This is a genomic window from Palleronia aestuarii (assembly GCF_003253995.1).
GTDB classification, from domain to species: Bacteria; Pseudomonadota; Alphaproteobacteria; order Rhodobacterales; family Rhodobacteraceae; genus Palleronia; species Palleronia aestuarii.
Genome location: NZ_QKZL01000019.1, coordinates 1 through 57,671, shown reverse-complemented (window position 1 = coordinate 57,671; position 57,671 = coordinate 1). Strand labels below are relative to the sequence as shown.

Genomic DNA, 57,671 nt, shown 5'->3' with positions numbered 1-57,671 from the left:
CTGGACGCGCAAGACGTTCTACATCTTCGGCCTCGCCTCCGCGCTCTTCGGTTTCCTGCTGGCGACGGTCGCGGCCGGACTCGGGCCGGTGCCGGCGCTCGGCTTCGGTATCGGCTTCGGCCTTCTGGCGCCGAACCTCTACGTCAACCGCAAGCGCGCGCGGCGCATGTCGCGCTTCGTCTCGGAACTGCCCGACGCGCTCGACGTCATCGTGCGTGGCGTGAAATCCGGCCTGCCACTCTCGGACTGCATGAAGGCGATCGCGGCGGAGGCCCCCGAGCCCGTGCGCGCCGAGTTCAAGGCGATCGTCGACGACCACACGATGGGCATGACATTGGCCGATGCGGCCGTGCGGCTCCCGGAGCGGATGCCCGTCCCCGAGGCGACCTTCTTCGCCATCGTCATCGCGATCCAGAGCCGCAGCGGCGGCTCTCTCTCGGAAGCGCTCGGCAACCTTTCGAGCGTGGTGCGCGAGCGCAAGAAGATGAAGAACAAGATCCAGGCGATGAGCTCGGAGGCCAAGGCCTCGGCGATGATCATCGGCGCACTGCCCTTCCTCGTCGGGGGCGCACTGGCCGCCATCGCTCCGGATTATGTCGCGCTGCTATTCTCCAACATCATCGGCAACGTCATCCTCGCCGCATCCGCATTCTGGATGCTGATCGGCATCCTCGTCATGCGCAAGATGATCGCTTTCGACTTCTAGAAGGACCGGGTCATGAACGTCGAGCTTCTCCTCCAGACCTACCGCGAACCGGCCATCGGGCTTCTGGCGGCGGCCGCCGTCACCTGCGGGATCCTGGTCACGCTCTGGCCCTATCTCGTGAGCGACACCCTGGCGCGGCGGATGCGGCTCGTGACCGACGAGGCCGAGCGGATCCGCGTGCGCGAACGCGCCCGACTGAAGGCGGGGGACAAGGTATCGCTCCGGCGCGAGCCCAGGAAGCTTTTCAAGGACATCGTCGAGCGCTTCGGCCTGGCGCAGGAAGCGACCGACGGCGAAATGCGCGCGAGGCTCCGCATGGCGGGCTTTCGCGGCGAGGGGCCGATCATGGCCTTCCTCGCGATGCGTTTCCTGCTCCCGCTCGGCCTCTTCGCCTTCGCCGCGTTCTACGTTTTCGTGCTGATCGATCTCGCTCAGCCCTTCGCGCTGAAATGGGGGATTTGCGTGGTGGCCGCCTGCGCCGGCTATTACGGGCCCGCGATCTACGTGAAGAACCGGATCGACAAGCGCCAGCAGGCCATGCGGCGGGCCTGGCCCGACGCGCTCGACCTGCTTCTGATCTGCGTCGAGTCGGGCATGAGCATCGAGGGCGCATTGCGCAAGGTGGCCATCGAGATCGGCGCGCAATCGGTCGAGCTCGCCGAGGAGCTGAGCCTTACCACGGCCGAGATGTCCTACCTCGCCGATCGCCGCAAGGCGTTCGAGAACCTCTCCGATCGCACCGGCGTGGACAGCATCCGCCAGGCAGTCACGACCCTCGTGCAGGCCGAGAAGCACGGCACGTCGCTGGGGCAGTCGCTGCGGGTGCTGGCACAGGAGAGCCGCGACCTGCGCATGAGCCTTGCCGAGAAGAAGGCCGCTGCCCTGCCCCCGAAGCTTACCGTGCCGATGATCGTCTTCTTCCTGCCCGTCCTCTTCGGCGTGATCCTGGGTCCTGCGGGCATCCAGATCATGAACCTCTGAGCCGCCCTTTCCGGAGCCCGTCATGTCCAGGACCCGTCTTCACGCGTTTCTTTCCGACCGCCGCGGTGGCGTGGCCATCTACGTGGCGCTGGCGATGCCGGTCCTCGTGGGGGGCATGGGGCTCGGTGCGGAAACCGGCTACCGCTACCACAACCAGCGCCTCCTCCAGCACGCCGCCGACTTCGCCGCCCATGCCGGCGCGGTGCACAAGGCCAAGGGCGACGACAAGGACGACATCGACGCCGCCGCGCTCGATGTCGCCCTGGGCTCGGATTACGACGGCGCGGTCGGCACCATCACCGTCAACATCCCGCCCCTTTCGGGCGCCTTCACGGGCGAGCCGACCGCGGTCGAGGTCATCCTGACCGAGACACGGCCGAAGCTCTTCTCGGCGATCTTCGCGGGCGAGGACGACCAGGACGTGGTCATCGCCGCCCGCGCCGTGGCCGCCGTGACAGGCCTGGGTCAGCCCGCCTGCATCCTTGCGCTGAACGAGACCGAATCCGGTGCCGTTACCGTGACCGGAAGCACCACCGCCACCCTGACGGGATGCGCGGTCGCCTCGAATTCGACCGCATCCGATTCTTTCGACATGCAGGGACAGGGCGGCACCTTGACGACCGACTGCGTCCAGTCGTCCGGAGGGGCGGAGACAACTGACAACCTGACGATGACCGAATGCGAGGCTCCCCTCACCAATGCACCGGCGGTCGCTGACCCGTATTACTGGGTCATGGAGCCGCCGGCCTGTCCGGCGGGTGGACCCGGCGGTGGCAATGTGCAGATCGGCAACGGCGGCCAAAACGCTTCTTTGACGACCGTGACGACAGACGAGACGTGGACGCATCCCGACGGGACGGTCCTGAACGTCAAGAAGTTCTGCAACGGCGTCTCGCTGAAGGGGCCCGTGCATTTCGAGCCCGGTGTCTACATCATCGGCAACGGTGATTTTGCGGCCAACAACACCGCTGTCGTGACAGGAGAGGATGTCACCTTCTATCTGGGTCCCTTGGCCTCGGTGAAATTCAACGGCGGCGCACAGTTCGATCTCTCCGCTCCCGAGGACGGGCCCTATTCCGGCATTCTCTTCTTCGGCGCCCGGTCCAACACGCTGTCACACGACATTCTTGGTAACTCCGCCTCAAGCTTCACCGGCGCGATCTACATGCCCGCCGCCGATGTCGAGTTCACCGGAAACTCCGATGGCAGCAACGGCTGCACGCAGGTCATCGCGGACACGATCAAGCTGACGGGCAATTCCGATCTGGCCATCGAATGTGCCGATGACGGAACAGAAGAGATCCTCATCGGGCAAATCATATCGGTAGTGGAATAAGCCGGGTTCCGACGATCAGTCGAATGGAACTTGAACCGACAGCTTCGAAAACCGGCTGAAACCTGTCAGCGGAAGTGGTCAGCACCATGGATCGCGCATGCCACGAGAGACATTGGCAAGCATGATCGTCGATTGGTTCCACGATGCGACACTTTGACGCAACATCGACGAAAATCGCAATTTGGCGAAGGCCTGTTTCTAACCTTCGCAATACTCAATCAAACCAATATCTTGTCGTCCACTCGCTTCTACACACTTCTTCTTAAAATTGAAAAATTTTAATTATCTCATCTTTTGACTGTATTACTTACGATGCCGGTTCGATTGGCAGTAAGAATTTGTTAATCTCGCAACGCGCGGTCCTGTATATTGCGTTCACGACCTTTGTTACGAGTGATTCAGACGAGAACCATTATGTTTGACGCAGGTAGGCGTAGTGCCGCAGTACGGGCCATCCCCAAGATTTTCGATGTGCCGGGCGAAGAGGCCGATCATCCGGATCCGAACCGGCTCCGTGCCGCAAAAGGGGGCCGGACCGCGCTGATCGCCGACGACGATGAATTCTTCCGAATGGCGCTCGGGGTCATCCTTACACAGCGGCTGGGTTTTTCGGAGGTGATCGAGGCGACCTCCCTCGACGATGCCGTCGATCTCCTCTCCCGTCACGACGAGATCGCGCTCGGGGTCTTCGACTTGGACATGCCCGGCATGAAGAGCGCTTCCAGCCTGCGCGCCGTACGCGAGGAATTCGCCGACCTCAAGATCACGGTGATTTCCGGTTCACGGCGGCGGGACGATATCCTCATGGCACTGACCAGCGGCGTGCACGGATACGTCCCGAAGAGCCTGGGCGCCACCCAGATCTTCCATGCGCTGTCGATGGTGCTCGAGGGACTGATCTACGTGCCGCAATCGATCACCATGATCGAGGTGGAGGAGGCGCGCGAACCGGCCCCCGTCCGACCGACCCTCGAGGGCCTGACGCCGCGCCAGAAGGAGGTGCTCGAACTTCTGGTTCTGGGCAAATCGAACAAGGAGATCGCCCGCCGGCTCGATCTGGGCGAGGGCACCGTGAAGGTCCATATGTCCGCCCTGTTCCGGAACCTCGGAACCGCCAGTCGTTCGGCCACGGCCGCGCTCGGCGGCAAGCTTCTCGGCGGCTGAAGATGAGTGTCACCCTCGATGCCGATGAACGCGCCCGGGCGCCCGGCGATGCACGGATCATTCCGTTGGCCGCGATTTTCTCTCTCACGTTGCTTCTGGCGATCGTCCTGCTCGTCGGCAGTCTGAGACAGAACGTCTCTGCCACGTCCCCGACCGGTTTCGAACTCGATACCCTGGTCGAGACGAGGACCGTGACGTGGGAGATCCTCGACAGGGTGCGAACGGCCGAGATTGCCGGGCTTCGCTATGCCGCGACCGGGGAGGCGCATTTCCTCGACCTGCGGGAATCGGCTTTCGCCGGCGTTCCCGCGAGGCTCGACCGATTGCATCGGCTGACCGAGGGAACGGCCTTCGACTTCGAAGCCGAACACCTAGCCGAGCGGATCCGCGACCGCATGACCACCCCCCCGTTGTCGCTCGCCGCTGCCGACACGGAAGCCTTCGACGAAATCCTGGGGCTCGCGGATACTCTTCTCGTCACCGAAAGCACGATCATCGACGACTATGTCCAGGCGGAAAGGCAAACGACGCAATCCTTCCGACGCACGATCGTTCGGCTCGAAGCGCTCGTGGTCGTGCTGAGCCTTGTCTTCGGAATCGTCGGCTTCGCCTATGTCCGTCAGACCCGCCGCGCCGCGCGCGATCTCTCCCGGGCGCGCAGGGCGGCCGAGCTGGCGCTTCACCGCGCCGAGGACGCGAACCAGGCCAAGACGGAGTTCCTGGCCTCGATGAGCCATGAGATCCGCACTCCCCTGAACGGGATCATCGGCTATTCCGAGCTGATCTCCGACACCGAACTCGACGCGGTGCAACGCCGCTACCTCGAACGTGTGCAATTCGCGGGATCGTCGCTGTTGTCCACGGTGAACGATATCCTCGACTTCTCGAAGATCGAGGCGGGATGCGTGCAGCTCCGCGACCAGTCCTTCTCGCTGCCGCCGCTCATCAACAATGCCATCTCGATCGTCGCCGATCAGGTGGAGCGCAAGAGTTTGACGCTCGATCTCGATCTGTCTTCCGATTTGCCGGAAGTGCTCGTCGGCGACGAGACCCGCATTCGGCAGGTACTCCTCAACCTCCTGAACAATGCCTCCAAGTTCACCGAGACCGGTGGAATTCGCGTATCCGTCGACCGCGTCGACCTCATCGCGGGGCCCGGAATCCGGTTCGTCGTCGAGGATACCGGTATCGGCATCGCGGAGGATCAGGTCGATCGGCTCTTCGACGAGTTCTACCAGGTCGGCCAGGCGAGGATGTCGCGTTTCGGGGGAACGGGACTGGGGCTCGCCATATCCAAGCGACTGGTCCGGGCGATGGGGGGCGAGATCGGGGTCCGGAGCCGACCCGACGAAGGATCGGCCTTCTGGTTCACCGTTCCGGCCCGTCTGCCCCGCACCGGTCGCGACCCCATCCCGGCTGCGCTCGCCGATCGGCAGCCCTCATCGGGTCCGGGTGGTCGCATCCTTCTCGTCGAGGATCTCGAATATAACCGTGATCTGGCCATGGCGATCCTGACCGAAGCCGGACACGACGTCGAGACCGCACGTAACGGGGCCGAGGCAGTCGCTATGGTCCGTTCCGGAAATTACGATCTGGTCCTGATGGATATCCAGATGCCGGTGATGGATGGGCTTACGGCCGCGACGCAGATCAGGGCCCTCGACAATCGAAGCCGTGATGTTCCCATCCTCGCCATGACAGCGAACGTCCTGCCCCATCAGATCAAGATGTTCGGCGAAACCGGCATGAACGGGCACGTGTCGAAACCGTTTCGCAAGGGGGAACTCCTCGAGAAGGTGTTTGCGTCCTTGCGACGCGCCGATCGTCGGATCGCGGCGGTTCCGTTACCGGAAACGGACGCAGAAACGATCTCGATCGAAGCCTTGCTCGGGCCGGAAAAGGTCGCAGCCGCGCGGGCGGACCTGAGCAAGCGGATCGCCGAGATCTTCGACGGCCAGTCCCGGATTCCATCACGCCACGACCTCGCCCGGAACGCACATGCGTTGATTTCTCTCTCGGGCATGCTGGGGTTCACGAATTTCGCGGAATCCTGCGTGGCGCTCGAAGAAGCCTGCCGGGACGGCAAGGACATCGATGTCGCTTTCCATCGCGCATCGTCCGCCGCGATCGAGATCCAGTCACGGTCTGCCGCCTGAAAGCGGTTCCACGAAAGCGGGATTGCGGCCCGGTCGAACTTTACCCCATCTCCGGACCGGGCCTCATGCGAGCTTCCGGGGTGGTTCCCGCAGACCACCGAGCTGATCCGCTGCCGGCTCCGTGGACGCCAGATCGATATCGAACGGCGGCTCACCCGAGATAGCCCAGGTTCGAGGGATGACCGTTCGGATCGTGGATGGGGTCGTACGACGGCGCCTGCCCCTTACCCTACGTCCATCTTGCGCGGGTCCGTCATCACCCGCCCATGGCACGGTCAAAACTTTTTGCCGCATTGCAGCGTATCCCGCTTGTAGTTCTGCGCTGCAGCGTTACCTGAGGGTCAACAGCGCGCAACTACCCTTTCCCCCGACCCTCCAGAAGGAGATTTGACATGGCTACGAAGCAGAACACCAAATCCGCCGCCAACGACATCCAGAACCTGTTCGACCCGCAGGGCTACCAGAACGTCTTTAAGACGATGGCCAGCTCGAACGAGCGCCTGACGCAAGTCATGGTCGACACCGGCACCCGCTCGACCGACATCTTCAGCGAGGCCATGAAGGAAGGCTTCGAGAACATGCGCGAGTTCGCCCAGGTTCGTGACGAGCCCGCCGCTTACGGTCAGGCCTACGGCACGTTCGTGCAGAAGCAGATGGAACTCGTCATGCGCACCGCGCAGGATTTCGCCGGCGTGACGCAGGAAGCCGCCCGCCATTCCGCGGACATGGCCTCCGAGACCGGCCGCGAGATCGCCGACAAGGCCATGGCCAATGCCGAGAGTGCCGCCGACAAGGCCGGCTCCGCGGCGAAGAAGGCCGCCTGAACCGACCGGCCGGTCTGCGGACCGGCTGATCGACGGAAAGACGAACGGCGGGCTCGGCGACGGGCCCGCCGTTTTCGTGTCCGACGCGAAAACATCTCCCCTCGATACGTGAGCGCCCCCTGCTCCGTCGATCCAGCGCGCTTATGCCGAGGTATGTGTCGGACGCCGAGCGCCGGGCCCGCTTCGGCTTGCCGTCGAGATGTGCCCTCGGGATCGATGCCCGCCCCTCCCGCCGGGAATGTACTCGTTGCAACCCAGAGCGCCGTCGGGACCGCCTGGTCGAGATCGACCCACCAGCCACGCATCGAGACGGACGCTCGCCCAAAGGGTAGCCACCGGCTCCGGCGGCTGGCGCGACGGTCCCCCAGGCGTCCATTCATGTTTTCTTTTCCAACTGCCGATAGGTCCCGAGCGGTATTTGCAGATCGAACGGTTTTCCATCGTGAAAGACATTCCGTCATCCCGGATCGCGGCGCTGCTTCCGGCGGGCTGTCAGTTCACCGTCGATCCCGAAGGCAACATCCATGACTGGCCCGACGCCGCCGAGGATTTCTTCGGCCTTGGCGCCCACGACGCGATAGGTCGGCCGCTGGCAGGGATCCTGCCAGATTTCGGTAGCGCTCCGGATGCGTGGCGGGAGACCCGGGTGCGGCGGGGCGGGGACGTGACCACGGCGCTCTACCGGACCGGCCCGGCGTCGGAGGACGGCCGGATCGCGGTGGCCGTCCTCGAACACGTGGCGCCGCGTCCCGTCCCGTCCCCATCGGACGAGACGGACCGGATGGCCCGCCTTCTCGTCGCCAGCATCGTGGATTACGCGATCTACATGCTCGATCCCGAGGGCCATGTGGCGAGCTGGAACATCGGGGCCGAACGGGCCAAAGGATACCGCGCCGAGGAGATCGTCGGCCACCACTTCTCCTGCTTCTATCCCGAGGACCAGCGGGCCCTCGGCGCGCCCGCCACGGCGCTCGAGACGGCCCGCCGCGCGGGGCGGTTCGAGGCGGAGGGCTGGCGGCTGCGCAAGGACGGGTCGCGCTTCTGGGCCATGGTGGTCATCGACGCGGTCTACGACGAGGCGGGCGCGCTGATAGGCTTCGCCAAGATCACGAAGGACTGCACCGAGCGCAACCGCGCCGAGGCGGAGGCCAGGTCGAGCGAGCGGAAATTCCGCCTCCTCGTCCAGGGGGTGACCGACTACGCGATCTACATGCTCGATCCCGAAGGCCGTGTCGCCAACTGGAACGCGGGTGCGGAGCGCGCGAAGGGATATGCCGAGACGGAGATCCTCGGCCGGCACTTCTCGGTCTTTTACGAGGCGGGGGACCGGGCCGACGGGCTGCCCGCAAAGGCCTTGCGGACCGCGCGGGAGGCCGGACGCTACGAGGGGACGGGCTGGCGGCTGCGCAAGGACGGGTCGCGCTTCTGGGCGAACGTCGTCGTCACGGCGATCTACGACGGCGCCGATCTCATCGGCTTTGCCAAGATCACGCGCGACATCTCGCGCCAGAAGGCCGACGAGGAGCGGCTCGCCGCCCTGATCGCCGAGCAGCGCGACACGACGCGAAAGCTCGAGGCGGCGGTCCGCGCGGCCGAGGTGGCGAGCGTGGCCAAGAGCACCTTCCTCGCCAACATGAGCCACGAGATCCGCACGCCGCTCAACGGAATCCTCGGCATGACCGAGCTCGTGCTCGATTGCGACCTCGCCCCCCGCCCGCGCCAGTTCGTGGATACGATCGCGTCCTCGGGCGACGCGCTCCTGCGGGTGCTCAACGACGTGCTCGACTTCTCGAAGATCGAGGCCGGCGCCATCGTTCTCGATCCGGTGTCCTTCGATCTCCGCGATCTTTGCGAGCAGGTCGCGATCCTGCACGAGCCGGGCGCGCGGAAGAAGGGCGTCGAGGTGATCGTGGATTGCGGGGCCGAGATCCCGGCGCGGATGAGGGGGGATGCGGGCCGGATCCGCCAGATCGTGAACAACCTCGTCGCGAACGCCGCGAAGTTCACCCATGCGGGCCATATCCTCGTCGCCGTGCGCCCGGCGGAGATGTCGGGCGGGAGGCCCGTCTGGCGGATCGAGGTCACCGATACCGGGATCGGCATCCCCGCCGACAAGCTCGAGACGATCTTCGAGGCGTTCAGCCAGGCGGAAAGCGCGACGACGCGGCTTTACGGCGGGACGGGCCTCGGTCTCACGATCTCGAACCGCCTGGTCGAACTGATGGAGGGTCGGATGGGGGTGCGGGCGGCCAACGGTGGCGGGACGACCTTCTGGGTCGAGTTGCCGCTCGATCCGGTCGCGGACCCGGCCCCCGGCGAGACGGCGGCCGATGGGGGACTTGCGCCCTCGCCCATCCTCATCGTCGACGACAACGAGGTGAACCGCCTGATCCTTTCCGAGCAATGCCGCGCCTGGGGCCTCGCGCCGGAGACGGCGGTGGACGGCGCCGACGCGATCGCGAAGCTCGGCGCGGCGGCGCGGGCGGGGCGGCCGTTCCCGCTGATCCTGCTCGATTACCACATGCCCGGCCTCGACGGGATGGCCGTGGCCGAATGGCTGGAGCGCGAGGCACCGTCGGCCCACGGGATCGTGGTGGTCCTCTCCTCGGGCGACGACGACGCCACGATCTCAGCCTTTCGCGCGCGAGGCGTGCAGGACTACCTCGTCAAGCCGGTCCGCCAACGCCGCCTCTTCGAAAGCCTCGCCGCCCTCACGCGGAGCGCGGGGGCGCTGCCCGCACCGGCCGGAATGGCCGATGGTCGCGACATTCCACCCGGCCCGGTCGCGGCGCGGCGATCGGTCCTCGTGGCCGAGGACAACAAGGTCAACTGGATGGTCGTCAGCGGTTTCCTGAAGGCCGAGCCCTTCGATCTGACTTGGGCGGTCGATGGTCCGGGCGCCGTCGAGGCGCTCCGCGAGCGGCATTTCGATGCCCTGCTCCTCGACGTCTCGATCCCCGGCTATGACGGGTTCGAAGTCGTGCGGCGGATCCGGGCGCGCGAGTCCCAGGAGGGCCTGCCGCGGCTGCCCGTCATCCTGCTGACCGCGCACAGCTATTCCGACAGGACCTCGGAGATCGCCACGCACGACGTCGACGCGATCCTGCTCAAGCCCACGCGGAAGGCCGAGCTTCTCGAGACGCTCCGGCGATATCTCTAGGCCACGCTGCCGAACTGCCCCGCATAGAGCGCCGCCTCGGTGCGGTTCCGCACGCCGAGCTTGCGCAATATCGAGCGCACGTGGACGCGGACGGTCCCGTCGGTGATGTTCAGCTCCGACGCGATCGTCTTGTTGCAATTGCCGACCGACAGACGTTGGAGGATCACCCGTTCCTGGTTCGTCAGGTGTTGGACAGTCTCCGGAAACGCGGCGACGGCCGGATGCGCCGGTAGGATCTCGCCCAGGAGGCGACGGGGCAGCACGCAGGCTCCCGCCTGCACCGGATGCAGGACCTGCTTCAGCACCTCCACCGGCGTGTCGGGGCCCAGGATCGCTCCGATATCGCGCACGAAACGGTGCAGTTCGACCGCCAGGGTCTCGCCACGGAGCAGCAGGATCACCTTGTCGAGCGCCACGCCGCGGGATTTCAGCCGATCTAGGACCGCGCCGCACCGTCGCGCGCAGCTCACTTCCCACACGACGATCTCGCCCGGGCCGGGATCCTCGGTCTCGAAACGGCTGGCGTCTTCCAGGGAGGAGATGGTGCAGGCGGCCTCGGCGAGCGATCCCTCGAGATAGGCGCGCACGAGATTGCTGTCGCTGATGATGCAGATGGTCTCGATCATGTCATGGATCCACTCGCTACGGATGGCACTTCCGGGCCGCGGCCCGGAACGTCGGGCCCATGCTCGGGTAAATTCCTATCCGAAACGCGAATGAGCGAGAAAGATTTTTCGATTTCAGGTTGATAGACAGATACAAAACGATCCTGTGCCGAGTATTGTATCTTCTTTTGAAAGGAGCGCCGCAACCACAGGATTAATATTCCGCTTTCATTATACTCAGGCGCGCGAACTGGAATAACAATTCGTTCATAGTTAATTCGTTTAGGAAGAATTTATCGGTTTTCTTCGGTCGGAATATGCCGAAACACCCTTTGTTCTTCCGGTTGAATACCTGAAACGCCGACGCCCTTTCCGTTTCAAATAGAGTTCGGGCCAGATCGCTATTCGTTCCGAATGGAACACTGCACGATTCGCAGATGGATTAAGCCCGGGGGATTTTTCAGAAAACTCTCGTCAATTCGTCTTCGAGAGAACTCCCATGCCCGCTGGCCGTTCCGGATTTTTCGAGACTTCCCTCGCGCCCGCCCGCTCCGGCGATGCGGTCGCCGGGACCCGTCCGGACGCCATCACGCATGCCCGCGCCGAGATCGGTTCCGGCAGCTCCGCCGATGTCCGAACCGGCGCCGCACCCGACACCGAACCCTAGACCGCCGCCCTGCCCGAGTTCGAGCCCGTGCCCGAGGTCGGGACGGAGCCGTCCGACGGCGCCGCGTTCGAAGCCCCTTTCTGTACCTGTCAGTATCGAGTCCGCCATGTCCCTCCCCCTCGTCTTTCAAGAAACCGATTTCCTGATCCTCGACACCAATGACGGAACCGTTCTGCGCAGCGCCGAGCAGCCCGAGCCGACCGCGTCCAACGATCCCGCGGGGCACGACGCCCTGGGCCTGCGCCCCGGCTATTCGGGCGCGGGCTACGTGGATCTGAACGGGGGCGCGGAAGCCAAGTTCAGCATCGTCGTGCCGGGTGCCGAGATCGAGCCCGGAACGTCCTATTCGCTCGTGATGAAGGTCGCGAACGGCAGCACGGCATCGCGGCCCGTCACGATCCTGAACGGCGGAACCGAGGTGGGAACGGTCGCCGACACCAGGACCGGCGCCTGGACGCAATGGCGCACGGAGACGATTGAGGTCGCGCTGGCGGAGACGGACGCCAACGGCGACTACGTCCTGACCTTCGTGCAGACCGAGTCGCAGGGTCCCAATTTCGACGCCGTGGCCCTCGTCCCCGCGGGGGAGAGCTACAGCTTCCTCGATCCGGTCTTCGAAGGAGAGGCTGAGTTCGACGTGATGGCGGGCCGGACCGAGATCGGACGCGTCCTCGCGACCGATGCGGACGGGCAGGATGTCGGCTACGCGATCACCGGCGGCGCGGACGCGGCGCTCTTCGCCATCGACCCCGAGACCGGCACGCTGTCGTTCCTGACCGCCCCCGTTTACGACGCGGCCGAGACCGGCAATGCCTACGCGGTCGAGGTGACCGCGACCGATGCCGCCGGCGCCAGCACGACGCAGACCGTCGCGGTCAGCGTGGCCGAGCGCTTCGAGCCGATCTACATCCAGGCCGAGAGCGGCACGCTGACCTCCACGGCCACCGGCAGCCGGTTCCTGACCCAGACCAACGAGGCCACCGAGGGCCAGAACGCCATCGACGCGTTCGGCCTGCGCCCGGGTTACAGCGGCGAGGGCTATCTCGATTTCGGCAGCACGGGAGACGCGGTGAGCTATACCGTCGACCTGCCCGAGGCGGGCAGCTACGCGCTCCACATCCGTTATGCCGGCACCAACACGCGCACTGCACAGGTCCGCATCGACGGAGAGGTCGCGGCGACCGTCGCCTTCCCCGACACGACCGGGGACGACGGCTCGCAGGCCTTCAACAACTGGGCGGTCCAGACCGTGACGATCGACCTCGCCGAAGGGGCGAACGCGATCGAGCTCTTCCTCCATGCGGGCTTCGGGCCGAATGTCGACGCGCTGGCGATCACCGCCCTGGGCGATACCCCCGACTTCGCGCCCCGCTTCACCGCGCCGGGCGCCTTCGCGCTCGACGAGACGACGACCGAGATCGGCACCGTCATGGCGACCGACGTGGTCGAGGACACGCGCGGCGGCGGCACGCCTGGCCCCGTGAGCTATGCGATCACCGGCGGCGCGGATGCCGAGCTCGTCCGGATCGACGCCGTGACCGGCGCGCTGAGCCTACTCGAGGCGGCCGATTTCGAGGCGAAAGACAGCTATTCCATCGAGGTGACCGCCTATGACGCGGTCGGCAACGGCACGTCCCAGTCCGTGAGCGTCTCGGTCGCTGATATCGACGAGGCCCCGAGCGTGCCGCTCTATGCGGGCGCATCGATCCTCGCTTCCGACATCGCCGCCGGTACCGTCCTCGGCACCGTGACGGCCACCGATCCCGAGGGCGCGGAGATCTCATACACGCTGAGCGATCCGCGCTTCGAGATCGCGGGCGGGCAGATCTTCGTGGCTGAAGGCGCCGTCTTCGCCACGGGCGAGGCGATCGCGCTGACCGTCACCGCCTCCGACGGCACGCTGAGCGCGCAGAGCGAGATCGCCCTCGCCGTCGAGGCGCCCGTGACCCCCGAGACGCCCGACATCGTGCGCGACGTGCTCTTCTCCGAGGCCGACCTCTCGAGCTATGCCGGCACCCAGGACGGCGGGAGCGACGTCGTCGTTTCCGAGGACGGCGCCGCGCTCTCGCTCAACGACAACAACTGGAAGCGCGCGGCCCTCGGCGAGGCCTACGAGATCACCGCGACCTCGCGGCTCTCCGTCGACATCCAGATCGGCGCGAACGCGCCCGAGCTCGTCGCCGTGGGCTTCGATCTCGACAACGATCCGTTCGACACCGACCAGAGCCTCTATCTCCTCGACGGGACGGACGGGCAGTCCCGCTTCCTCGACCTCAAGGGCAGCGGAACCGATCTCGGCGATGGCTGGGTGCGCTACGTCATCGACCTCTCCGCCCACGCGGGCAAAAGCATCGATACGCTCGTCTTCGTCTCCGACGACGACAGCGCCTCGCGCGACGGCTTGGGCTCGGTGACCTTCTCGAACGTGCAGCTCGTCGAGGACGGCGTCGCGGAGCCGGGCAACGCGGCCCCGGCCGTGATCGGCGGCGGTCTCGTGGATATCGACGTGGACGAGGGCGGCGCGGTCGAGATCGACCTGCCCTTCGTCGACCCCGAGGGCGCGGCGCTCAGCTACACGTTCGCCGTCACCGATGCGGACGGCACCGACGTGACCGCCCTCTTCCCCGACCTCGCCATCGACGGCGCGGCGATCACCGGCACCCTGCCCCGCCGTCCCGGCAGCTACACCGTCACGGTCACCGCCGATGACGGCGCGGAGGCGAACGCGGTGACAAGCGACAGCTTCGCACTGACCATCGCCGACGTGAACGACGCGCCCGTGGCGACCGACGCGGCGCTCGAGCCCTATTTCGGCGCGGTCGACGCGGCCTTCGAGGCGATCGACGTGGCCTCCTTCGCGTCCTACTTCACCGATCCCGAAGGCGGCGAGCTGGTTCTCGGCATCGATCCCGCCACCCTGCCCGCGGGGCTCTCCTTCGACCCCGCGACCGGCCTCATCACCGGCACGCCGGTTGCGGGCGGCAGCTACGACGTGGTCGTGACCGCGACCGATCCGGGCGGGCTCACCGCGCGCCTGACGATCAACCTCGACATCGAAGGCGAGGCCGGGCCGGAGGTCTTCACGATCGAGGCCGAGGATTTCACCGGCCTGGATGACGCGCAGAACTTCTACACCGCGGCGGCCGTGGGCGCCTCGGGCGACCAGCTCATTCGCACGAACGTGCACCGCGCGGGCAGCGTCACCACCGATCTCTCGGCGGGCGGGGTTCCGGACGGCTACTATACGCTGTCGATCACCGTCTACGACGAGACCGACGGCGCGGCGCGCTTCTCGATCTACGTGGACGGGGCGACGATCGTCGACGAGGCGAGCTTCGACGACGCGGGCACCTGGCTCAACGGGGACGGCGTGACCGGCCGCGGCAATGGCGGCCAGGCGGGCAACCGCAAGACCATCACCTTCGACACCGTAATCCGCGTCGAGGCCGGCACCGTGCTGACCCTGACCGGGCAGGCCGATGGCGAGGCGCTGCGCATCGACCAGATCGCGCTCACCGCCGCCGAGCCGGTGAACCTCGCGCCGGAGGCGCCGGTGCTCGAGGGCACCCTCGTGGCCGAGAACGCGCCGGGCGCCGTGATCGGAACCCTCTCCTCCGTCGATCCCGACGGGGACGCGGTCACCTTCTCGACCGACGACGCGCGCTTCGTGATCGAGGGGACCACGCTGCGGCTCGCCGACGGCGTCGCGCTCGACCACGAGGCGGAGGAGACTGTCTCCGTCGTGGTGACGGCGACGGACGCCACGGGTCTGTCGCAAAGCGCGACCCTCGCCATCGACGTGGCCGACGTGAACGAGGCGCCGCGCCTCGCCGAGGGCGCTGCCCTTCCCGCGCTCGAGCTCGGCGCGGGCACCGGCGGGTCGGTCGACCTCGCCGCGGCGCTCGGCGCCACCGATCCCGACGGGGACGCGGTCCTCTACGGCGCGCGCCTCGCGGGCGGCGCACCGCTGCCGGCAGGTCTCACCGTCGAGAACGGCATCCTCACGGTGGCGGGCGACGTGGCGCGCGGGAGCTACGAGATCGAGGTCTTCGCCACCGACGGAGAACTGGAGTCGGAATCCGTCTCCTTCACCGTCGAGATCGGCGACGCGCCCGATTTCGAGCCGATCACGATCCAGGCCGAGGACGGCACGCTGACGCTGCTCGACGACGGCAGCAACACCAACGTCACCGTCGTGCGCGATCCGGACAACCTGGAAAGCAACCCCGCCCTGTCGAACGGCCTGCGTCCGGACTTCACCGGAGACGGCTATCTCGATTTCGGCGACACGGCCGGCGACAGCATGGCCTTCTCGGTGAGCGTGCCGAGCGCGGGCATCTACGAATTTGCCATCCGCTATGCCAGCAATTCCGACCGGCCGCTCTCCTTCACCGTCAACGGCGAGGCGCAGACCCTGCCTTTCGCGGCGACCGGCACCAACGTCGCGGGACCCACGGAAGGGTTCAACAACTGGGACGTCCAGACGGTCAGCGTCGCGCTGCAAGCCGGCGAGAACACCTTCTCGCTCGCCATCCCCGCAGGGGCCACGACCGGGCCCAACATCGACGCCATCACGATCACCCGGCCCCAGACCGACACATCGGCGGATGCCGATGACCAGCCGCTCTTCCTCAGCGGTCCGGACACCGACCTGAACGAGACCCAGGCCGCCTCGATCAACTTCAACCTCGCGGGGATCGACGCCGACATCGTCCGGACGGAGATCAGCTTCGACGGCGGCATCACCCGCCAGGAGGTCTTCCCCGATGCCGATGGCGACCTGGTCGTGGACGGCTCCGCCCTCGCGCCCGGCAGCTACACCGCGATCGCCTACGTGACCGACGCGGCGGGCAATGTCGCGAGCACCACCATGAGCATCGTGATCGCGGAGGCCGAGGTCGAGTCCCCGGCCGCCTTCACCATCCAGGGCGAGGACGCGACCCGTGTCTTCGTCGACGATACCGGCCTGCCCACCGACGGCGCGTTCACCCGCGTGGTGGATGCCGAGAATCCCGATGCGTTCGGCAATTTCCGCGCCGGCGCCGTGGGCAATGCCTACATGGATTTCGGCTCCAATCCCGGCGACGCGATCACCTTCACAATCGAGGCGCCGCGTGCCGGCACCTACGAGGTGGCGTTCCGCTACGCCAATGGCGGCACCGCGAACCGCCCGCTCGAGCTCAGCGTGAACGGCGATGACGGGGCGCTCCTGGACTTCGCGCCGGGCCCCGTCGTGGGGACCGGGACCACGGCCAATGGCTGGGAATCCTGGGTCGTCCAGAAAGTCGAGGTCACGCTCGAGGCGGGGGTGAACCAGATCCGTCTGGAGATGCCCGCGGGCGCGACCGGCGGGCCCAACATCGACGAGGCGACCTTCACCTATCTCGAGGAGGACACGTCCGAACCCACGCCCTTCTCCGTCACGATCGAAGCGGAGACCTTCGTGGTCGCCGACCAGGGCACGGCCGACACCGTCGCGCGCAGCGCGGCCAATCCCGAGCCTCGCGACCTGCCCCGCGACGCGGACGGCAACGGCATCTGGGACGGCGCCACCGGCACCGGCTATCTCGACATGGGCAGCCAGGTGGGCGACGCGGCGCGCTTCACCGTGGACGTGCCCGAAGCCGGCACCTACACGCTCGCCATCCGCTACTCGAACGGCGGCGGCGGCGCCAACGGCGACCGTCCGATGACGCTCTCGGGCGCGGGCGAGACGCTCACCGTCTCCTTCCCCGGAACCGGCGTCGAGGGCTGGGACAATTGGCAGGTCGTGGAGGTCGAGGTCGATCTCGTGGCCGGGTCGAACACGCTGACGCTCGCCAACACGCTTGCCAGCGGTCCGAACCTCGACAACGTCACGATCAGCCGCGGCGATCCCGACGCCGAGACGCGCGACATCGTCCGCTTCGAGGAGGTCGTGAAGATCAACTTCGAGCCGGCGGAGGACCAGGGCTTCCAGGGCCTGCCGGCGGGCTACGCGACGCCCGCGGGCTACCTCGCCGATACCGGCGCGGCCTTCGGCGATCGCGGCAACGGCTTCTCCTATGGCTGGGTGAGCGAGGCGAGCGTGGCCGACGGCACCGCCAACGGCACTACGCCCCAGGCCCAGCCGGCGAACGCCCACTGGTACAAGGGCACCGTCTCGGACGCCTCCGACCTGCAGAAGACCTACGCCCATTTCGAGTATCCGGGGGCTCAGGGCGACATTTCCCGCGCCTGGGAGATGGCGCTTGAGAACGGCACCTACCAGGTGACGCTCTCGGTGGGCGACACCGCGGGCGCCTTCGACAGCCTCTACGCGATCAATGTCGAAGGGCAGAACTTCATGCCCGACTGGGTTCCCGCCAATTCGATCGACGGCGCGCTCGAGGGCGGCTTCCGCTCGACCCTCGTCACCGGCATGGTCACCGTCGAGGACGGACGCCTCACGATCGACTCGATCGGCGGCCAGAACACCGAGATCCAGTATCTGGAGATCGAGCGCGTCCCCGACATCACCCCCGATGACGGCCAGAGCGCGGATCAGAATTACTCGCGCTTCGTGGCTCCCGTGGCGGCGACGAATGACGGTCAGGTCTCGATCGCGCTCGGTGCGGACGGTGCGCTGCCCACGGGCATCGATCCCACCGCGTCCTTCGTGATCGGCGTCGAGCTGACCGGCGGCGACCAGCGCGGGCCGAACGTGGCCTATGTCGACAACGTGGTCCTGGTGAACACCCTGACCGGCGAGGAGGTCGCGATCGACGTCCAGGTCAGTGGCGGCGCGGATTCGCTCACCATCCGTCCGCTCGCCGATCTCGACGAGAACACGAGCTACACGCTCAAGATCCGCGACGTGGTCGATCTCGGCTCGGTGACGGATCCGAACGCGCCCCTGCGCCAGATGCAGGATCTGACCACCACCTTCGTCACCGGGGAGACGCCCGAGGACGTGGCCCGTGAGGTCGCCTTCGACACGGCGACGCTGCTCGACGGCTTCGCCGACGGGGCCTTCGGCTACACCTCGATCGAGTTCGGTCCGGACGGCAAGCTCTACGTCGCGACGATCATGGGCGACGTGCATCGCTGGGACGTGAACGCCGACGGCTCGATCGACCGCACCTCGCAGGAGACGCTCTCGCTCGACTATCTCAACGAGGACGGCGGCCGGCGCGGCATCATCGGCTTCGTCTTCGACCCCGAGGATGCGAACACGATCTGGATCACCGACAACGCCCCGATCCCGCGGGAATCGAAATCCTTCGACATTGCCGAATTCTCCGGCCGGATCAGCAAGATCACCCTGGGCGAGAACGGCGATTTCGGCACCGCGACGGCCGAGGCCTTTGCCTCCGGCCTGCCGCGCTCGGGCGGCGACCACCTGACCAACAGCCTCGAGTTCCGTGCCAATCCCGCTGCGGGACAAACCGGAGAGCCGGCCTACCTGCTCTATCTGACGCAAGGCTCCAACAGCGCGGGCGGCTCGCCCGACGCCGCCTGGGGGCTGCGTCCCGAGCGTCTGCTCAACGCAGCCGTCCTCGAGGTGGACCGCACCAAGGAGCCGCCCGCGGGAGGCTTCGACCTCCGCACCGAACCGCTCGTCGACGACAACCCGATCTCGACCTCTCCGGCCGACGAGTTCAACGAGGACGGCACCTATCCGGGGTTCTACAACCCCTATGCCGACGACGCGCCGGTGAAGATCTTCGCCACCGGGGTGCGCAACGCCTACGACCTCGTCTGGCATTCGAACGGGAACCTCTACCTGCCCACGAACGGCACGGCCTCGGGCGCGAAGACGCCCCAGGATCCGGACCAGGCGGATTTCGACACGACGATCACCAACTCGCCCAAGCAGTACGACTACTTCTTCACGGCGACGGAGGGCGGCTATTACGGCCATCCCAACCCGCTGCGCGACGAATGGATCCTGAACGGCGGCAACCCGACGGACGGCGCCGATCCGAACGAGGTCGTGGGCGGCAATGACGGCAACCGCAACACCGACGGCTACGCGCCCGGCGTGCAGCCGGACGAAGCCTACGACGTCGAGGGCATCTACAATCTCGGCTACAACCGCTCGCCCAACGGGGTGACGGAATATACCGGCAACGCCTTCGGCTCGAACCTCAAGGGCGCGGTACTCTTCGTGCAGTTCTCGGTGGGCGACAACGTCCGCGTCATCAACGTGGACGAGACCGGCGCGATCACCGGCGACGACGTGCTGCGCCGTCCCGACGGATCGGTGATCGACAATTACATCGACCCGCTCGACATCATCGAGAACCCGGTGACCGGGCAACTCTACCTGATGACGCTGAACCGCGGCACCGGGGCGAGCCAGCTCATCCTGCTCACGCCCGCCCCGGGCGGGGTGACCCAGGATCTCAGCGCCGACGAGACCGGCGACCTCGCGCTTCTCGCTTTCGACGTGAGCGATCCCTCGGCCGCGATCTTCGAGGTCACCGGGCTCGACGACGACATCACCGCGCTCCGCGTGTCCTTCGACGGCGGCCCCGCGACCACCGTGACGCTCGATGCGGAGAACCGCTTCACCATCGACCTGTCGGATCTCGAAGGCGAGATCCGCGCGGTGTTGGAGGTGACCGACGACGCCCTGAACACCGCGGCCGCCGCGACCGACTTCACCCTCGGCGAGGCGCCCCAGGCCGACTATCTCTCCCTCCTCACGATCCAGGCCGAGGACCGCACGCCGGGCGACGGCACCGCGGTCCTGCTGCCGACCTCTCCGGAGGCGCAGATCGTGATCCGCGACGCGTCCAACCTCGAGACCACCTCGGGTCTCGAATACGGTCTGCGCGCCGGCGCCTTCGGGGTCGACGGCAACACCGACAATTCCGACGGTGTTCTCGGGGGTTATGCGGATTTCGGCTCCACCAATGCCGATTTCCTTACCTTCGCCTTCGACGTCTCTCCGGAGAATGCGGGCGACGCGATCCTGCGCTTCCGTTATGCCAATGGCGGCACCGCGGATCGTCCGCTCCAGGTCGAGGTCAACGGCACCATCGTCACGCTGGCGCCTTTCGCGCCCACCGGGACGGGCGAGGCCGCCTGGAGCACCTGGCAGATCGTCGAGGTCCCGGCGACCCTCGCCGGGGGCGCCAACACGGTCACGCTGCGTGCCATATCCAATACCGGGCCGAATATCGACCAGCTCGAGATCCTGGTTCCGCCAGCGACCGAGGAGCCGGAAGCGCCGGATGCGGACGGGACGGAGATCGTGAACGGCGTCGTCTACGACATCTACGAGGCGGAGAACGCCGCTCTCGACGGCGCGCTCACGATCGCCGATCCGCGCAACCAGTCGGGCGAGTTCGTCGATTTCGTCGGCACCGCGGACCAGTCGATCACCTGGGACGTCACGGTCGGCACGGCGGGCAGCTACGCGCTCGACATCCTCTACGCGCTCGGTGCGGGCAAGGCGGCACGGCCGATGAGCCTCACGATCAACGGCGTGGCGGCGGGCACGCTCGACTTCGCGGCGAACTCCAATACCGGGGAGAATGTCTGGGGACCGCAATCGGCGGTCGTCACGCTCGCGGCGGGCACGAACACGATCACGGTGACCGCGCCCGACGGCAACGGTCCGAACGTCGACTACCTGCGCGTGTCGCGCTCGACGGTGACGGAATTCGTGGCCGACCCGGCCGAGATTGACGGCTCCGGCCGCATAGAGCTCGAGGCCACGGACGGCTCTGCCCAGACGTTGAGCGGCAGCGAGGTGGCGTTCCACTTCACCGTGAGCGAAACGGGCCCCTACCGGATCGCGACCGCGGCCAACCCGGGCGCACCGGACGGCCAGGGCCTCACCTGGTTCCTGAACGGCGAGCAGGTCGACGCGACCGGCTTCCCGGGCAGCGGCGAGGCGGCGGCTGAGGCGATCGTCCTGACGCTCGAGGCCGGGACGGAGTACGTGCTCAGGGCGGTCTCCGACGCGCCCGGCGCGAGCGCGCTCGACTATCTCGACATCTCGCCGGCCCCGGGCAATCCCGATGCCGACATCGCGATCCAGAGCGGCGATCCCTCCTATTTCGACAACCGCCTGCACTTCTCCTACATCGAGAACCCCGATCCGAACCCGAACGACACCATCTCGGCGCGGGACATGAAGGAGACGGGCACCGTCCGGATCAGCAATACCGGGACGGAGCCGCTCGACATCGCCGACGTCCTTCTGACGGGGCCGTTCCGGATCACGTCGGGCACGCTCGAAGGGCGCTCCATCGCGCCCGGTGCCTTCCTCGACGTGACGGTCGCCTTCGACCGGGCGGCCTACACGCCGCCCACCGGGACGAACGCGCAGATCGACGCGACCTCGACGGTCTTCAAGGGCCAGCTGCGTATCCAGACCAACGACGCGGAGGATCCGATCGCCGATATCGACCTCGCGGGCTTCTGGCAGCGCATCCCCGAGGGTGGGCAGGAACCCAACGTCAACGAGGTCTGGGAAGTTTTCGGCTTCGGCAACCGCATTGAGGGGCTGAGCCTCCGGGGCGGCGGCGAGAACAGCACGCTCGATACGCGCGACGTCTTCGCCCAGACCGACGAGACGGAGGTCCTCTCGCCCTACTGGCGTCTCGCCGACGGCGTGACGCAGGCGCGCATCACACAGATCGCCGCCTATCACGGGCCGAGCGGCGCGGACATCGCGCTCCACAACCCCGGCAACAAGGGCAGTGCCTTTACCCTGTCGAACCACCAGGGCACCGACAACCAGAGAATCCTGCCCAACAATGCCAACGGGTCCGGCTTCGCGACGGGTACGTTCGACGCGGCGCGCATTCCCGACGGCTGGCAGGGCGACGACGTCTTCGGCATCCGCATGGCCGGCCTCTCCACCGATCCGCGCCTCAATCCGGCCGGACCGATCGTGGTCGAGGGCGCACAGCAGGGTCACACGGTGAAGATGTTCCAGGCCCTCGACGCCGAGGGGCGGGTGATCCCCAACGTCTACCTGGGGGTGATGGACTATACGGGCATCAACTACGACTACAACGACAACATGTTCGTCATCGAAGGCGTCGCCCCGGCGGGCTTCGGCCAGAGCGTGGCGATCTCGGGGCTCGACGACGCGGCGGCCGACGACCGCCTGGTCTTCACCTCCATCGACCAGCCCGCGAACGCGACGCAGGAATTCCGCGACGAGGCCGTGGTCACGATCGGAAACGACGGCTTCGTGCCGCTCGCGATCTCCGACGTGATCCTCGGCGACACGGCGAACTACGAGATCGTGGGCAACATCCCCGCCTCGATCCCGGCCGGCGGCAGCATCGCGCTCACCGTGCGCTTCATCGGCACCCATGCCGGAACCACGGCCGGCGCGGAGCTGATCACCTCGACGCTCACGATCGTCACCGACGATCCGGAGACGCCCAATTCGGTGATCCAGCTCGCCGGCATCGCCCAGGAATTCTCGGAGAGAAACTCCGAACCCGACGTCGCCCTGATCGTGGAGGCCTTCGGCTATTCCACCGACATGGCGCTCGCCGAGCTCGCCAATGGCGGCCGGGTCGAGGCGGTCGGGGACGAGGTGCTGATGCCCTACCTGCAGAAGCTCGACCCCTTGGCCGATATCGAGGTGATCCAGATCGCCGCCTTCCTCAATCAGGGCAACGTCGCGCGGCTGGGCGTCCACGGTCTCGGCTCTTCGGCGACGACCGGGCTCATGGCGGGCGACGACCAGCAGGGCCAGACCCTCTTGCCCGACGGGCTGGTTTTCGGCCCGGGCGATACCGGCGGCGTGGCACGCGGGACGATCACCGGCACGGAGCCGTTCGGCCTCCGGGTGACCGTCGACGGACGGCCGACCTACGCCTCCTGGACCGATCCCGAGATCAACCGGATCGATCCCGATTTCGGGCAGCTCGTGGACGACGCGGCGGGCCATCTCATCCGCTTCTTCCAGGCGCGCGACGCGTCGGGCGCGGTGATCGCGGGCACATACATCGCAATCCAGGATTATCCGGGCGCGGGGAACTACGACTACAACGACCATATGTTCGTCATCACGAACGTCGCTCCCCACGCGCTCACCGCCGAGGAGGACGCGGATGGCGACGGCGTGAACGACGCGCTGGTCGCCGATGTCGACGCCGACGGCACGATCGACTTCTTCGATCCCGACGTGGCGCCCGACACTCCGGAGGATCCGGAACCCCCGCAATCGCCCGACGGCTTCGTTCTCGGCGTGAATTTCGGCGGCGGCGCCATCACCGACGATCCGGTCCTGGGCGTCGATCTGATCGCGCAGACCGATCCGCGCGTGACGGTCACGGGCAGCGTCAACCCCGCCCAGGGTGTCGACGCCCGTTCCGATCCGAACGGACAGGGGACGGTGGCCGGATCGGCCTTCCGCACCTACGAGGACGGATCGGACTGGACGGCCGCGATCGAGGTGCCGAACGGGACCTACCGCGTGGTGCTCTATACCTACGAGCCCTACTGGAACGTGGCGGGCCGGCGTCAGTTCGACGCCACGGTCAACGGGCAGCAGGTCCTGACCGATTTCGACGCCTTCGCAGAGGCGGGCGGCGATACGCCCATCGCGGTCGAGGTCGTCGTCACCGTCACGAACGGGACGATCGAGATCGACCTCGTGGCCGATCTCGACAACGCCCCGCTCAGCGCCGTGACCGTGCACGAATACGCACCCGATACCGGCGGGGACGGCCAGACGCCGCATCTGGGCGAGCCGTTCCAGATCGGGTCGGCGGCGATCACCATCGACGCCTCCGATTACGACGAGGGCGGACAGGGCGTGGCCTACAACGACATGCCGGGCCTGCAGGGCGGCGATACCGGCGGACGTCCGGGCAGCGACGTGGAGCAGACCTCGGCCGGCCATATCGGCTGGATCAACAACGGCGAATGGCTGGAATACACGGTCGATGTCGCCCAGGCGGGTCTCTACGATCTCGACTTCCTGGCGGCCTTCGGCGGCAGCGGGGCGCGGTCGATCTCGGCGAGCTTCGCGAAGGACGGCCTCGTCTACGAGGAGACGGGACCGGTCGGTGTCGACCCGACCGGCGGCTGGGCGACCTTCGCGCCGACCGACAGCGTCCAGGTCGCGCTCGAGGCCGGCGTGCAGGTGATGCGCGTCACCTTCTCGGGCGGCAGCCAGGATCTCGCCTCGATCAGCCTGACCCCGTCGTTCTCCGCGATGGCCGCGTCGACCTTCGCCACATCGGTGCAGCCGATGCCTGAGGCGACCGCCGAGTACGATCTCGCCGACACCGATCCGGCCCTGCTCGACGACGATGCCGATGGCGGTCTCGGCCATGTCTTCGGACACGATCTGATCTCGTGAACCCGGCTCCGCCGCGCCCCTCCGGGCGCGGCGGGACAATCCCATCCAGGAGATGATTGAAGTGTCCCAAGACCAGACGATCCCGACCGTCGGCCGCACGATCCGCGTCTGCGGCCATGCCTTCGGCGCGATCTTCGTGATCAGCGCGATCGTGAACCTGCTCATGCTGACCGGTCCGGTCTTCATGCTCCAGGTCTACGACCGCGTGCTCGCGAGCGGCAGCACGCCCACCCTCCTGGTCCTAGCCGGGATCGCGATCGGCCTCTATCTCACCAGCGGGCTGCTCGACATCCTGCGGCTCCGGGCGCTGAACCGGATCGCCATGCGGGTCTATGCCAAACTTTCGGGGCCCGCCTTCCGGGCCAACCTGCGGATGCCGATGGTGGCCGGGCGACGCGCCGCCTCGATCAACCCGCATCGCGACGTCGAGGCGATCCGGAAGTTCCTGGGCTCCCCCGGGCCGGCGGCGATCTTCGACCTGCCCTTCATGCCCTTCTACTTCCTTCTCATTTTCCTCTTCCACCAATGGCTCGGCGCGCTGGCCGTGGGCGGGGGCGTCGTGATCGGCGTGCTCGTCGTGGCCAACGAATTCCTGTCGCGCGGCCCCTCGCGGGATCTCTCCGCAAGTTCGGGCCAGCAGAGCCGGATGATGTCCACGGCCCGGCGCAACGCGGAATCGATCACCGCGATGGGCCTCTTCGACAACCTCGCCACCCGCTATTCCGGCGCCGTGGAAGAGCAGTACCGCCGGCAGCAGGCCATGTCCGACCACGGCACCCTCTTCTCCTCCACGATCAAGATGACGCGGCTCATGCTGCAATCGGCGATGCTCGGGCTCGGCGCCTGGCTCGTGATCCTGCAGGAGGTCTCTCCGGGCGTCATGATCGCATCGTCGATCATCATGGCCCGCGCGCTCGCCCCGATCGAGCAGGCCGTCTCGCACTGGCCGAGCTTCATCGCGGCGCGCCAGGCCACGACCCGGCTCAACGAGACTCTGAAGGCCTGCCGCGACCAGCCGGCGACGGCGGGCCTGCCCGCGCCCCGGGCCGGGCTAAAGGTCGAGGGGCTGGCCACGGCTGCGCCGGGCGACGAGGCGCTCCTGCTGCAGGATGCGAGCTTCGAGCTCCGCGCGGGCGACGGGCTCGGGATCATCGGACCGTCGGGATCGGGCAAGTCGAGCCTCGCGCGCGCCCTCGTCGGCGTCTGGCCGCAGCTCGCGGGCTCGGTGCGCCTCGACGGGGCGACGCTCGATCAATGGACCGAGGCCGAACGCGGCGCGTTCATCGGCTACCTGCCGCAGGACGTGGAGCTCTTCGACGGCACCGTGGCAGAGAACATCTGCCGTTTCAGCGCCGAGCCGCAGATCGAGCAGGTCCTCGAGGCCGCGAACCTCGCCGGCATCCACGAGATGATCGTCGGATTGCCGGAGGGCTACGAGACCCAGATCGGCGAGTTCGGCACCCGCCTCTCGGCCGGGCAGCGGCAGCGGCTGGGCCTGGCCCGGGCGCTCTACGGATCGCCCTTCCTGGTGGTCCTCGACGAGCCCAATTCCAATCTCGACACGATGGGCGAGCGGGCGCTGACCCAGGCCATGAAGGCGGTGCGCGCCCGCGGCGGGATCGTGATCGTCATCGCCCACCGCGCGAGCGCGCTCTCCGCGGTCAACAGGGGCCTCGTCATCCAGAACGGCCACCAGGTGCAGTTCGGCGACCGCGACGCGGTCATGGGCAAGGTCGTGCCGGTTCCCCGGCCGGCCAGGAACGCGACACACGAGCCGGAAAGGGCTTCACGATGAGATACGACCAGATTGATGCCGCGCTCGTCCACTCGGTGGGCCGGCAGGTGAAGATCGCGCTCCTCGTGGGGGTGCTCCTCCTCGGCGGCGCGGGCGGCGTGGCGGCCCTGGCCCAGATCAGCGGTGCCGTGGTGGGCATGGGCAAGCTCATCGTCGAGGGGCGGTGGAAGGAGATCCAGCATCTCGAGGGCGGCACCGTGGCCGAGATCCGCGTGGCCGAGGGCGATGCCGTGGAGAAGGGCCAGGTCCTCTTCCGCCTCGACCCGACCACCGTCGAGGCGCGGCTCGGCATCATCCAGGGCCAGATCGACACGCTCCTTGCCAAGGAGGCCCGGCTCCAGGCGGAACTTGCGGGCGCGGCGGACATCGAGACGTCGCCCGCCTTGCGTGCCGCGGGAACGCCACAGGCCGACGCGCTCCTGCGCGGCCAGGCCGACCTGATGCGCGCGCGGGCCGCCGCTCGGGCCGGCCGCGAGAACCAGCTCGGCGCCCAGATTGCCCAGCTCGAGGAGAAGGTCGTGGCGCTCCGGGCGCAAAAGCGCGCCGCCGCGCAGAGCATGGAGATCGCGGCGGAAGAGGTCGAGACCCGGCAGCGCCTGTCGGATTCGAACCTGCTCCGGGCCTCGGACCTGCGCGATGCGAAACGCTCGCTCGCGGAGCTCCAGGCCGAGGATGCGTCCCTCGACGCCCGGATCCTGGAGGCTCGCGAAGAGATCACGGGCCGCCAGTACGAGCGCGCGCTCCTCGACGAGACGTTCCGCGAGGAGGCACTGACCGAGCTCGACGAGATCCGCGACCGGCTCGCGCAACTCCGCCAGGAGGAGATCGGCGCGATGGACAGCCAGAGGCGGCTGAGCGTACGGGCCCCGATCGGCGGCCGGCTGCACGAATTGTCGGTGCATACGCTGGGACAGGTCGTGGCGCCCGGCGAGCGGCTGGTGACGATCATTCCCGGCGACGACCGGCTGATCGTCGAGATGCGCCTCGATCCGCAGAGCGTGGACCAGGTCTATCCCGGACAGGCGGCGCGGCTGCGCTTCACCGGGCTCGACCAGCGCACGACCCCCCAGCTCGGCGGCGCGGTGATCGACATCTCGCCCGATGCCAGTACCGACGAGGGGACCGGGCAGACCTTCTACCTCGCGCGCCTGCAGATCGCCGAGGACGAACTCGGCCGCATCGACGGCGCGGTCCTGCGCCCCGGCATGCCGCTCGAGGTCTTCGTCCAGACGCAGGAGCGCTCGATCCTGTCCTACCTCGTGAAGCCGATGGTCGACCAGGTCCAGCACGCGATGCGGGAGCGGTAAGCGCGGCGGGGCGTCCTTCGCCCCTCTCCGCCTGCCGGGCCGGCTCCGCTTCGAGGGGCGACCGGTCCGGCAAGCCGCCTTTTTCAAGGAAGATGGCCGCGCGCTTTCGGTCGACAGGCCATTGCGGGCGCCATTTCACGGACTGACCTTCTGTCCATGGCCGGTTCCGGATTGCGGCTCCCGGCCGCTTTCCGTCTAGACCCAGAAGAAGTCAGAACGGCAGCGCGTCGCGCAGGCGGGACCAGCCGATCGCGGCCTGGATGGCAGGCTTGCGCAGAAAGTGGAACGGCACCGTCTTCGGCGCGGTGACGGGGAAGTCGAGCGCCCCTTCCTCGGTGCCGGTTGCCCAGTCCGCGAGAACCCGTCCCATCGCGGTGGCGAGCGCGACACCGCGCCCGTTATAGGCGGTCGCCGACACGATCCCGTCCCCGAGCACGCAAAGGCGCGTGTAATGGTCGGTGGTCAGCGCCAGGTCGCCGCCCCAGGCATGGGCCCATTCCACCTCCCCCACCTGCGGGAAGAGCTCGCGCGTGGTCCGGCGCAGGAGTTCCAGAAGCCGCGTGTTGCCGCGATCGTCGAACGCGCCGCGCCCGCCCATCAGGAGCCGGCCCTGCGCGTCGGTGCGGTAATAGACCATCACCCGCCGCGTATCGGCCACCGCCTGGCGCTGGGGTAGGATCGAGCGGCGCAGATTGTCCGAGAGCGGCTGCGTCGCGACCTGCACCGACCTGATCGGCAGGAGCGTCCGGCCGAGCGGCGGCAGGAACCGATCGGTATAGGCGTTGGTCGCCACGACGACGCGGCGCGCGGCGAGTTCCCCGCGCTCGGTGCGCAGCAGGTGGCCCGCCCCCTCGCGGTCGAGCGCCGTGACCCGCGAGCGTCCGTGGACCCGTCCGCCGAGGCGGCGCACCGCGTCGGCCAGCCCCAGCGCGTAGTTCAGGGGATGCAGGTTGCCGCCCCTGGGATCGAGGAGCCCGCCGATATAGGCCTCCGACCCGATCAGCCCCCGGACCTCCGCCTGCGACAGGAGCCTCAGCTCGACGCCGCGCGCCGCCCATTGCCGCGCGCGGTCCTCGAGCATCCGCATCGAGGCCGCGTCGTGGGCGGGCTGGATCCAGCCCGGCTGCACGGCGTCGCAGTCGATGGCGTGCCGGCGCACGATGTCCAAGACGAGATCGGGCGCGGCGGAGGAGAGGTCGAGCATCCGTCCGCCCATCCCGGCGCCGAATTTCGCGATCACCGCCTCGGGATCGTGCTTCAGGCCCGGATTGATCTGGCCTCCGTTGCGGCCCGAGGCGCCCCAGCCGGGGCTCTGCGCCTCGAGAACCGTCACCGCGACGCCGCGCTCGGCGAGGTGAAGCGCGGTCGAGAGCCCGGTGAAGCCCGCGCCGATGACGGCGACCTCGGTCTCGGCGCGGCCCTCGAGCGGCGCCGCCTCCACGCTCGGATTGGCCGTGGCCGTGTAGAGGCTGTCGGCGAGAACGGGGCGTTCGTCTGCGATCATCGGGAAACTCCTTGCCTTGGGACGGGGCCGTTCGTGGTGCTGTCAGTAGAAGGCCGGGCTGCCGACCCAGATCACCTCGGCATCCTCGGACGCGTCGTTCCAGAACCGGATCATCGCGGTGGCCGGAAAGGCGAAGCTGTCGCCCGAGCGGACGAGGTGGACGCGTCCGTCGATCTCGAGCGAAAGCATGCCCGACAGGACGGTGCCGCATTTGGCGCCCTCCGCATGGGCATAGGCGGTCTCGCCCGTGGAGCCGCCGGGACGGATCACGATCCGCATCATCTGCACGTCGCGCACGTGGTCGGGGGTCAGCATCTCCTTGACCATCCCTTTCGCGCCCAGATCGAGAATGCGGCGCTTGGCGCGGCGAACGACCATTTCCTCGTCATCCGCCCCTCCGCCCGGGCCCGCATTGTCGAAAAGCCAGCTCACGGGCATGTCCATCCCGGCGCAGATCGCGATCATCGCGTCGAGCGACGGCACGCTCAACCCGCGTTCGATCTGGCTCAGCTGCCCGAGCGAGATCCCGGCCCGCCCGGCCACGTCGCGCAGCGACAGGCCGCGCAGCTTGCGGCGGTCGCGCAGGCGCCGGCCGATCCGCGCCGCGTCCTGCGAGGCGCGCGGCCTGGGACCGTCAGGTCGGTCGAGATGGTCTTCTGGCAATGTTGACAGCCTTAACAAATTCGCTTCAGGATGAAACTCACAACAAGATATTTCAATAAGAATGAAAATCGACGGGGCCAACATGAAACATCCACGACACGCGCGTTCCGCGACCCTTTGCGTGCTCACGCTCGCGGCACCGGCCGCCTGGGCGCAGGATCTGACCTTCACGTCCTATGGCGGCACCTACCAGGAGGCACAGCGCGAGGCGCTGCTCGATCCGATCGAGGAGGAGATGGGGATCACCATCCGCGAGGACACGCTGACGGGCATCGCGGAAGTCCGCGCGCAGGTCATGTCGGGCGCGGTCAGCTGGGACATCGTCGATCTGGGCCTGAGCGATTGCGCCCTCGCCGAGGCGGAGGGCCTCTTCGAGCCGCTCGACTACGACATGATCTCGACGGAGGGGTTCGAGGAGAGCGCCTATTCCGACGGCTGGATCGGCATCATCTACTATTCCACCGCGCTCGCCTACAACACCGAGTACATCGACACCTATCCCGCCTCCTGGGCGGATTTCTGGGATGTCGAGGCGTTTCCCGGCGCGCGGGCGCTGCAGAACGTGCCGATGGGCAACATGGAGATCGCGCTCATCGCCGACGGCGTCGCGATGGAGGAGGTCTACGACACGCTCTCGACGCCCGAGGGTGTCGACCGTGCCTTCGCCAAGCTCGAGGAGATCCGTCCCGATATCGACGTCTGGTGGTCGACCGGGGCGCAATCGGCGCAGCTCATCGCCGACGGCGAGGTCGACATGACCTCGATCTGGAACGGCCGGCTCGACGCGGTGCAGGAGGCGGGCGTGCCCGCGGAGCTGACCTTCAACGAAGGGCTCCTGTCGCTCGACTGCCTCGCGATCCCGCGGGGCGCGCCCAATGCCGAGCTCGCGATGGAGGTGCTCGCGCGCATGGTCGAGCCGGACCTGCAGGCCAACATCCCCGGCCTCATCAATTACGGACCGACCACCTCGCTCGCCTTCGAGGAGGGCAAGATCACCGAGGACGAGACCGCGATCAGCCCGTCCGCCCCGGACAACCTGGCGGTGCAGCTGCCGATCAGCGGGGATTTCTGGGCCGAGAACCGCCCCGCGATCCAGGAACGCTGGGACGCCTTCATCACCCGCTGACGCTGTCCGCGCCCCCGCCCTTCGGGGGGCGCGTCATCGAGGAGCCCGCGACATGACACGCGACGCGGAGACGCATACCGAGCGAACCGCCCAGGCGGCGCCGATCGCGATCGAGAACATCACCAAGACCTACGACGATTTCCACGCGCTCGACGACGTCTCGCTCGAGATCGGGGCGGGCGAGTTCCTGACGCTGCTCGGGCCCTCGGGATCGGGCAAGACGACGCTCCTGATGGTGCTCGCGGGCTTCACGCGGCCCACGCGCGGGCGCATCCTCGTGGCCGGGGAGGAGATGACCGGCGTGCCGCCGCACAAGCGCGATTTCGGGATGGTGTTCCAGAACTACGCGCTCTTCCCGCACATGTCCGTCTTCGACAACATCGCCTATCCGCTGAAGCTCCGCCGCCATCCGAAGGCGGAGATCAAGCGCGAGGTCGGCCGCGCGCTCGAGCTCGTGCATCTGTCGCATCTCGCTTCGCGCCGCATCTCCGCCCTCTCGGGCGGGCAGAAGCAGCGCATCGCGCTCGCCCGCGCCATCGTCTTCGAGCCGCGCGTCCTCCTGATGGACGAGCCGCTCTCGGCGCTCGACAAGAACCTGCGCGAGCAGATGCAGATCGAGATCCGCGCGCTTCACGACACCCTCGGGATCACCACGATCTACGTCACCCACGACCAGCGCGAGGCGCTGACCATGTCCGACCGGATCGTGGTCATCGACGGCGGCCGCGTCTCGCAGGTTGACACCCCCCGCGCGCTCTACGACCGGCCCGCGAACGCCTTCGTGGCGGGCTTCATCGGGGAATCGACCCTGCTTCCGGTCGCCCGGACGAACGGGGGCTATACGTTCCAGGGCCGTCCGCTCAAGACCGGCCGCGCCGTCAGGCCCGATGCGGGCCAGCTCGTCGTCCGCCCCGAGAAGCTCGTCTTCCGCGACCCCGGACAGGAAGAGGACCACAACCTCTTCGAGGGCACGCTCCAATCGATCGTCTACCAGGGCGACACGCTTCTCGCCCGGATCGAGATCGGACAGGGCAGGACGCTCCTCATGCGCAAGACTACGCATCGCGACGTCCTCGCGCGTCTGCCCGAACCCGGCGGCGAGGTCGCCCTCGCGCTCCACGCCGACGACACGATCCTCGTGGAGGGCGGGACGGCATGATCGCGATCGACGAGGCACCCTCCGACGGGCGGCGCGCGGCCACCCTCTCCGCCGAGACGCGGGAGCAATGGTCGATGTTCGGCCTCGCCCTGCCCGCGCTCCTCATCGTCGGATTTCTGGTGTTCCTGCCCGTGGGCTGGCTCTTCGGCCTGTCGCTCGTGGCGGACGGCCAACCGAGCCTCGTCCATTACCGCCGCCTGCTCGAGCCCGCCTATCTCAGCATATTCACCCAGACGTTCCAGATCAGCTTCCAAGTCACGGCCATGGCGCTCCTGCTGGGATATCCGCTGGCCTATCTCCTGAGCCAGATCCCGCGGAAGGTCGCGGGGCTTCTGATGATCTGCGTGATGTTGCCATTCTGGACGTCGATCCTGGTCCGGACCTATGCCTGGATGGTGCTCTTGCAGCGGCGCGGGATCATCAACGGCTGGCTGATCGACCTCGGCCTCATCGACCGGCCGCTGAGCCTCGTGAACAACTACACCGGCACGGTGATCGGGATGCTGCACGTGATGCTGCCCTTCATGATCCTGCCGCTCTATTCGGCGCTGGTGAAGGTCGATACCTCGCTCATGCGCGCGGCCTCCAATCTCGGGGCGACGCCGATGCGGGCCTTCTTCACCGTGTTCCTGCCGCTCTCGATGCCGGGCGTGATCGCAGGCACGCTCCTCGTCTTCGTGCTCTGCCTTGGCTTCTACGTCACCCCGGCGCTTCTCGGGGGCGGCCGGGTGATCATGGTGTCGATGAAGATCCAGCAGAATGCCGCGATGTATTTCGACTGGGGCGCGGCCTCCGCGCTCGGGGTCGTGCTTCTCGCCGCGACGGCCCTGCTCTTCTGGGTGATCAGCCGCGTGACCCGGATCGAACGCCTGTTCGGGGGGAGCTGAGATGGCCCTGCCCCCCGCCTCCGAGACCCAGATTTCGCATCTCGGGCGGCTCTGGCTCTACCTGCTCGCGGCCCTCGTCCTGATCTTCCTCGTGGCGCCGGTCTTCGTCGTGGTACCGATGTCGTTCTCCGACGAGCGCTATCTGAGCTTTCCGCCCGAAAGCTACGGGCTGCGCTGGTACCGCAACTACTTCGCCTCGCTCGAATGGACGCAGGCGACGGTGACCTCGTTCAAGGTAGCGCTCCTCGTCACGCTTCTCGCGACGCCGCTCGGGGTCGCGGCGGCCTACGGGCTCTATCGCTCGACACTGAAATTCTCGAACACGGTGAGCCTTCTGCTCATCAGCCCGCTGATCGTGCCCGTCATCATCATCGCGATCGGGGTCTTCTACCTCTACGCGCGGCTCAACCTCGTCAACACCGTGCCGGGGATCGTGCTCGCCCACACGATCCTGGCGCTGCCCTTCGTCATGGTGACGACCACGTCCGGTCTGCAGCAATTCGACGACCAGCTCGAGCGCGCGGCCCAGAGCCTCGGCGCGAGCCGCTGGATGGCGGTGCTGACGGTGACGCTGCCGCAGCTTCGGGGCTCCATCGTGTCGGGCGCGCTCTTCGCCTTCATTACCTCCTTCGACGAGGTCGTGATCTCCGTCTTCATCGCCGGAGGCGAGAACATGACGCTCCCGCGGCGCATGTTCTCGGGCTTGCGCGACCAGGTCGATCCGACGATCGCCGCGATCTCCTCGATGCTGATCGGGCTCTCGATCCTGCTCCTCGGTCTCGCGGTAGCCTTCGGCCGCAATTCCGACTGACCGGGCGACGTGATCCGCTTGCAAACCGCGCCCGGATCGGGTGCGAGGGCTGCACGAGCGGGATTGGCGCGGGGAGGCGGGACGATGGACGAAGCGAGCGGGACCGGGCCGGGCCGCCTGCGCGCGGGGGCGCTCATCTGCCTGGGCGTCCTCGGCATGCTCACCACCTGGTTCTCGGCCACCGCGATCGTCCCCGACCTCATCGAGGAATGGGCGATGACGCCCGCGCAGGCGGCCTGGCTCACCAACGCGGTGCAGCTCGGATTCGTCGCGGGCGCGGTCTTGGCGGCGCTCGTCAACCTGCCCGACATCGTGCGGATGACGCGCCTCGTCGCGATCGCGGGCCTCGTCGCCGCGCTCGCCAACGCGGCGCTTCTCGTCACCGGGCCCGGGGGCGCGATCGCGGCGCGCTTCGCGACCGGCATGGCGCTCGCCTGCGTCTATCCCCCGGCGCTGAAGCTCATGGCGACCTGGTTCGTGCGGGGCCGCGGCCTCGCGATGGGCGCCATGATCGCCGCGCTGACGCTGGGCTCCGCCGCGCCGCATCTCGTCCGGGCGCTCACGGACGGGGTGGATTGGCGCGCCGTGGTCTGGGCCACGAGCCTCGCGGCGGGCGCGGGCGCGCTTCTCTTCGCCGGCCTCGTGCGCGAGGGGCCGCACGGCTTCGCACGGGCCACGTTTGATCCGCGCCGCGCGGGCGCGATCTTCACCGACCGGGCGCTCCTCCTCGCCAATATCGGCTATTTCGGTCACATGTGGGAGCTCTACGCGATGTGGGCCTGGATCCTCGCCTTCGCCGCGGCGGTGGAGACGGCGGGGCTTGCCCCCTTCCCCTTCGGATCGGCCTCGATGCTGGCCTTCTGGGTGGTGGCCGCGGGCGCGGTGGGCTGCCTCGCGGGCGGGTGGCTCTCGGACCGGATCGGGCGCTGCCGGACCACGGCGGGGATGATGGCGGCCTCGGGGGCCTGCGCGCTCCTCATGGGGGCGGTCTTCGACGGGCCGCCGCTCGCGCTCGCGCTCGTGGCGCTCCTCTGGGGGATCACGGTGATCGGCGACAGCGCGCAATTCTCCGCCGCCGTGACCGAGCTCGCGGACCGCGCCTTCGTCGGCACCGCGCTCACGCTGCAGCTCGGCATCGGCTATGCGCTCACCGTTCTGGCGATCTGGATCGTGCCGCTCGCGGCCGAGGCGATGGGCGGCTGGCGATGGGCCTTCCTCGTCCTCGTGCCCGGCCCCGTCGTGGGCGCGGCAGCGATGCTGTCGCTGCGCCGTCGCCCCGAAGCTGCGGCACTCGCGGGCGGGGCCCGCTGAGGCCCGGTCGCGGTTCAGCCCCGCATCGCGCCGTCCGGACCCAACTCGGCCCATTCCCCGCGCGCGGCCGCGGCGTGCCCACGGCCACCTCGCAATCACCTTCGGAGGTGGAGAGGGTGAGCGCGTTGCCCTGGTAGCTCGTCGCGGGACCAAGCCCCGCGATGTCATCGGCGTCCCGGACCTCGATCCACTTCTTCGACGCGCTGCAGCCCGAGGAAATCTGCGCCCGCTGCATCCGCCAGAGACCCTGCGTGGCCTCCGGGTCGAGCGGGCGGTGGTGGTCGGGGGTCGCGGCCGCGTTCCCCGAAGGTCAGGCGATCTCCTTCATCAACGCGTAGAGCGCCGATTTCGCCTCGAAGCCCACGCCGGGGATCTGCGGCAGGCCCACGCGCCCCTTCTCCACCCGGATGTCGTCGGCGAAGCCGCCGAAGGGCTGGAACACGTCCGGGTAGCTCTCGTTGCCGCCGAGCCCGAGACCCGCGGCGATGTTGAGCGACATCTGGTGGCCGCCATGCGGCACGACGCGGCGAGCCGACCAGCCTTCCTCCTCGAGCACTTCCAGCGTGCGCAGATACTCGACGAGCCCGTAGGAGAGCGCGCAGTCGAATTGCAGCCAGTCGCGGTCGGGCCGCATGCCGCCATGGCGCAGGAGGTTGCGCGCATCCTGGTGCGAGAAGAGGTTCTCGCCCGTGGCGAGCGGGCCCGCGTAGCGCTCGGCGAGCTTCGCCTGCAGCAGGTAATCGAGCGGATCGCCCGCCTCCTCGTACCAGAAGAGGCCGTAGGGGACGAGCGCGTCGCCATAGGCCATCGCGGTCTCGAGGTCGAACCGGCCGTTGGCGTCGACCGCGAGCCGCGCGCCTTCACCCACCACGTCGAGGACGGCCTCGATCCGGCGCAGATCCTCAGGCAGAGGCACGGCGCCGATCTTCATCTTCACCACCTCGTAGCCGCGGTCGAGATAGGAGCGCATCTCGTCCTTTAGCTGCGTGTCGTCCTTGCCGGGGTAATAGTAGCCCCCCGCGGCATAGACCCAGACGCTTTCGTCGGCCTCGCCCCCGCGGTAGCGGTCCGCGAGCAGGCGCCAGAGCGGCACCTCCGCGATCTTGGCCACCGCGTCCCAGACCGCCATGTCGATCGTGCCCACCGCGACGGAGCGCTCGCCGTGCCCGCCAGGCTTCTCGTTGGCCATCAGCGTCGACCAGATCGCGAACGGGTCGAGATTGTCGTGCTCGGCGTCGATCAGGCTCTCCGGATCGGCCTCCTCGAGACGGGCGAGGAAGCGGTCGCGCATCAGCGCGCCCTGCCCGTAGCGGCCGTTCGAGTTGAAGCCGTAGCCCACGACCGGCTTGCCGTCGCGGATCACGTCGGTGACGAGCGCCACGACGGAGCAGGTCATCTTGGAGAAGTCGATATAGGCGTTCGAGATCGGCGCGCCGATCGAGACCGTCTTCTCGTGGATCGCGGTGATCTTCATGACGTGCCTTCCGTGATGGCGGCCGCGATGGCGCGTCCGCATTCCTCCGTCCCGGCCTGTCCGCCGAGATCGCGGGTGCGCGTCTCGGGTTTCGACAGGACGGTCTCGATCGCCGCGACGATGGCCGCGCCGGCCTCCGCGTGGCCCAGATGGTCGAGCATCATCGCTCCGGCCCAGATCTGTCCCACCGGGTTGGCGATCCCCTGCCCCGCGATGTCGGGCGCGGAGCCGTGGACGGGCTCGAAGAGGGAGGGGAAACGGTGTTCGGGATCGATATTGCCCGAGGGCGCGATGCCGATCGTGCCGGTGCAGGCGGGCCCGAGATCGGAGAGGATGTCGCCGAACAGGTTCGAGGCCACGACCACGTCGAACCGGTCGGGATTGAGCACGAAATGCGCGGCCAGGATGTCGATGTGGTACTTGTCGACGGCGATGTCGGGATAGGATTTCGCCATCTCCGCCACGCGCTCGTCCCAGTAGGGCATGGTGATGGAGATGCCGTTCGACTTGGTGGCCGAGGTGAGCTTCTTGCGGGGCCGGGTCATGGCCAGCTCGAAGGCGTATTTCAGCACCCGGTCGATGCCGTGCCGGCTCATCACCGTTTCCTGCATCACCACCTCGCGCGGCGTGCCTTCGTACATCTTGCCGCCGATGGAGGAATATTCCCCTTCGGTGTTCTCCCGCACGATCATCATGTCGATCTCGCCGGGGCTGCGGTTCGCGAGCGGCGCGGGCACGCCCGGCATGAGCCGCGCGGGGCGAAGGTTCACGTAGAGGTCGAATTCGCGGCGGAACTGGATGAGCGAGCCCCAGAGGGAGATGTGGTCGGGCACCGTGTCGGGCCAGCCCACGGCGCCGAAGAGGATCGCGTCATGGCCCTCCACCTGCGCCTTCCAGTCCTCGGGCATCATCCGCCCGTGCTCGGCGTAGTAGTCGCAGGAGCCGAACGCGAACCAGTCGAAGCCCAGGTCGAGGCCGAACCGCTCCGCCGCCGCCTTAAGCGCGCGCACGCCCTCGGGCATCACTTCCTTGCCGATCCCGTCGCCCGGGATCACCGCGATCCGTGTCATGTGGTCTTCCTATTCGTTGCGCCCGGAGATGGCGGCCAGCATCGCGTCCGTCACCTTCCGCGTCGTGGCCTCGCCGCCGAGATCGGGCGTGTGGAGCGATGTGTCGGCCGTCACCTGCTCGACCGCATTCATCAGCGCGGCCGCCGCGCGGTCCTCGCCCAGATGCTCGAGCATCATCGAGGCGGTCCAGAAGGTGGCGATCGGGTTCGCGATCCCCTTGCCGGTGATGTCGAAGGCCGAGCCGTGGATCGGCTCGAACATCGAGGGGATGTCGCGGTCGGGGTTGATGTTGGCCGTGGGCGCGATGCCGATCGAACCCGCGAGCGCCGCGGCGAGGTCCGACAGGATGTCGGCGTGCAGGTTCGTGGCCACGATCGTGTCGAGGCTGCCGGGTTTCAGCGTCATCCGCACGGTCATCGCGTCGACGAGCATCTTGTCCCAGGTCACGTCCGGGAAATCCTTCGCCACCTCGGCCGCGACCTCGTCCCAGAGCACCATGCCATAGCGCTGCGCGTTCGACTTGGTCACGACGGTCAGGAGCTTGCGGGGCCGCGAGCGGGCGAGCTCGAAGGCGTAGCGCATGATCCGCTCCACGCCGGCGCGGGTGAAGATCGACACCTCCGTCGCCACCTCGATGGGCAGGCCCTGGTGCGACCGGCCGCCCTGCCCGGCATATTCGCCTTCCGAGTTCTCCCGCACGATCACCCAGTCGAGCTCCGGCCCCGAGACGCGGCGCAGCGGGCTCTCGATGCCCGGCAGGACGCGGGTGGGCCGGACATTGGCGAACTGGTCGAGCGGCTGGCAGATGGCAAGGCGCAGGCCCCAGAGGGTCAGGTGGTCGGGCACGTCGGGCGCGCCCACCGCGCCGAAGAAGATCGCGTCGAAGGCGCGAAGCTCCTCCGCGCCGCCCTCGGGCATGAGCCGGCCGGTGCGCCCGTAGCGTTCGGAACCCCAGTCGAAATGGCTCGTGTCGAGCGTGAAGTCGCCGTCGCGGGCGGCCAGCGCCTCCAGCACCTCGAGCCCCGCGGCCACGACCTCGCCCCCGATCCCGTCGCCGGGGATCGCCGCAATCTTGTAGCTCTTCATCGCGTTCCTTTCGAATTTCGTCAGATCAGCAATCCCGACGGCATCCTCAGGAGCAGGACATCGGCCAGGATCCACCAGAAGGCAATGCAGATCAGCACCCCCGAGACGACCCAAAGCGCCCAGACCCGCGGCGCGGGCCGGTCGTAATCGGCCACGACGATGATCGCGAGGAAGGCCAGGATGCTCGCCGTCAGGAAGCCCAGCACCGACAGGAGCGCCACCCAGAGCGCCAGGATCACCGCGAGGGCGACACGGCGGACGCGGCTCTCGCCCTCCGTCGCCTCCGCCGGCGCCGTGCGGCCCGCGAAATGGAGACCGATCAAGAGCAGACTCAGGACCGCGAGCGCCGCGCCGATCACGGTCGGAAAGACCGAGCCCATCGCGCTCATGCCCTGCGCGCCCCAGAGCGCGAGCACGCCCAGGATCGCGAGGAGCCCGGCCCAGATCGGCGTGCCGAGATCGCGCGCGCCTTCCTGTCCGTCATCCGCGGCCTCCGGCACGCCGCCCCCGCCCACCGGCGCCGCGGCGGCGGTCTCGACGGTGCGTTTGCGCCGGCGGATGCGGTCGGCCACGAAGGGATAGGCGAGCGTCAGCACGGCGGCGAGGATGATGCCGATGCTGATCGGCCGGCCGAAGAACATCTCCGCGATCCGTCCCGAGGCGTTGCCGATGAGGTAGGTCTGCACGAAGCCCTGCTCGGCGATCTGCCCGAGCACGAGGCCCAGAACGATCGGCGAGGGCGCGAAGCCGTAGCGCGCGAGCCCCCAGGCGAGGATGCCGAGGCCCACCATCATCTGCGCGTCCTTGGGGTTCGAGTGGATCGCGAAGGAGCCGATCACGGTCAGGAGCGCCACCGTAGGCGCAAGCATGGCCTTCGGGATCCGCACCACCGTGGAATAGGCGTAGCGCCCGATCAGCAGCCCCGCGGGCAGCATCAGGACGGTGGCGATGAGGAGACCCCAGATGAAGGTGTAGACGATCCCCGCCTCGTCGGCGAAGAGCGTCGGTCCGATCTTGATTCCCTGCACGAGGAGCGCGCCCAGGATGATCGCGTCGGGCGGCGTGCCGGGGATCCCCAGGACCAGCGTGGGGATGAAGCCACCGCCCACCGTGGCGTTGTTGGCGGCCTCGGTCGCGACGATGCCCTCGGGCGCGCCCTTGCCGAAGCGCTCGGGGCTGTCGGAGGACCGCCGCGCTTCGCTGTAGGAGACGAGCCCGGCGATGGAGCCGCCCGCGCCGGGCAGGATGCCCACGACGGTGCCGATGACGGCCGAGCGGACCACGTTGACCTTCTGCGCGAGGAAGATCCGCGCGCTCTCGCCGAGCCGGAGCCCGCCCGTCTCCGCCGATTTCAGGTGCGGATCGCGCGTCGCCACGAGGTCGATGAGGACGGGGATGCAGTAGAGCCCGATGATCGCGGAGGTCAGGTCGATGCCGCCGAGAAAGCTCTGCATCCCGAGCGTGTAGCGCACGTCGCCGCCCACCACCGCCACCCCGATCGTCGACAGGAAGAGGCCGAGGAGCGCGCCGATCAGCCCCTTCAGCGTGTTGCCCACCGAAAGCGCGGCGATGAGCGTAAGCCCGAAGATCGCGAGCCAGAAATATTCCGGCGGCCCGAACGCGAGCGCCACCCGCGCCAGCGGCGGGGCGAGGGCGAGAAGCGCCAGCGCGCCCACGATGCCGCCCACGAAGGAGGCCATCGTGGCGAGCGAGATCGCGACGCCGCCATCGCCGCGGCGCGCCATCGGGTAGCCGTCGAAGGTGGTGGCGATAGCCGAGGGCGTGCCGGGCGTGTTGACGAGGATCGCGGCATAGGCCCCGCCGTAGATCGCGCCCGTGTAGATCGCCCCGAGCGCGATGAGGCCGGAGGCGGGATCCATGGTGAAGGTGAAGGGCACGAGGACCGCGACGGCCATCGTCGCCGAGAGCCCCGGCAGCGCGCCCACGACCGTGCCGAGGACCACCCCCACCGCCGCGAAGAGAAGGTTGAGGGGCGTGAGCGCCCCCCAGAGATAGCCGAGAATGTCCACTCGGAAGTCCTCAGCCGCCGATTCCGAGCGCCTCCGCCCCTTCGGCGTATTCGGCCTTCATCTCCTCGAGGAACGCGTCCATGTCGCCGTAGCCGATATCGGTCAGCACGAAGCCGTTCGTCTCCATCTTCTCGATGAAGTCGGGGCGCTCGTTGATCTCGGTCACGATGTCGGAGACGCGCTGGCGCAGTTCCTCGGGGGTCGAGTCTGGCACCGCGACGCCGCGATAGGCCCCGCCCACGAGGTCGTAGCCGAGCTCGGTGAAGGTCGGTACGTCCGGGAAGGCCGGCAGCCGCTCCTCGGCCGCGACGGCGAGCATCCGGAGCTCCTCGCCCTGGTTCACGCCCGAGGTGGCGTAATTGAACCCGGCCATGGTCTGCCCGCCCAGGACCGCGGTGATCGAGGGGCCGGTGCCCGAGAACGGGATATAGGTGGTGGTGATGTCGGCGAGCCCGTCGAACTTCGCCTGCGCGAGGTTGTTGGACGAGTTCGACCCCGAGCCCGCGAAGGTCACGAGGCCGGGATTCTCGCCGGCATAGGTCACGAGATCCTCGAGCGTCTCGAACTGGCTGTCCTGCGGCACGAAGATCGCGTCGGGCGTGTAGTGGAAATAGTTCACCGGGGTCAGGTCGTCGGTCTCGTAGCCGACCGAGCCCTCCATCGGCTGCAGCACCGTGTGCGGCAGGTTGATCCCCATGATCGTGTAGCCGTCGCCCGCGATCTGGTTGAGCTGCGACCAGGCCTGCGCCCCGCCGGCGCCGGGCTGGTACTGGATGACGACCGGATGGCCCGTCACCGCCTCCCATTCGGCCTGCTGGAAGCGCGCGGAGAGATCGGATTCTCCGCCCGCGTTGAACGGAATGATGTAGGTCATCTGCTTGGTCGGGAAATCCTCGGCGGAGCCGCCGTCCGACTGGGCGGACACGGCACCGGCGGCCATCAGGGCGGCGGCGGACAGGGCGATCAGGCGCATGGAATGTTCTCCTCCTTGAGGCAAGCGGCAGAACGGCCTCCCCGCCATCCCGTCCGCACCTCTTCATCCGTGCAGCATAAGGCCTTGCAGCGGAACGGGAACCCCCTTCCTGCGGACCCACCAAAAGAGCGGCCGCGCGGTAAAGCGCTTGCAACCCGGCGTCGGGACGGCACTGTGCGCGGGGAAATGACAGACGGACCCCGCGAGGGGAGGAGGCAGGATGAGCTATCTCGGGATCGATCTCGGTACGTCCGGGCTCAGGGCGCTCTTGGTGGACGAGGGCGGCCAGCCGATCGGAGCGGCGGAGCGGCATTACGACGTCCGCCACCCGCATCCGGGCTGGAGCGAGCAGGACCCGGCCCACTGGATCGACGCGCTCGAGGGCGCGGTGCGCGAGCTCAAGGAAACGTATCCGGACTTCGCGGGGCTGAAGGGGATCGGCGTGGCAGGGCACATGCACGGCGCGACGCTCCTCGATGCGGACGACGGGGTGATCCGGCCCTGCATCCTGTGGAACGACACCCGCGCGCACGAGGAGGCCGCGGCACTCGATGCGACCGACGGCGTGCGCGAGGCCTCGGGCAACATCGTCTTTCCGGGCTTCACCGCGCCGAAGCTCGCCTGGGTCCGCCGCCACGAGCCCGAGGCCTTCGCGCGGGTGGCGAAGGTGCTCCTGCCTGCGGCCTATCTCAACCTCTATCTCACGGGCGAGCACGTCACCGACATGTCGGACGCGGCGGGCACGGCCTGGCTCGACGTGGGCGCCCGTGCCTGGTCGGACGCGCTTCTCGCGGCGGGCGGCATGGAGCGCGCGCAGATGCCCCGCCTCGTCGAGGGGTCCGAGCCGGCAGGCGAGCTTCGCTCCGATCTCCGCACGGCCTGGGGGCTCGAAGGGCCTGTCGTGGTGGCGGGCGGCGCGGGCGACAACGCGGCCGCCGCCTGCGGGATCGGCGCGCTACGCGAGGGCGAGGGGTTCCTCTCGCTCGGCACGTCGGGCGTGCTTCTGGCCGCGCGCGACGGCTACCGACCCGATCCGGCCTCGGCGCTGCACACCTTCTGCCATGCCGTGCCGGGGCTTTGGTACCAGATGGGGGTCATGCTCTCGGCCACGGACGGGCTCAACTGGTTCGCGCGGATCGCGGGCGTCTCGCCCGCCGAGCTGACCGCGACGCTCGGAGAGCGGCTCGAAGCCCCCGGGCGGGTGCGGTTCCTGCCCTATCTTTCGGGCGAACGGACGCCGCATAACGACGCGGTCATCCGCGGCAGCTTCACCGGTCTCGGTGCCGAGACGGCGCGCGACGACATGACCCGCGCCGTGCTCGAGGGCGTGGCCTACGGGCTCAGGGACAGCCACGAGGCGCTGAAGGCGGCAGGCGCCCGGATCGACCGGCTGATCGCCATCGGCGGCGGCACGCGCTCGCGCTACTGGCTGCACCTCCTCGCCACGGTGCTCGACGTGCCGCTCGACCTGCCCGAGGGCGGCGAGTTCGGCGCGGCGCAGGGCGCGGCGCGGCTGGGCCAGATCGCCGCGACAGGCGCCGATCCCGAGAGCGTGGCGACACCGCCCGGAATCGGCGCGCGGATCGAACCCGACGCGGGGCTGAAGGACGCCTTCGACGAGGGCTACGCGGCCTTCCGCGCCGCCTATCCGGCGATCCGCGACATCCAGTGATGGGTCGCGCCATGAGCGCCTGACGCAGGACTTTCGTTCCGTATCAGTCGCTTGTGTTCCTGTCTGCATGTCGCTCACGAATTTCCGCCCGCCGTAACAGCGGGCGGTTCTCAAACGCTTCGCATCAATCTTTTGGCAACGACGTTTCGCCACAATTGCCGCCTGAGACCGAACCGCGCCCACCGCGCGACCGATTTCCCAGAGCAGCAAGCAAGAGCGGAGCACCGCCCACATGTTACCCCGAAAGGTTCCGTCCCGGAGACCCGGATGGCGGCGCAGGCTCGGCCTGCGGGCCGGGCGTCTGGCCCTTACCGTCCTGTCCCTCGCCGCCACCCCGGCGGCCGCAGACGAGACGATCGTCCTGGCCGCCCTGCCCGCCCCGGCGGAGATCGGCTCCGAGGCGCTCACGGCGCGGATGCGGATCCGCGGCCGGGTCCTCGGCACGGCGCGCAGCGCGGTCGACGCGACGCTCGACACCGACCGCCGGATGATGGAGGCGGCACGCGACCGCTTCGCCGCGGCACGCCGCACCCTGCGCACGTTCGACGGGGCGGGATATGCCGGGCGCAACGTCGTGCCCTTCGACCTCGAGGGGACGGCCGGGCTCGAGGCGGGAACCTGGCGCTCGGACGGCCGGTTCTTCGGCCAGTCCGGCAGCTTCGACGGGCGGAGGCGCCGTCTCGTTCTGGGAAGCTTCGACGTCGAGAAGGCGCCGTCCGGCCGCCTCGAGGCCCGTGTGGAGGTCCGGACCCTGCGCGAGCGGATGCATTCGGAAACGCTGATGCTCGGCTATTACCTCGGTGCGGAGATCGCCCGGGACCGCTCGGGCGGCGGCGATCCCGAGGCCGCGCACCGGATCGGGGCCGCGTTCGGCACCTATGCGGTCCGAAGCCTCGGAGACGCGCTTTATCTCGACGGTTACGTGTCGTTCGGGATCGACCGCGCCTTCGGACGTCATGCCGCGCGGGACCTCGACTTCGAGGGGGCCCATTCCATGCCGCGGGCGACGGTCGGCGGGACGCTCAGCGGCTTTGTCGGGACGGGCGGCCTGCGCCTGCGTCCGCGTCTCTCGCTCGCCTATGGGCAGGCTGCGCCCCGCCGGACGCGGATGTGGCACGACGGGCGGCGCGCCTTCTCCCTCGGGGACGGCCGTGCCGCGACGCTCGCACTCGCGCTGAGCCCCGATCTCGACATCGCGCTCGACACCCGCCCGGTGGAGGAGGCGCGCGCCGTGCTTTCCGTCTCGCCGCGCCTCGAATGCCGGGAGGCGCGGGAGATCGAGACGGTCTCGCGCTGCGCGCGCAGCGCGGAGATCGGGCTGGAACGGCGGTTTCCGGACGCCGCGCGGCGGCTCGGCGTCACGCTCGGCCTCGGACGGCAGGCCCGCGAGACCCGCGCGCGGATCTCCGTCCGCTACGAGCACGCGTTCTGAGCCTGCTAGATCAGACGGTCGGCATCGACTGGAACATCCAGATCTCCGTCAGCCGCTGGTCGTAGCCCTCCACATGCGCCATGAGCTCGATCACGGCGCCGGGCTCGGTCTCGGACGCGGGCTCCACGTCGAAGGCGAGCCGCCACGTCCCGGTGCCCTCGATCTTGAAGAGCACCGGATCGACGACCTCGCCGCCCGTCACGGTGATCTGCGGCACCACCTCCGCGTCGGGCGCCATGCGCGCGAGCAGACCGCCCTCGAAATCGACCACGAACTTGCGCGCCTGCCCCTCGTAGGGGACGCCAGAGATGCCGCCCTGACCGGTCCGGGTCTCGGCCACATGCGCGAGCCGCGTACCGTCCTCGGGCATCATCATGCCCCAGACGAGGCGGTAGCTGTACTCCCGCGCCTCGCCCGCGCGGGGGCTCTCGTCGGGCTGCCAATAGGCCACGATGTTGTCGTTGGCCTCGATATCGGTGGGGATCTCCACGAGTTGCACCGTCCCGGGGCCCCAATCGCCCTGCCGCTCGACCCGGATGGAGGGGCGATCCTGGTAATGCGCCCCGGCATCCTGGTAGCTCTCGAAGCGGCGGTCGCGCTGGTAGAGACCAAAGGCACGCGCGTCCGGTTCTGAGAAGATCGATTTCGAGAGCCGCGGCGGATTGTTGAGCGCGCGCCAGAGTACGTCGCCATCGCCGCGCTCGATGATCAGCCCCTCGCTGTCGTGGACCTGCGGGCGGTAATCGTCGAAAGCCGACCGGTTCGCCTCGGAAAAGAGGAACATCGAGGTGAGCGGCGCCACGCCGAGATTGGCCACGTCGGTGCGGAACCTCAGCCGCGCGGTCACGTCCATCGCCGTTTCGCGCCCGGGCGTGACGACGAAGCGGTAGGCGCCCGCGACGCTGGGGCTGTCCAGGAGCGCATAGAACGTGATCGTCCGCGCGCCGGGCGCGGGCCGCTCGAGATAGAACTCGATGAAGGTCGGGAATTCCTCCGGCCGCTCGCTCGCCGTGTCGATGGCGAGGCCGCGCGCGCTGAGCCCGTAGGCATTGCCGCGCCCGAGCGCCCGGAAATAGCTCGCCCCCTGGAACGCCAGGAGCTCGTCGTAGATGTCCGCGCGGTTCAGCGGGTAATGGATGCGGAAGCCCGCCACGCCCGGAAGCTCCGCATGCGGGGGCAGCACGTCGGCGGCCTCGTGACGGTAGTCGAAATCGTCGGTGGTGAAGACGAAGTCCTGCTCCGTCCCGCCGTCGACGTCGTGGAGCGGCACCGCGGCCGGAAAGAGCCAGCCCAGGTGGAAGGCGTGGAGCCGGAAGTTCGAGCCCGGGAAATCCCAGCGCGCAGCGGTGGGGTCGAAGGCGATCTGGCGGTAGAGATCGTAGCTCAGGCCCTCGGGCAGCCCCTCGGCGGGTTCGGGCGCAGCATAGGGCGCGCCCGCGAGCTCCTCGGCCCGCGCGGTCAGCATGTCGAAGTCGAAGGGCCTCGCCTCCTCCTCGGGCGCGTCCTGGGCGGCACCCCGCCCGGGCAGAAAGGACGTCGCGAGAAGCGCCGTCGTGGTCATCAAGAAGCTCCGGCGCGAGAGCGCTCTGCATGTCGTCATGGTCGGTCCCGTTCCCTGTCCCCGCCCCCTCCTAGCAAGGCGCGCGGGGAGTGGCGAGTTGTCCCTGTCGGCAGGTCCGGAGATGGGCGTGTTCCGGCCCGGCCGGCCATGCGCTTGCTGCAACGCGGCATTGCCTCGCCGTTCGTTGTGCGTCTGCAGCATCGTGGCTAGGTCGGGTTCAACGGCAGCACACTGCAGCAAAAGGATTTCGTTCATGGCCCATACGAGCACCGCTTCCTTCTCCCCCCGTCCCTTCGCCGGCCTTCGTGCCCGCCTCTCCGAGGCCGTTGCGGCCACGGCGGCGCGGCGGGCGCAGCATCGCGACTACCGCCGGGTTCGCGAGGAACTCATGGCACTCAGCGCCCGCGACCTCGCCGATATCGGCATCGGGCGCGACCAGATCGACACGATCGCGCGGGACCACGCTTACGGCGCCTGATCGCGCCCGTCGTATCCCCCGTTTCATTGCCCGCCCGGTGACGCCGGGCGGTCCGGCCCTATCTCGCGGAGGGACAGGCCACATGGGGGAGCCGATGTATCTGACGATGAACCGCTTCAAGGTCGCGCTCGGCCAGGAGAGCGCCTTCGAGGAGATGTGGCTCAGCCGCGACAGCCACCTCAAGGAGGTGGACGGGTTCGTGGCGTTCCACCTCATGCGCGGCGCGACGAAGGACGACCATACGCTCTACGCCTCGCACACCGCCTGGCGCGACCGGGCGGCCTTCGAGGCCTGGACGCGCTCGGACGCGTTCCGCGCCGCCCATAGCGGCGTGCGCCCGAAGACCGATCTCTATCTCGGCCCGCCCGAACTCGAGATCTTCGAGAGCATCCAATCCGTTTCGGCTTGACCCGCATCTTTCCCATAACTAGCTAGTCAGATAGCTAGCCAGTTTTGGGAATGGGTCATGCTGACGTTGCAGGATGCGAAGAACCGGTTCAGCGCCGTGGTCGAGGCCGCGCTCGCGGGCCGGCCGCAGGAGGTCTCGCGCCGTGGCAAGCCCGCGGTGGTGATCGTCGCGGCCGCGGAATATGCCCGCCTCGTCGCCGGGGCCAGCGCGCGGCGCGAGAGCTTCGCCGACCATCTCATGGCCTTCCCGGGCCTTCCCGAGGAGGAGACGGACCGCGCCTCGGCGGCCCCGCGCGACGTCGCCTTCTGAGATGTACATCCTCGACACCGACGTCGTCTCCGCGGCCCGGCGGCCCGACCGCGCGCCGCAGGTCGCGGCCTGGCTCGGCGGGCAGGCGGAGGCGAATCTCTACCTGAGCGTCGTCACCCTGGGCGAGATCGCCCGCGGCATCGCGCTGCAGCGCGCGCGCAATCCCGCCTTCGCTACCGATCTCGCCGCCTGGCTCGAGCGAACGGTCACGCTCTTTTCCGACCGCATCCTCGACTTCACGGCGGAGGATGCGCGGGTCTGGGGCGCGCTCTCGGCCGAGATCGGCCATCCCGGCGCCGATCTGATGATCGCGGCACAGGCGCGCGTCCGCGGCGCCGTCGTGGTGACGGGCAATTCCCGCGATTTCGCTCCCGCAGGTGTCGAGATCACCGATCCATTCAGGATCTAGGTCGCCCCGCATATACCTGATTGGTATGTGAAAATTATAGGCGTCTACCGGTCCAACGGGCCAGCACGCCCACGATGCCTTCCCGGAAGAGAAGCACGCCCAGGACGAAGATCACGCCCTGGATGATCGTGACCCAGGCGCCGAAGCTCGCGAGGTAGTTCTGCAGTGCGACGATCACCGTGGCGCCGACGAGCGGCCCGAAGATCGTGCCCATCCCGCCCAGGAGCGTCATCAGCACCACCTCGCCCGACATCGACCAGTGGACGTCGGTGAGCGAGGCCAGCTGGAAGACCTGGCTCTTCGTCGCGCCCGCAAGCCCCGCGAAGGTGGCCGAGAGGGTGAAGACCGCGAGCTTGTAGCGGTTCACCCGGTAGCCCAGCGAGATCGCGCGCGGTTCGTTCTCGCGGATCGCCTTCAGGACCTGGCCGAAGGGCGAGTGGACGATGCGGTAGAGGCAGAGGATGCCGCCGAAGGTCACGGCGAGGACGAAGAAGTAGAGCGCGAGGTTGCTGCCCATCGGCACGATCCCGAAGAGGTCGCCGCGCGGCACGGACTGGATCCCGTCCTCGCCGCCGGTGAATTCGGCCTGGAGCGCGAAGAAATAGACCATCTGCGCGAAGGCGAGCGTGACCATGGCGAAGTAGATGCCCTGCCGCCGGATCGCGAGCGCGCCGATGGCGAGCCCGAGAAGGGCCGCAGCCGCCGTGCCCGTCAGCACGGCGAGCTCGGGCGTGAAGCCCCAGACCTTGGCGGCATGGGCCGCGATGTAGCTCGCCCCGCCGAAATAGGCGGCATGGCCGAAGGACAGGAGCCCACCGAAGCCCAGGAGCAGGTTGAAGGCGGCGGCGAAGAGCGCGAAGCACATCGCCTTCATCGCGAAGACCGGGTAGACGAGGAAGGGCAGCACCAGGAGCGCCGCGAGAAGGATCGCGAAGATCGCCTTGTGAAGCATGGGCATGCCGCTCGATGCGGGGCTCGCGGCGGAGGGCACGGGGTCAGTCGCGGTCTCGGCCATCACGCGCTCCTCCCGAAGAGGCCTTCGGGCTTCAGCATCAGCACGATCGCCATGATCACGAAGATCACCACCGAGGACGCCTCCGGGTAGAAGACCCGCGTCAGCCCCTCGACGAGGCCGAGCCCGTAACCCGTCACGATCGCGCCGAGGATCGAGCCCATGCCGCCGATCACCACGACCGCGAAGACCACGATGATGAGATCCGCCCCCATGTTCGGGTTCACCGAGTAGATGGGGGCTGCGAGCACGCCCGCGAAGCCCGCGAGCCCCACCCCGAAGGCGTAGGTCAGCATGATCATCCGCGGTACGTTGATCCCGAAGGCGCCCACCAGCGTCGGGTTCTCCGTCGCGGCGCGCAGATAGGCGCCGAGCCGCGTCTTCTCGATTGCGAACCAGGTCGCGAAGCACACGATCACGGAGGCCACGACCACCCAGGCGCGGTAGTTCGGTAGGAACATGAAGCCCAGATTGTGCCCACCCGCGAGAAGGTCGGGGATCTGGTAGGGCTGCCCGGAGATGCCGTAGGCGTCGCGGAAGATGCCCTGCAGGATCAGCGCCACCCCGAAGGTCAGCAGGAGGCCGTAGAGATGGTCGAGATGGTAGAGTTTCGACAGCGCCAGCCGCTCGAGCACGAGACCCGAGGCGCCGACAACGATGGGGGCCGCGAGAAGCGCCCACCAATAGCCCACGCCGAGATAGGCGCCGAGCATCCAGGCCACGAAGGCGCCCAGCATGTACTGCGCGCCGTGGGTGAAGTTGATGATGTTGAGAAGCCCGAAGATCACCGCGAGCCCGAGCGACAGCACGGCATAGAAGGACCCGTTGATGAGGCCCAGGAGAAGCTGGCCCATCAGGACCTGCGGCGTGATTCCCAGAAGTTCGAACATCGGCCTGCCCGGATGGTGGAAGGGATGGGCGCGGGCCTCGCGGGGCCCGCGCTGCAAGGAGCGTTCAGCCCGCCTCTTGCGAGAAGTCGCATTCCTCGAGCATCGGCAGCCAGGCCTCCTCGCCCGCGATCACCGCGTTCTGGGTATAGAGATCCCATTCGCTCTCGGATTCGTCGGGCGACTTGACCTCGAAGAGGTACATGTCGTGGATCACCCGCCCGTCGGCGCGCACGTAGCCCTCGCCGAAGAGCGGGTCGTCGAAGGGCTCGGCCTTCATCTCGGCCACCACGGCCTCCCCGTCCTCGGCCGAGCCCAGGGCTTCGACCGCGGCGAGATATTTCATGACGCCCGAATAGACCCCGGCCTGCACCATGGTGGGCTTGGCGCCGTGCATCTCCTCGAAGCGGGCGGACCAGTCGCGGGTGGCGTCGTCCTGGTCCCAGTAGAAGGCCTCGGTGAGCTGCAGGCCCTGCGCCGTCTCGGCGCCGAGCGCGTGGACGTCGGTGATGAACATCAGAAGCGCGGCGAGCTGCTGGCCCGACTGGGTGATGCCGAACTCGGAGGCCTGCTTGATCGCGTTGACGGTGTCGCCGCCCGCATTGGCGAGCCCGATCACCTTGGCGCCGCTGCCCTGGGCCTGCAGCAGGTAGGAGGAGAAGTCGCGCGCCGGGAACGGATGGCGCACCTCGCCCATCACTTGGCCGCCCGCTTCCTCCACCACCTCGGCGGTGTTCTCCTCGAGCGAATGGCCGAAGGCGTAATCGGCGGTGAGGAAGAACCAAGTGTCGCCGCCGGCTTCGGTGATGGCGCTGCCCGTGCCCTTGGCGAGCGCGGCGGTGTCGTAGGTCCAGTGCACCGTGGTGGGACGGCACTGGCCGCGGGTGAGCTCGGTCGAGCCCGCGCCCGAATTGATGAAGACCTTGTTCGCGTCCGCGGTGATGTCGGCCACGGCGAGCGCCACCGACGAGGTCGGCACGTCGAGGATCACGTCGACCCCGTCCTGGTCGTACCATTGGCGTGCGACGTTCGAGCCGATATCGGGCTTGTTCTGGTGATCGGCGGAGACGATCTCGACGTTCATCCCCTTGCCCTCGGCGTCGAAATCCTCGACCGCCATGCGCGCGGCCACCACCGAACCCTCGCCCGAGAGGTCGGCATAGGTGCCCGAGCGGTCGTTGAGGACGCCGAGCGTGACGTCGATCGCCTCCTGCGCCGCGGCGGGGACGATTGCGGCGGCGAGCGCGAGGCTCGCGAGGCCAGGCCCGAAGATCGTGGATCGTCTCATATGGTCTCTCTCCCTGTTTGCGGCGCGTCCGGGCGCCCCTTCTTCGTCACACGCCCAGATAGGCCTGTATCCTGTCCTTGTTGTCCTCGAGCGCCTCGGCGGGGATCATGTCGACCACCCGCCCCTGGTCGACCACGTGGTGGCGGTCGGCGACCGAGGCCGCGAAGCGGAAGTTCTGCTCCACGAGCACGATAGTGAAGCCCTCCTCCTTCAGCGCCCGGATCGTGCGCCCGATCTGCTGCACGATGACGGGCGCGAGCCCCTCGGTCGGCTCGTCGAGGAGCAGGAGCCGCGCGCCGGTCCTGAGGATCCGCGCGATGGCGAGCATCTGCTGCTCGCCGCCCGAGAGCTTGGTGCCCTGGCTGCGGCGGCGTTCCTTGAGGTTCGGGAAGAGGTCGTGGATGCGTTCCACCGAAAGACCGCCTTCGGCGATCCGGGGCGGCAGCATCAGGTTCTCCTCCACCGAGAGCGAGGCGAAGATGCCCCGCTCCTCGGGGCAGAAGGCGATCCCCTCCCGCGCGATCCGGCGCGGCGGAAGGTCGATGAGTTCGCGGCCGGCATGGGTGATCGATCCGGTGCGCTTGCCGAGGATGCCCATGATCGCGAGGAGCGTGGAGGTCTTTCCGGCCCCGTTGCGGCCCAGAAGCGTCACCACCTCGCCCTCGCGGACCTCGAAATCGATGCCGTGGAGCACGTGGCTCTCGCCGTACCAGCCCTGGAGGTTCTCCACCTTCAGAAGCGGCGCGCCTTTCCCGGCCCCGGCCTCACTCATGCTCCGCTCCGATATAGGCCTCGATCACCTCGGGCGCCTTGGAGATCGTGGCGTAATCCCCCTCGGCCAGGATCTCTCCGCGCGCGAGTACGGTGATCCGGTCCGACAGGTCCGCCACGACCGACAGGTTGTGCTCCACCATCAGGATCGTACGGTCCTTGGCGATGCGCCGGATGAGCGCGGAGATCCGCGCGACATCGGCCTCAGCCATCCCCGCCATCGGCTCGTCGAGCAGCAGCATCTCGGGCTCGAGCGCCAGCGTCGTCGCGATCTCGAGCGCGCGCTTGCGCCCGTAGGAGAGTTCCGCCGCGCGATGGCCCTCGAACTCCGAAAGCCCCACCTCCGCGACATGACCCCGCGCCTCGTCGTCGTAGCGCGCGAGCGTCTTCTCCGAACGCCAGAAGTCGAAGCTCTCGCCACGCCGGCGCTGCAGCGCGATGCGGACATTCTGCAGTACCGTAAGGTCTGGGAAGACCGCCGAGATCTGGAACGAGCGGACCATGCCGAGCCGGGCGATCTCCGCGGGCGCCATCCGCGTGATGTCGCGCCCCTCGTAGGTGATCTTGCCCCGCGTGGGCTGCAGGAATTTCGTGAGAAGGTTGAAGCAGGTCGTCTTGCCCGCCCCGTTCGGCCCAATCAGGGCGTGGATCGTCCCCTTCTCCACGGCGAGCGAGACGTCGTTCACGGCGACGAACCCCTTGAACTCCTTCGTGAGCCCCACCGCTTCGAGCGCCACCCCCATCCGGCCGCCTCCCTGACCCGTTCACCGCGGGCCATGAGAACGCAAGCCCCGTGCGACTGCAAGCGCGGCGCAGCGTGACGTGGGGTATCTTCGCCCGTCGCGGCCGCGCTCAGGTCGGCGCGGCATCCGCGACGGGCCGACGCGCGCGGACCCAGTTGAGCGCGAGGATCGCGGCGAGGCCCACGGCCCCCGCACTCTCCACCGCGAAGGAGGGATGGAAGACGGCGACCGTCGCGGGAATGACGAGAAGCCGCGAGACGATGTTCATCGGCCCAAAGAGGAAGCCCTCGAGCGCTGCCGCGAAGGCCGCGAGAGCCAGCGCGCAGATGATCCCCGTGAAGATCACGTACCAGACCGGGCCGCCCAGGATGATCTCTGGATTGTAGACCATGAAGACCGGGATGAGGTAGAGGCCCTTGGCGAACTTCCAGGCCTGGACGCTCGTCTCGAGCGGTTTCGAGCCCGCGATGGCCGCGCCCGCGAAGCCCGCCAAGGCTATGGGCGGCGTCACGTTGCTGTCCTGCGAATACCAGAACACGACGAGATGCGCGATGAGGAGCGGGATGCCGAATTCCTGGTTCAGGGCCGGGCCCACGAGCACGATCAGCACGATGTAGGAGGCCGTGACCGGCAGTCCCATGCCGAGGATCAGAGAGGCCAGCAGCACCAGGATCAGTGCGAGGACGAGGTTGCCGCCCGAAAACGCGATCATCATCGAGGAGAACTTGAGCCCGAGCCCGGTGAGCCCCACCACGCCCACGATGACGCCCGCGATCGCGCAGGCCATCGACACGGCGACGGCGTTGCGCGCGCCCAAGGAGAGCGCCTCGACGAGGATCCGGACGCCTGCACGGAGGGAGGCCGCGATCCGCCCGGCCGTCGCGGGTGTCCCCCGGCGCGGTTCGAGCACGAGGATCTCCACCGCGCGCCTGAGAAACGCCACCGCGACCACCGACAGGATCGCCCAGAACCCCACCCGCATCGGCGAGAGGTTCTGCACCAGGAGGAAGATCAGGATGAAGAGCGGCAGGATGAACTGCCAGCCATCCTTCAGCACGTCGCGCACCACGGGCAACTCGTCCGCGGGCATTCCCGACATGCCGCGCTTCATCGCGACGATGTGGACGAAGAGATAGACCGTGCCGAGATAGAGGATCGCCGGGTAGATCGAGACAAGCACGATGTCGATATAGGGTACGCGGGTGTATTCGGAGATGAGGAACGCGCCCGCCCCCATCAGGGGCGGCGTGATCTGGCCCCCCGTCGAGGCCGCGGCCTCGATGCCGCCGGCCTGCGCGGGGCGGTAGCCCAGCCGCTTCATCAGCGGGATGGTGAAGGCGCCGGTCGTCACCACGTTGGCGATGGCCGATCCGCTGATCGAGCCCATGCCGGCGGAGGCCAGAACCGCGGCCTTGGCGGGTCCGCCGGGCTTTCGCCCCGTCGCGGCATAGGCGAGATCGATGAAGAACTTGCCCGCCCCCGTCACCTCGAGAAAGGCACCGAAGAGGACGAAGACGAAGATGTAGGTCGCGGCCACGCCGAGCGGCAGGCCGTAGATTCCCTCCTGGCCCAGGTAGAGCTGGCCCACTAAGCGGTCGAGCGAGTTGCCGCGATGCTGCATCAGCCCCGGCAGCCAGTCGGTGAGCCAGGGCAGCGCGCCCCGCGAGCCCGCGAGACCGTAGAGGATCGCCACGACCCCGATCAGCGTCATCACGAGGCCGATCGCCCGGCGGCTCGCCTCGAGCACGACGACGACGGTGAGGATCCCCATCCAGATGTCGGTCTCGCTCCAAAACCCCGCGCGCGAGAAGATCGCGTCGAGGTTCCAGACGAGATAGGCGCCGGAGGCCACGGAGGCCGCGAGGAAGGCGCCGTCGACCACCCATCCGACGAGGCCCCGCGGCCGCTCGCCGAAGACCGGGAAGATCAGGAAGCAGAGCACCATGATGAAGGAGAGGTGGATCGAGCGCTGGTAGAAGAGCCCGAGCGGCTCGATCCCGGCGCTGTAGAGCTGGAAAAGCGACAGCGCCACGCCCACCGCCACGATCGCCCAGAGGACGGGGCGGGGCTGGGACGTCGTCCCGCTCATGTCGGTGAGCGTGCGGGCGCGTTCTTCGGGATCGGACATCGGCGCTACTCCGTCAGGCGCAGGATGACACGCGCGCCCGCCGCGCGCGCCGTCAGGTCATAGGTCTGGCCGCCCGCCTCGATGCGGTGACCGACCCGGGGGCCGCCCACGCGCAGCGGCAGCGCGTCGCCCGGAACGGGTTCGTCGATCCCCTCGATCCAGTAGCCGCCGCCGGGAGCCGCGACCACATGCCCGCGGCCCGGTACCTCGCCCAGGCCGGCGGCGTAATCGTGGAGATAGGAGCGGTCGAGCACCATCCGCCCGTCCGCGTTCACGAAGCAATCGGCGACCGCGCCGCCGGTCACGGAATGGGCCCATTCGAGGCACCACCCGCCGCCCCGGGGCACCGCGATCTCGTAGATCGGCCCGTCCGGGCCCTCGACCGACAGCGTCCCGCCCGCGGCCGGGAGGGCCAGGACGGCAAGGAGCGCCGCGGCGCCCCCCCTGCCCGCCCGCGCGTCACGGACGCAGATCGTCCGGGATCTCCGCCCCCGCTTCCTCGTAGTAGCGGATCGCACCCGGGTGGAACGGGATCGGCGTGGAGGAGACGGAGAACTCGACCGTCGTGTCGTTGGCGGCCGGATGCACCGCGATGAGCTCGTCCACGTGCTCGAACATGTTCATGGTGATCTGGTAGGCCAGCTCCTCGTCCATGTCGGCATTGACGACGAGCACGTTCGGGATGGAGATCGTCTGCACCGGCTCCTCCATCCCCTCGTAGAGATCGGGTTGCAGCGTGTAGGCGGCGAAGACCGGCTCGGCTTCCTGCGCCTTGGCGATCTCCTCGTCGGTCAGGGGCACGATCCGGATGTCGGCGGTCGCCGCGAGGTTCAGGATCGAGGAGGTGGGCGGCCCGACGCTCCAGATGCCGGCGTCGATGTCGCCGTCGCGAAGCGCGTCCGCCGTCTCGTTGAAATTGAGCCGCTCGGGCGTGATGTCGTCGTAGCTGATCCCGTTCGAGGTCAGCACCTGCTCCGCGTTCACCTCCGTGCCCGAACCTGGCGCGCCAACGGAGACGCGCTTGCCCACGAGGTCCTGCAGGCTCTCGATGCCGCTGCCCGCGAGGGTCACGATATGTACGGCGTTGGGATAGATCGAGGCGATGGCCTGCGCGTCGACGGGCCGGTCGGTGAACGGATCGATCGTGCCGTTGACCGCGGCATAGGCGGTGTCGGCAAGCACGATCGCGAGATCGCTCTGCCCTTGCGCGATGAGCGCCATGTTCTCCACCGAGGCGCCGGTCACTTCCGCCACCGCGGAGGCGCCGTCGATATGGCGTCCGATGAGTTCCGCGAGGCCGCCCCCGTAGGGATAATAGGTGCCGCCCGTTCCGCCCGTGGCGATCGAGAGATCCTGCGCGGAGGCGGCCGTACCCAGGGCCAGCGCGGCCGCGAGGCCCAGTCCAAGATGCTTCATGTCGTTCCTCCCATGATTTTCGAGCGCGGAAGCCCCTCTGGAACATCCGCGCTGCCTGCCGCTATCGGGGCCGGTTTTGCGCGGTTTGTCAAACCCATCCACGTCCGTTGCCCCGGTCGTGCGCCCCTAGGATCAGGGTTCATAATCAATAGATGACGAGAGGCGAGAGGGCGATTGCTGAAAGGAAGACTTTTGGACATGGGTCATAGCGGGTTGCCTCACGCCTCCAGTTCTTGAGCCTTTCAAACATGATTTTGATTTGGTTGCGCAGCTTGTAGCGGCGCCCGTCGTATCTGACCGGGGTCTTCCGCTCTTTCCGGTCAGGAATGCAGGCACGCATTCCCTTGTGCCGTAAAGCTTCTTGAAGCCAGTCGGCATCATAGCCGCGATCGCCGAGCAGCTATTTGACTTTTGGAAGGACACCGAGCAGCGCCCGTGCGCTGATGTAATCACTGACCTGACCGGCAATGACGAACAGGTCGATCGGTTTTACTTGGCCGTCGCAGATGGCGTGCCGTTTCGTGTTCATGCCGACTTTGGTTCGCCAGATCAGGCGACCAAGCCTCCATTGTCAGCGGCCATGCTAGTCGCCGTTCGGTAAGCTCTTAGGCCGTTCGGCCGTCGGCTCAGACCGTGTATGGATGGCCCTTTGGCAAGGGCCATGTTCGATTTGATCTTCCCCCGGTTCGGTAGGGACGATTGGGCCACCATGCGTTCTATGGCGGCGGGTGAACGATATCCCAACGCCGAGTGGAGGCAGTGCGTATCGTACCAGCCCTTGATCCACGCGAACAGATTGCGGCGCGCTTCATCCCTGGTGGCGTAGCTGCGGTGGTAGATGCGCTCGGTCTTCAGCGATCTGAAGAAGCTCTCCATGGGGGCGTTGTCCAAACAGTCGCCCTTTCGGCTCATGGAGGGAACGATTTTCGCCTTCTTCAGGGCCTTGCGTTAGGCTCAGGACCCATTGATTGACGACGTTGGTCGTGATTCAGGCTCCGCGAGGAGACAACATGCATGAGCAACCTGTTTTGGCTGACCGAGGCGCAGATGGCGCG

General features: G+C 68.0%; 40 protein-coding genes and 2 pseudogenes (1 of these 42 running past the window's edge). 22 read left to right on the top strand and 20 right to left on the bottom strand.

What is annotated here, in order from left to right; all coding sequences use genetic code 11:
* The 7 genes from LX81_RS16440 to LX81_RS16410 all read left to right on the top strand — a co-directional run.
* A protein-coding gene (locus LX81_RS16440) for a type II secretion system F family protein (RefSeq protein ID WP_111538412.1) crosses the window boundary here: on the top strand, positions 1-706 show its 3' portion. Its footprint begins 290 nt before the window's first position; the window shows 706 of its 996 coding nt (coding positions 291-996); its start codon lies beyond the left edge, outside the window; it ends in the stop codon at positions 704-706.
* Positions 707-718: 12 nt separating this feature from the next.
* Entirely contained in the window at positions 719-1,687 is a 969-nt protein-coding gene (locus tag LX81_RS16435) for a type II secretion system F family protein (protein WP_111538411.1), read from the top strand.
* 22 nt (positions 1,688-1,709) lie between these two features.
* Complete coding sequence (locus LX81_RS16430; RefSeq protein WP_111538410.1) at positions 1,710-3,023, top strand: pilus assembly protein TadG-related protein; 1,314 nt, start codon at positions 1,710-1,712, stop codon at positions 3,021-3,023.
* Positions 3,024-3,437: 414 nt separating this feature from the next.
* On the top strand, positions 3,438-4,187 hold the full coding sequence (locus tag LX81_RS16425; RefSeq protein ID WP_111538409.1) for a LuxR C-terminal-related transcriptional regulator: 750 nt from the start codon (positions 3,438-3,440) through the stop codon (positions 4,185-4,187).
* Between the two features lie 2 nt (positions 4,188-4,189).
* Positions 4,190-6,343 (top strand): ATP-binding protein, encoded by a 2,154-nt coding sequence (locus LX81_RS16420; protein ID WP_111538408.1) that lies wholly within the window; start codon positions 4,190-4,192, stop codon positions 6,341-6,343.
* 392 nt (positions 6,344-6,735) lie between these two features.
* Positions 6,736-7,167: a phasin family protein gene (locus LX81_RS16415; protein WP_111538407.1), complete on the top strand. Its 432-nt coding sequence runs from the start codon at positions 6,736-6,738 to the stop codon at positions 7,165-7,167.
* Positions 7,168-7,609: 442 nt separating this feature from the next.
* A complete protein-coding gene (locus tag LX81_RS16410; protein WP_170133989.1) occupies positions 7,610-10,327 on the top strand; it encodes a PAS domain S-box protein in 2,718 nt (905 codons plus the stop codon).
* On the opposite strand, the gene LX81_RS16405 is transcribed toward LX81_RS16410, so the two are convergent.
* Positions 10,324-10,953 (bottom strand): LuxR C-terminal-related transcriptional regulator, encoded by a 630-nt coding sequence (locus tag LX81_RS16405; RefSeq protein ID WP_111538405.1) that lies wholly within the window; start codon positions 10,951-10,953, stop codon positions 10,324-10,326. The two genes, LX81_RS16410 and LX81_RS16405, sit on opposite strands and share 4 nt — an antisense overlap.
* A gap of 439 nt (positions 10,954-11,392) precedes the next feature.
* On the bottom strand, positions 11,393-11,707 hold the full coding sequence (locus LX81_RS22295; RefSeq protein WP_170133988.1) for a hypothetical protein: 315 nt from the start codon (positions 11,705-11,707) through the stop codon (positions 11,393-11,395).
* On the opposite strand from LX81_RS22295, the gene LX81_RS16400 reads away from it, so the two are divergent.
* The 3 genes from LX81_RS16400 (at position 11,706) to LX81_RS16390 (ending at position 28,007) form a co-directional block, all read left to right on the top strand.
* Positions 11,706-24,905 (top strand): carbohydrate-binding protein, encoded by a 13,200-nt coding sequence (locus LX81_RS16400; protein ID WP_170133987.1) that lies wholly within the window; start codon positions 11,706-11,708, stop codon positions 24,903-24,905. The genes LX81_RS22295 and LX81_RS16400 overlap by 2 nt on opposite strands.
* A gap of 61 nt (positions 24,906-24,966) precedes the next feature.
* The gene (locus tag LX81_RS16395) at positions 24,967-26,700 is read left to right on the top strand and encodes a type I secretion system permease/ATPase (RefSeq protein WP_211322794.1); all 1,734 of its coding nucleotides are present in this window, start codon (positions 24,967-24,969) and stop codon (positions 26,698-26,700) included.
* Positions 26,697-28,007, top strand: coding sequence for an HlyD family type I secretion periplasmic adaptor subunit (locus tag LX81_RS16390; RefSeq protein ID WP_111538402.1), 1,311 nt, complete (start codon positions 26,697-26,699; stop codon positions 28,005-28,007). Before LX81_RS16395 ends, LX81_RS16390 begins: the two co-directional genes overlap by 4 nt.
* A gap of 211 nt (positions 28,008-28,218) precedes the next feature.
* On the opposite strand, the gene LX81_RS16385 is transcribed toward LX81_RS16390, so the two are convergent.
* Positions 28,219-29,511 carry an NAD(P)/FAD-dependent oxidoreductase gene (locus LX81_RS16385; protein ID WP_111538401.1) on the bottom strand — a complete coding sequence of 431 codons (1,293 nt, stop codon included), beginning with the start codon at positions 29,509-29,511 and terminating at the stop codon, positions 28,219-28,221.
* A gap of 42 nt (positions 29,512-29,553) precedes the next feature.
* Positions 29,554-30,174, bottom strand: a complete 621-nt coding sequence (locus LX81_RS16380) for a helix-turn-helix domain-containing protein (protein WP_234822656.1) — start codon at positions 30,172-30,174, stop codon at positions 29,554-29,556.
* An 82-nt stretch (positions 30,175-30,256) separates the two neighbouring features.
* Between LX81_RS16380 and LX81_RS16375 the strand changes: the two genes are divergently transcribed.
* From LX81_RS16375 to LX81_RS22290, 6 genes are all read left to right on the top strand, one after another.
* Entirely contained in the window at positions 30,257-31,300 is a 1,044-nt protein-coding gene (locus tag LX81_RS16375; RefSeq protein WP_170133986.1) for an ABC transporter substrate-binding protein, read from the top strand.
* 52 nt (positions 31,301-31,352) lie between these two features.
* The gene (locus LX81_RS16370; RefSeq protein WP_111538399.1) at positions 31,353-32,459 is read left to right on the top strand and encodes an ABC transporter ATP-binding protein; all 1,107 of its coding nucleotides are present in this window, start codon (positions 31,353-31,355) and stop codon (positions 32,457-32,459) included.
* Positions 32,456-33,346 carry an ABC transporter permease gene (locus LX81_RS16365; RefSeq protein WP_111538398.1) on the top strand — a complete coding sequence of 297 codons (891 nt, stop codon included), beginning with the start codon at positions 32,456-32,458 and terminating at the stop codon, positions 33,344-33,346. Before LX81_RS16370 ends, LX81_RS16365 begins: the two co-directional genes overlap by 4 nt.
* A 1-nt stretch (position 33,347) precedes the next feature.
* On the top strand, positions 33,348-34,157 hold the full coding sequence (locus LX81_RS16360; RefSeq protein WP_111538397.1) for an ABC transporter permease: 810 nt from the start codon (positions 33,348-33,350) through the stop codon (positions 34,155-34,157).
* 84 nt (positions 34,158-34,241) lie between these two features.
* Positions 34,242-35,468 (top strand): MFS transporter, encoded by a 1,227-nt coding sequence (locus LX81_RS16355; RefSeq protein ID WP_111538396.1) that lies wholly within the window; start codon positions 34,242-34,244, stop codon positions 35,466-35,468.
* A 161-nt stretch (positions 35,469-35,629) separates the two neighbouring features.
* Positions 35,630-35,806: a hypothetical protein gene (locus tag LX81_RS22290; protein ID WP_170133985.1), complete on the top strand. Its 177-nt coding sequence runs from the start codon at positions 35,630-35,632 to the stop codon at positions 35,804-35,806.
* Here LX81_RS22290 and LX81_RS16350 read toward each other — a convergent pair.
* From LX81_RS16350 to LX81_RS16330, 5 genes are read right to left on the bottom strand one after another with little or no spacing between them, the layout of a single operon-like run.
* A complete protein-coding gene (locus LX81_RS16350) occupies positions 35,779-36,942 on the bottom strand; it encodes a mandelate racemase/muconate lactonizing enzyme family protein (protein ID WP_111538395.1) in 1,164 nt (387 codons plus the stop codon). The two genes, LX81_RS22290 and LX81_RS16350, sit on opposite strands and share 28 nt — an antisense overlap.
* Positions 36,939-38,012: a tartrate dehydrogenase gene (locus LX81_RS16345; RefSeq protein WP_111538394.1), complete on the bottom strand. Its 1,074-nt coding sequence runs from the start codon at positions 38,010-38,012 to the stop codon at positions 36,939-36,941. Before LX81_RS16345 ends, LX81_RS16350 begins: the two co-directional genes overlap by 4 nt.
* 9 nt (positions 38,013-38,021) lie before the next feature.
* Positions 38,022-39,098, bottom strand: a complete 1,077-nt coding sequence (locus LX81_RS16340; RefSeq protein ID WP_111538393.1) for a tartrate dehydrogenase — start codon at positions 39,096-39,098, stop codon at positions 38,022-38,024.
* Between the two features lie 20 nt (positions 39,099-39,118).
* Complete coding sequence (locus tag LX81_RS16335; protein ID WP_111538392.1) at positions 39,119-41,128, bottom strand: tripartite tricarboxylate transporter permease; 2,010 nt, start codon at positions 41,126-41,128, stop codon at positions 39,119-39,121.
* A 10-nt stretch (positions 41,129-41,138) separates the two neighbouring features.
* Positions 41,139-42,068 carry a tripartite tricarboxylate transporter substrate binding protein gene (locus LX81_RS16330; RefSeq protein ID WP_373280290.1) on the bottom strand — a complete coding sequence of 310 codons (930 nt, stop codon included), beginning with the start codon at positions 42,066-42,068 and terminating at the stop codon, positions 41,139-41,141.
* A 253-nt stretch (positions 42,069-42,321) separates the two neighbouring features.
* Here LX81_RS16330 and xylB point away from each other — a divergent pair, with 253 nt between their 5' ends.
* Positions 42,322-43,773: a xylulokinase gene (xylB, locus tag LX81_RS16325; RefSeq protein ID WP_111538390.1), complete on the top strand. Its 1,452-nt coding sequence runs from the start codon at positions 42,322-42,324 to the stop codon at positions 43,771-43,773.
* 232 nt (positions 43,774-44,005) lie between these two features.
* Complete coding sequence (locus LX81_RS16320) at positions 44,006-45,205, top strand: hypothetical protein (RefSeq protein WP_111538389.1); 1,200 nt, start codon at positions 44,006-44,008, stop codon at positions 45,203-45,205.
* A gap of 10 nt (positions 45,206-45,215) precedes the next feature.
* Here LX81_RS16320 and LX81_RS16315 read toward each other — a convergent pair whose 3' ends face one another.
* Positions 45,216-46,766, bottom strand: a complete 1,551-nt coding sequence (locus LX81_RS16315) for an OpgD/OpgG family glucan biosynthesis protein (RefSeq protein ID WP_234822654.1) — start codon at positions 46,764-46,766, stop codon at positions 45,216-45,218.
* 253 nt (positions 46,767-47,019) lie between these two features.
* On the opposite strand from LX81_RS16315, the gene LX81_RS16310 reads away from it, so the two are divergent.
* The 4 genes from LX81_RS16310 to LX81_RS16295 all read left to right on the top strand — a co-directional run bounded on the left by LX81_RS16310 (position 47,020) and on the right by LX81_RS16295 (position 48,371).
* Positions 47,020-47,244 carry a DUF1127 domain-containing protein gene (locus LX81_RS16310; RefSeq protein ID WP_111538387.1) on the top strand — a complete coding sequence of 75 codons (225 nt, stop codon included), beginning with the start codon at positions 47,020-47,022 and terminating at the stop codon, positions 47,242-47,244.
* 94 nt (positions 47,245-47,338) lie between these two features.
* The gene (gene hmuQ / locus LX81_RS16305; RefSeq protein WP_111538425.1) at positions 47,339-47,653 is read left to right on the top strand and encodes a heme-degrading protein HmuQ; all 315 of its coding nucleotides are present in this window, start codon (positions 47,339-47,341) and stop codon (positions 47,651-47,653) included.
* A gap of 57 nt (positions 47,654-47,710) precedes the next feature.
* The gene (locus LX81_RS16300) at positions 47,711-47,962 is read left to right on the top strand and encodes a type II toxin-antitoxin system Phd/YefM family antitoxin (protein WP_111538386.1); all 252 of its coding nucleotides are present in this window, start codon (positions 47,711-47,713) and stop codon (positions 47,960-47,962) included.
* Between the two features lies 1 nt (position 47,963).
* Complete coding sequence (locus LX81_RS16295) at positions 47,964-48,371, top strand: type II toxin-antitoxin system VapC family toxin (RefSeq protein WP_111538385.1); 408 nt, start codon at positions 47,964-47,966, stop codon at positions 48,369-48,371.
* A gap of 34 nt (positions 48,372-48,405) precedes the next feature.
* Here LX81_RS16295 and LX81_RS16290 read toward each other — a convergent pair whose 3' ends face one another.
* The 10 genes and pseudogenes from LX81_RS16290 to LX81_RS16245 form a co-directional block, all read right to left on the bottom strand.
* Positions 48,406-49,386 carry a branched-chain amino acid ABC transporter permease gene (locus LX81_RS16290; RefSeq protein ID WP_111538384.1) on the bottom strand — a complete coding sequence of 327 codons (981 nt, stop codon included), beginning with the start codon at positions 49,384-49,386 and terminating at the stop codon, positions 48,406-48,408.
* Positions 49,386-50,273 carry a branched-chain amino acid ABC transporter permease gene (locus LX81_RS16285; protein ID WP_111538383.1) on the bottom strand — a complete coding sequence of 296 codons (888 nt, stop codon included), beginning with the start codon at positions 50,271-50,273 and terminating at the stop codon, positions 49,386-49,388. Before LX81_RS16285 ends, LX81_RS16290 begins: the two co-directional genes overlap by 1 nt.
* 64 nt (positions 50,274-50,337) lie before the next feature.
* Positions 50,338-51,558 (bottom strand): ABC transporter substrate-binding protein, encoded by a 1,221-nt coding sequence (locus LX81_RS16280; RefSeq protein WP_111538382.1) that lies wholly within the window; start codon positions 51,556-51,558, stop codon positions 50,338-50,340.
* Positions 51,559-51,604: 46 nt separating this feature from the next.
* Complete coding sequence (locus LX81_RS16275; RefSeq protein ID WP_111538381.1) at positions 51,605-52,330, bottom strand: ABC transporter ATP-binding protein; 726 nt, start codon at positions 52,328-52,330, stop codon at positions 51,605-51,607.
* A complete protein-coding gene (locus tag LX81_RS16270; RefSeq protein ID WP_111538380.1) occupies positions 52,323-53,072 on the bottom strand; it encodes an ABC transporter ATP-binding protein in 750 nt (249 codons plus the stop codon). Before LX81_RS16270 ends, LX81_RS16275 begins: the two co-directional genes overlap by 8 nt.
* A gap of 109 nt (positions 53,073-53,181) precedes the next feature.
* Positions 53,182-55,200: a TRAP transporter permease gene (locus tag LX81_RS16265; RefSeq protein ID WP_111538379.1), complete on the bottom strand. Its 2,019-nt coding sequence runs from the start codon at positions 55,198-55,200 to the stop codon at positions 53,182-53,184.
* Between the two features lie 5 nt (positions 55,201-55,205).
* On the bottom strand, positions 55,206-55,547 hold the full coding sequence (locus LX81_RS16260; RefSeq protein WP_234822653.1) for a DUF1850 domain-containing protein: 342 nt from the start codon (positions 55,545-55,547) through the stop codon (positions 55,206-55,208).
* A 112-nt stretch (positions 55,548-55,659) separates the two neighbouring features.
* Positions 55,660-56,616 carry a TAXI family TRAP transporter solute-binding subunit gene (locus LX81_RS16255; protein ID WP_111538378.1) on the bottom strand — a complete coding sequence of 319 codons (957 nt, stop codon included), beginning with the start codon at positions 56,614-56,616 and terminating at the stop codon, positions 55,660-55,662.
* 145 nt (positions 56,617-56,761) lie between these two features.
* Positions 56,762-57,225, bottom strand: a pseudogene (locus LX81_RS16250) (IS5 family transposase); the annotation flags it as partial.
* Between the two features lie 93 nt (positions 57,226-57,318).
* Positions 57,319-57,564 (bottom strand): annotated as a pseudogene (locus tag LX81_RS16245) (integrase core domain-containing protein); the annotation flags it as partial.
* Between the last annotated feature and the right edge of the window lie 107 nt (positions 57,565-57,671).

Excerpts from the sequence above, each read along its gene's own strand:
- LX81_RS16390 (WP_111538402.1), top strand. The coding sequence starts at position 26,697 with ATGAGATACGACCAGATTGATGCCGCGCTCGTCCACTCGGTGGGCCGG.
- LX81_RS16355 (WP_111538396.1), top strand. The coding sequence starts at position 34,242 with ATGGACGAAGCGAGCGGGACCGGGCCGGGCCGCCTGCGCGCGGGGGCG.
- LX81_RS16425 (WP_111538409.1), top strand. The coding sequence starts at position 3,438 with ATGTTTGACGCAGGTAGGCGTAGTGCCGCAGTACGGGCCATCCCCAAG.
- xylB (WP_111538390.1), top strand. The coding sequence starts at position 42,322 with ATGAGCTATCTCGGGATCGATCTCGGTACGTCCGGGCTCAGGGCGCTC.
- LX81_RS16435 (WP_111538411.1), top strand. The coding sequence starts at position 719 with ATGAACGTCGAGCTTCTCCTCCAGACCTACCGCGAACCGGCCATCGGG.
- LX81_RS16285 (WP_111538383.1), bottom strand. The coding sequence starts at position 50,273 with ATGTTCGAACTTCTGGGAATCACGCCGCAGGTCCTGATGGGCCAGCTT.
- LX81_RS16360 (WP_111538397.1), top strand. The coding sequence starts at position 33,348 with ATGGCCCTGCCCCCCGCCTCCGAGACCCAGATTTCGCATCTCGGGCGG.
- hmuQ (WP_111538425.1), top strand. The coding sequence starts at position 47,339 with ATGTATCTGACGATGAACCGCTTCAAGGTCGCGCTCGGCCAGGAGAGC.
- LX81_RS16365 (WP_111538398.1), top strand. The coding sequence starts at position 32,456 with ATGATCGCGATCGACGAGGCACCCTCCGACGGGCGGCGCGCGGCCACC.
- LX81_RS16300 (WP_111538386.1), top strand. The coding sequence starts at position 47,711 with ATGCTGACGTTGCAGGATGCGAAGAACCGGTTCAGCGCCGTGGTCGAG.
- LX81_RS16385 (WP_111538401.1), bottom strand. The coding sequence starts at position 29,511 with ATGATCGCAGACGAACGCCCCGTTCTCGCCGACAGCCTCTACACGGCC.
- LX81_RS16310 (WP_111538387.1), top strand. The coding sequence starts at position 47,020 with ATGGCCCATACGAGCACCGCTTCCTTCTCCCCCCGTCCCTTCGCCGGC.
- LX81_RS16400 (WP_170133987.1), top strand. The coding sequence starts at position 11,706 with ATGTCCCTCCCCCTCGTCTTTCAAGAAACCGATTTCCTGATCCTCGAC.
- LX81_RS16290 (WP_111538384.1), bottom strand. The coding sequence starts at position 49,386 with ATGGCCGAGACCGCGACTGACCCCGTGCCCTCCGCCGCGAGCCCCGCA.
- LX81_RS16405 (WP_111538405.1), bottom strand. The coding sequence starts at position 10,953 with ATGATCGAGACCATCTGCATCATCAGCGACAGCAATCTCGTGCGCGCC.
- LX81_RS16430 (WP_111538410.1), top strand. The coding sequence starts at position 1,710 with ATGTCCAGGACCCGTCTTCACGCGTTTCTTTCCGACCGCCGCGGTGGC.
- LX81_RS16270 (WP_111538380.1), bottom strand. The coding sequence starts at position 53,072 with ATGGGGGTGGCGCTCGAAGCGGTGGGGCTCACGAAGGAGTTCAAGGGG.
- LX81_RS16415 (WP_111538407.1), top strand. The coding sequence starts at position 6,736 with ATGGCTACGAAGCAGAACACCAAATCCGCCGCCAACGACATCCAGAAC.
- LX81_RS16265 (WP_111538379.1), bottom strand. The coding sequence starts at position 55,200 with ATGTCCGATCCCGAAGAACGCGCCCGCACGCTCACCGACATGAGCGGG.
- LX81_RS16320 (WP_111538389.1), top strand. The coding sequence starts at position 44,006 with ATGTTACCCCGAAAGGTTCCGTCCCGGAGACCCGGATGGCGGCGCAGG.
- LX81_RS16420 (WP_111538408.1), top strand. The coding sequence starts at position 4,190 with ATGAGTGTCACCCTCGATGCCGATGAACGCGCCCGGGCGCCCGGCGAT.
- LX81_RS16280 (WP_111538382.1), bottom strand. The coding sequence starts at position 51,558 with ATGAGACGATCCACGATCTTCGGGCCTGGCCTCGCGAGCCTCGCGCTC.
- LX81_RS16295 (WP_111538385.1), top strand. The coding sequence starts at position 47,964 with ATGTACATCCTCGACACCGACGTCGTCTCCGCGGCCCGGCGGCCCGAC.
- LX81_RS16345 (WP_111538394.1), bottom strand. The coding sequence starts at position 38,012 with ATGACACGGATCGCGGTGATCCCGGGCGACGGGATCGGCAAGGAAGTG.
- LX81_RS16275 (WP_111538381.1), bottom strand. The coding sequence starts at position 52,330 with ATGAGTGAGGCCGGGGCCGGGAAAGGCGCGCCGCTTCTGAAGGTGGAG.
- LX81_RS16315 (WP_234822654.1), bottom strand. The coding sequence starts at position 46,766 with ATGACCACGACGGCGCTTCTCGCGACGTCCTTTCTGCCCGGGCGGGGT.
- LX81_RS16375 (WP_170133986.1), top strand. The coding sequence starts at position 30,257 with ATGAAACATCCACGACACGCGCGTTCCGCGACCCTTTGCGTGCTCACG.
- LX81_RS16370 (WP_111538399.1), top strand. The coding sequence starts at position 31,353 with ATGACACGCGACGCGGAGACGCATACCGAGCGAACCGCCCAGGCGGCG.
- LX81_RS16340 (WP_111538393.1), bottom strand. The coding sequence starts at position 39,098 with ATGAAGAGCTACAAGATTGCGGCGATCCCCGGCGACGGGATCGGGGGC.
- LX81_RS16255 (WP_111538378.1), bottom strand. The coding sequence starts at position 56,616 with ATGAAGCATCTTGGACTGGGCCTCGCGGCCGCGCTGGCCCTGGGTACG.
- LX81_RS16350 (WP_111538395.1), bottom strand. The coding sequence starts at position 36,942 with ATGAAGATCACCGCGATCCACGAGAAGACGGTCTCGATCGGCGCGCCG.
- LX81_RS22295 (WP_170133988.1), bottom strand. The coding sequence starts at position 11,707 with ATGGCGGACTCGATACTGACAGGTACAGAAAGGGGCTTCGAACGCGGC.
- LX81_RS16330 (WP_373280290.1), bottom strand. The coding sequence starts at position 42,068 with ATGGCCGCCGGTGCCGTGTCCGCCCAGTCGGACGGCGGCTCCGCCGAG.
- LX81_RS22290 (WP_170133985.1), top strand. The coding sequence starts at position 35,630 with ATGTCATCGGCGTCCCGGACCTCGATCCACTTCTTCGACGCGCTGCAG.